Origin of the sequence: Gordonia rubripertincta, from assembly GCF_038024875.1 — a bacterium.
In the GTDB taxonomy this organism is placed as follows: Bacteria; Actinomycetota; Actinomycetes; order Mycobacteriales; family Mycobacteriaceae; genus Gordonia; species Gordonia rubripertincta.
In genome coordinates this window covers 4,311,850-4,368,737 of the sequence record NZ_CP136136.1, presented here as the reverse complement: position 1 = coordinate 4,368,737, position 56,888 = coordinate 4,311,850, and the positions used below count along the sequence as shown (strand labels likewise).

54 protein-coding genes and 5 tRNA genes (2 of these 59 only partly in view) are annotated in these 56,888 nt (G+C 68.6%); 33 read left to right on the top strand and 26 right to left on the bottom strand.

The window, feature by feature from the left end:
- Window positions 1-560: the end of a DEAD/DEAH box helicase gene (locus RVF83_RS19835; protein WP_005197292.1), read on the top strand. 1,195 nt of this gene lie to the left of the window's left edge; the window shows 560 of its 1,755 coding nt (coding positions 1,196-1,755); its start codon lies off the left edge, out of view; its stop codon occupies window positions 558-560.
- A 99-nt stretch (window positions 561-659) separates the two neighbouring features.
- Here RVF83_RS19835 and RVF83_RS19830 read toward each other — a convergent pair whose 3' ends face one another.
- From RVF83_RS19830 to ppgK, 3 genes are all read right to left on the bottom strand, one after another.
- The gene (locus RVF83_RS19830; protein WP_005197291.1) at window positions 660-869 is read right to left on the bottom strand and encodes a DUF7455 domain-containing protein; all 210 of its coding nucleotides are present in this window, start codon (window positions 867-869) and stop codon (window positions 660-662) included.
- Between the two features lie 305 nt (window positions 870-1,174).
- Window positions 1,175-2,599: an RNA polymerase sigma factor gene (locus tag RVF83_RS19825; protein WP_039880267.1), complete on the bottom strand. Its 1,425-nt coding sequence runs from the start codon at window positions 2,597-2,599 to the stop codon at window positions 1,175-1,177.
- 178 nt (window positions 2,600-2,777) lie between these two features.
- A complete protein-coding gene (gene ppgK / locus RVF83_RS19820; protein ID WP_005197289.1) occupies window positions 2,778-3,566 on the bottom strand; it encodes a polyphosphate--glucose phosphotransferase in 789 nt (262 codons plus the stop codon).
- Window positions 3,567-3,696: 130 nt separating this feature from the next.
- On the opposite strand from ppgK, the gene RVF83_RS19815 reads away from it, so the two are divergent.
- A complete protein-coding gene (locus RVF83_RS19815) occupies window positions 3,697-4,578 on the top strand; it encodes an inositol monophosphatase family protein (RefSeq protein WP_005197288.1) in 882 nt (293 codons plus the stop codon).
- Between the two features lie 7 nt (window positions 4,579-4,585).
- On the opposite strand, the gene cei is transcribed toward RVF83_RS19815, so the two are convergent.
- On the bottom strand, window positions 4,586-5,278 hold the full coding sequence (gene cei / locus RVF83_RS19810; RefSeq protein ID WP_005197287.1) for an envelope integrity protein Cei: 693 nt from the start codon (window positions 5,276-5,278) through the stop codon (window positions 4,586-4,588).
- A gap of 450 nt (window positions 5,279-5,728) precedes the next feature.
- On the opposite strand from cei, the gene RVF83_RS19805 reads away from it, so the two are divergent.
- The gene (locus tag RVF83_RS19805; protein WP_005197286.1) at window positions 5,729-6,028 is read left to right on the top strand and encodes a DUF4193 domain-containing protein; all 300 of its coding nucleotides are present in this window, start codon (window positions 5,729-5,731) and stop codon (window positions 6,026-6,028) included.
- A gap of 138 nt (window positions 6,029-6,166) precedes the next feature.
- Here the strand turns inward: RVF83_RS19805 and RVF83_RS19800 are convergent, their stop codons facing one another.
- A complete protein-coding gene (locus RVF83_RS19800) occupies window positions 6,167-6,721 on the bottom strand; it encodes a DUF3093 domain-containing protein (RefSeq protein WP_005197284.1) in 555 nt (184 codons plus the stop codon).
- Between the two features lie 19 nt (window positions 6,722-6,740).
- On the opposite strand from RVF83_RS19800, the gene dut reads away from it, so the two are divergent.
- A complete protein-coding gene (gene dut, locus RVF83_RS19795; RefSeq protein ID WP_341261971.1) occupies window positions 6,741-7,214 on the top strand; it encodes a dUTP diphosphatase in 474 nt (157 codons plus the stop codon).
- A 77-nt stretch (window positions 7,215-7,291) separates the two neighbouring features.
- A complete protein-coding gene (locus tag RVF83_RS19790) occupies window positions 7,292-8,140 on the top strand; it encodes a DUF3710 domain-containing protein (protein WP_005197281.1) in 849 nt (282 codons plus the stop codon).
- 15 nt (window positions 8,141-8,155) lie between these two features.
- Here RVF83_RS19790 and RVF83_RS19785 read toward each other — a convergent pair whose 3' ends face one another.
- On the bottom strand, window positions 8,156-8,881 hold the full coding sequence (locus RVF83_RS19785; protein ID WP_005197274.1) for an alpha/beta hydrolase: 726 nt from the start codon (window positions 8,879-8,881) through the stop codon (window positions 8,156-8,158).
- A gap of 199 nt (window positions 8,882-9,080) precedes the next feature.
- On the opposite strand from RVF83_RS19785, the gene RVF83_RS19780 reads away from it, so the two are divergent.
- Both RVF83_RS19780 and RVF83_RS19775 read left to right on the top strand, forming a co-directional pair.
- Window positions 9,081-9,458, top strand: a complete 378-nt coding sequence (locus tag RVF83_RS19780; protein WP_005197272.1) for an OB-fold nucleic acid binding domain-containing protein — start codon at window positions 9,081-9,083, stop codon at window positions 9,456-9,458.
- Window positions 9,455-10,135 carry a DUF3159 domain-containing protein gene (locus RVF83_RS19775; RefSeq protein ID WP_005197271.1) on the top strand — a complete coding sequence of 227 codons (681 nt, stop codon included), beginning with the start codon at window positions 9,455-9,457 and terminating at the stop codon, window positions 10,133-10,135. The genes RVF83_RS19780 and RVF83_RS19775 overlap by 4 nt, the downstream gene beginning before the upstream one ends.
- 33 nt (window positions 10,136-10,168) lie before the next feature.
- Here the strand turns inward: RVF83_RS19775 and RVF83_RS19770 are convergent, their stop codons facing one another.
- Both RVF83_RS19770 and RVF83_RS19765 read right to left on the bottom strand, forming a co-directional pair.
- Window positions 10,169-10,831, bottom strand: a complete 663-nt coding sequence (locus tag RVF83_RS19770; protein WP_005197269.1) for a potassium channel family protein — start codon at window positions 10,829-10,831, stop codon at window positions 10,169-10,171.
- Between the two features lie 43 nt (window positions 10,832-10,874).
- Window positions 10,875-11,540 (bottom strand): potassium channel family protein, encoded by a 666-nt coding sequence (locus RVF83_RS19765; protein ID WP_005197267.1) that lies wholly within the window; start codon window positions 11,538-11,540, stop codon window positions 10,875-10,877.
- A 78-nt stretch (window positions 11,541-11,618) separates the two neighbouring features.
- Here RVF83_RS19765 and RVF83_RS19760 point away from each other — a divergent pair, with 78 nt between their 5' ends.
- From RVF83_RS19760 to dxs, 3 genes are all read left to right on the top strand, one after another.
- The gene (locus RVF83_RS19760) at window positions 11,619-13,634 is read left to right on the top strand and encodes an APC family permease (protein WP_005197265.1); all 2,016 of its coding nucleotides are present in this window, start codon (window positions 11,619-11,621) and stop codon (window positions 13,632-13,634) included.
- Window positions 13,631-14,923, top strand: coding sequence for a class I SAM-dependent RNA methyltransferase (locus RVF83_RS19755; protein WP_005197263.1), 1,293 nt, complete (start codon window positions 13,631-13,633; stop codon window positions 14,921-14,923). The genes RVF83_RS19760 and RVF83_RS19755 overlap by 4 nt, the downstream gene beginning before the upstream one ends.
- 122 nt (window positions 14,924-15,045) lie before the next feature.
- Window positions 15,046-16,995 carry a 1-deoxy-D-xylulose-5-phosphate synthase gene (gene dxs / locus RVF83_RS19750; protein ID WP_005197262.1) on the top strand — a complete coding sequence of 650 codons (1,950 nt, stop codon included), beginning with the start codon at window positions 15,046-15,048 and terminating at the stop codon, window positions 16,993-16,995.
- A 45-nt stretch (window positions 16,996-17,040) separates the two neighbouring features.
- Here the strand turns inward: dxs and RVF83_RS19745 are convergent, their stop codons facing one another.
- From RVF83_RS19745 to RVF83_RS19735, 3 genes are all read right to left on the bottom strand, one after another.
- On the bottom strand, window positions 17,041-17,469 hold the full coding sequence (locus tag RVF83_RS19745; RefSeq protein WP_005197252.1) for a type II toxin-antitoxin system Rv0910 family toxin: 429 nt from the start codon (window positions 17,467-17,469) through the stop codon (window positions 17,041-17,043).
- Window positions 17,470-17,553: 84 nt separating this feature from the next.
- Window positions 17,554-18,837, bottom strand: coding sequence for an HRDC domain-containing protein (locus RVF83_RS19740; protein ID WP_005197250.1), 1,284 nt, complete (start codon window positions 18,835-18,837; stop codon window positions 17,554-17,556).
- Window positions 18,838-18,842: 5 nt separating this feature from the next.
- A complete protein-coding gene (locus RVF83_RS19735) occupies window positions 18,843-19,478 on the bottom strand; it encodes a DUF3000 domain-containing protein (RefSeq protein WP_005197248.1) in 636 nt (211 codons plus the stop codon).
- Window positions 19,479-19,621: 143 nt separating this feature from the next.
- Here RVF83_RS19735 and hemE point away from each other — a divergent pair, with 143 nt between their 5' ends.
- The 5 genes from hemE (at window position 19,622) to RVF83_RS19710 (ending at window position 24,038) form a co-directional block, all read left to right on the top strand.
- Entirely contained in the window at window positions 19,622-20,683 is a 1,062-nt protein-coding gene (gene hemE / locus RVF83_RS19730; RefSeq protein WP_083877521.1) for a uroporphyrinogen decarboxylase, read from the top strand.
- Window positions 20,683-22,092, top strand: a complete 1,410-nt coding sequence (locus tag RVF83_RS19725; RefSeq protein WP_005197243.1) for an FAD-dependent oxidoreductase — start codon at window positions 20,683-20,685, stop codon at window positions 22,090-22,092. The genes hemE and RVF83_RS19725 overlap by 1 nt, the downstream gene beginning before the upstream one ends.
- Before the next feature lie 38 nt (window positions 22,093-22,130).
- Window positions 22,131-22,826: a hydrogen peroxide-dependent heme synthase gene (hemQ, locus tag RVF83_RS19720; RefSeq protein WP_039880255.1), complete on the top strand. Its 696-nt coding sequence runs from the start codon at window positions 22,131-22,133 to the stop codon at window positions 22,824-22,826.
- 221 nt (window positions 22,827-23,047) lie between these two features.
- Window positions 23,048-23,341 (top strand): hypothetical protein, encoded by a 294-nt coding sequence (locus RVF83_RS19715; protein ID WP_051989276.1) that lies wholly within the window; start codon window positions 23,048-23,050, stop codon window positions 23,339-23,341.
- Between the two features lie 214 nt (window positions 23,342-23,555).
- Complete coding sequence (locus RVF83_RS19710) at window positions 23,556-24,038, top strand: hypothetical protein (RefSeq protein WP_005197237.1); 483 nt, start codon at window positions 23,556-23,558, stop codon at window positions 24,036-24,038.
- Window positions 24,039-24,075: 37 nt separating this feature from the next.
- Here RVF83_RS19710 and msrB read toward each other — a convergent pair whose 3' ends face one another.
- The 4 genes from msrB to RVF83_RS19690 all read right to left on the bottom strand — a co-directional run bounded on the left by msrB (window position 24,076) and on the right by RVF83_RS19690 (window position 28,334).
- A complete protein-coding gene (gene msrB, locus RVF83_RS19705; protein ID WP_005197235.1) occupies window positions 24,076-24,501 on the bottom strand; it encodes a peptide-methionine (R)-S-oxide reductase MsrB in 426 nt (141 codons plus the stop codon).
- 50 nt (window positions 24,502-24,551) lie between these two features.
- A complete protein-coding gene (locus RVF83_RS19700) occupies window positions 24,552-25,820 on the bottom strand; it encodes a glycosyltransferase family 87 protein (protein WP_005197232.1) in 1,269 nt (422 codons plus the stop codon).
- A 72-nt stretch (window positions 25,821-25,892) separates the two neighbouring features.
- On the bottom strand, window positions 25,893-27,461 hold the full coding sequence (locus RVF83_RS19695; RefSeq protein WP_210735063.1) for an alpha/beta hydrolase: 1,569 nt from the start codon (window positions 27,459-27,461) through the stop codon (window positions 25,893-25,895).
- A 54-nt stretch (window positions 27,462-27,515) separates the two neighbouring features.
- A complete protein-coding gene (locus RVF83_RS19690) occupies window positions 27,516-28,334 on the bottom strand; it encodes a dihydrofolate reductase family protein (RefSeq protein WP_005197228.1) in 819 nt (272 codons plus the stop codon).
- Between the two features lie 35 nt (window positions 28,335-28,369).
- Here RVF83_RS19690 and zapE point away from each other — a divergent pair, with 35 nt between their 5' ends.
- A complete protein-coding gene (gene zapE / locus RVF83_RS19685) occupies window positions 28,370-29,383 on the top strand; it encodes a cell division protein ZapE (protein WP_039880252.1) in 1,014 nt (337 codons plus the stop codon).
- A 207-nt stretch (window positions 29,384-29,590) separates the two neighbouring features.
- On the opposite strand, the gene RVF83_RS19680 is transcribed toward zapE, so the two are convergent.
- The 3 genes from RVF83_RS19680 to RVF83_RS19670 are packed head-to-tail and all read right to left on the bottom strand — an operon-like array spanning window position 29,591 to window position 32,992.
- Entirely contained in the window at window positions 29,591-30,154 is a 564-nt protein-coding gene (locus tag RVF83_RS19680; RefSeq protein ID WP_005197224.1) for a GNAT family N-acetyltransferase, read from the bottom strand.
- On the bottom strand, window positions 30,151-30,993 hold the full coding sequence (locus RVF83_RS19675) for a sulfurtransferase (RefSeq protein ID WP_005197218.1): 843 nt from the start codon (window positions 30,991-30,993) through the stop codon (window positions 30,151-30,153). The genes RVF83_RS19680 and RVF83_RS19675 overlap by 4 nt, the downstream gene beginning before the upstream one ends.
- A gap of 37 nt (window positions 30,994-31,030) precedes the next feature.
- Complete coding sequence (locus RVF83_RS19670) at window positions 31,031-32,992, bottom strand: flavin-containing monooxygenase (RefSeq protein ID WP_005197216.1); 1,962 nt, start codon at window positions 32,990-32,992, stop codon at window positions 31,031-31,033.
- 136 nt (window positions 32,993-33,128) lie between these two features.
- Here RVF83_RS19670 and RVF83_RS19665 point away from each other — a divergent pair, with 136 nt between their 5' ends.
- Genes RVF83_RS19665 through RVF83_RS19645 form a run of 5 tightly spaced genes read left to right on the top strand, consistent with a single transcriptional unit; the run spans window position 33,129 to window position 38,715 of the window.
- Entirely contained in the window at window positions 33,129-33,767 is a 639-nt protein-coding gene (locus RVF83_RS19665) for a nitroreductase family protein (RefSeq protein WP_005197215.1), read from the top strand.
- An 11-nt stretch (window positions 33,768-33,778) separates the two neighbouring features.
- Window positions 33,779-35,386, top strand: a complete 1,608-nt coding sequence (locus tag RVF83_RS19660; protein ID WP_210735099.1) for a class I adenylate-forming enzyme family protein — start codon at window positions 33,779-33,781, stop codon at window positions 35,384-35,386.
- Window positions 35,367-36,005, top strand: coding sequence for a TetR/AcrR family transcriptional regulator (locus RVF83_RS19655; RefSeq protein ID WP_005197213.1), 639 nt, complete (start codon window positions 35,367-35,369; stop codon window positions 36,003-36,005). Before RVF83_RS19660 ends, RVF83_RS19655 begins: the two co-directional genes overlap by 20 nt.
- On the top strand, window positions 36,002-37,111 hold the full coding sequence (locus tag RVF83_RS19650) for a CaiB/BaiF CoA transferase family protein (RefSeq protein ID WP_005197212.1): 1,110 nt from the start codon (window positions 36,002-36,004) through the stop codon (window positions 37,109-37,111). The genes RVF83_RS19655 and RVF83_RS19650 overlap by 4 nt, the downstream gene beginning before the upstream one ends.
- Window positions 37,108-38,715 (top strand): 4-coumarate--CoA ligase family protein, encoded by a 1,608-nt coding sequence (locus tag RVF83_RS19645; RefSeq protein WP_005197211.1) that lies wholly within the window; start codon window positions 37,108-37,110, stop codon window positions 38,713-38,715. Before RVF83_RS19650 ends, RVF83_RS19645 begins: the two co-directional genes overlap by 4 nt.
- A gap of 16 nt (window positions 38,716-38,731) precedes the next feature.
- Here the strand turns inward: RVF83_RS19645 and RVF83_RS19640 are convergent, their stop codons facing one another.
- From RVF83_RS19640 to RVF83_RS19610, 7 genes are all read right to left on the bottom strand, one after another.
- Entirely contained in the window at window positions 38,732-40,375 is a 1,644-nt protein-coding gene (locus tag RVF83_RS19640) for an ABC transporter permease (RefSeq protein ID WP_005197210.1), read from the bottom strand.
- A gap of 9 nt (window positions 40,376-40,384) precedes the next feature.
- Window positions 40,385-41,284 carry an ABC transporter ATP-binding protein gene (locus tag RVF83_RS19635; RefSeq protein ID WP_005197209.1) on the bottom strand — a complete coding sequence of 300 codons (900 nt, stop codon included), beginning with the start codon at window positions 41,282-41,284 and terminating at the stop codon, window positions 40,385-40,387.
- A gap of 82 nt (window positions 41,285-41,366) precedes the next feature.
- Window positions 41,367-41,984, bottom strand: a complete 618-nt coding sequence (locus tag RVF83_RS19630; RefSeq protein WP_005197208.1) for a hypothetical protein — start codon at window positions 41,982-41,984, stop codon at window positions 41,367-41,369.
- A 165-nt stretch (window positions 41,985-42,149) separates the two neighbouring features.
- Window positions 42,150-42,222: transfer RNA gene (locus RVF83_RS19625), tRNA-Gly, on the bottom strand.
- A gap of 74 nt (window positions 42,223-42,296) precedes the next feature.
- Window positions 42,297-42,371 (bottom strand) — tRNA-Val (locus RVF83_RS19620).
- Between the two features lie 24 nt (window positions 42,372-42,395).
- Window positions 42,396-42,469, bottom strand: a tRNA-Cys gene (locus RVF83_RS19615).
- Window positions 42,470-42,492: 23 nt separating this feature from the next.
- Window positions 42,493-42,565: transfer RNA gene (locus tag RVF83_RS19610), tRNA-Gly, on the bottom strand.
- Window positions 42,566-42,818: 253 nt separating this feature from the next.
- Between RVF83_RS19610 and RVF83_RS19605 the strand changes: the two genes are divergently transcribed.
- A tRNA-Val gene (locus RVF83_RS19605) sits at window positions 42,819-42,890 on the top strand.
- 138 nt (window positions 42,891-43,028) lie between these two features.
- A complete protein-coding gene (locus tag RVF83_RS19600; protein WP_005197207.1) occupies window positions 43,029-44,402 on the top strand; it encodes a glycosyltransferase 87 family protein in 1,374 nt (457 codons plus the stop codon).
- Between the two features lie 30 nt (window positions 44,403-44,432).
- Here RVF83_RS19600 and otsB read toward each other — a convergent pair whose 3' ends face one another.
- The gene (gene otsB / locus RVF83_RS19595; protein WP_005197206.1) at window positions 44,433-48,014 is read right to left on the bottom strand and encodes a trehalose-phosphatase; all 3,582 of its coding nucleotides are present in this window, start codon (window positions 48,012-48,014) and stop codon (window positions 44,433-44,435) included.
- A 94-nt stretch (window positions 48,015-48,108) separates the two neighbouring features.
- Here otsB and RVF83_RS19590 point away from each other — a divergent pair, with 94 nt between their 5' ends.
- The 10 genes from RVF83_RS19590 to RVF83_RS19545 all read left to right on the top strand — a co-directional run.
- Window positions 48,109-48,531: a TIGR02611 family protein gene (locus RVF83_RS19590; protein ID WP_005197205.1), complete on the top strand. Its 423-nt coding sequence runs from the start codon at window positions 48,109-48,111 to the stop codon at window positions 48,529-48,531.
- A gap of 141 nt (window positions 48,532-48,672) precedes the next feature.
- Entirely contained in the window at window positions 48,673-50,748 is a 2,076-nt protein-coding gene (gene thrS, locus RVF83_RS19585) for a threonine--tRNA ligase (protein WP_005197204.1), read from the top strand.
- Complete coding sequence (locus RVF83_RS19580; RefSeq protein ID WP_005197203.1) at window positions 50,741-51,289, top strand: HIT family protein; 549 nt, start codon at window positions 50,741-50,743, stop codon at window positions 51,287-51,289. Before thrS ends, RVF83_RS19580 begins: the two co-directional genes overlap by 8 nt.
- A gap of 18 nt (window positions 51,290-51,307) precedes the next feature.
- On the top strand, window positions 51,308-52,006 hold the full coding sequence (gene pgsA, locus RVF83_RS19575; RefSeq protein ID WP_005197201.1) for a phosphatidylinositol phosphate synthase: 699 nt from the start codon (window positions 51,308-51,310) through the stop codon (window positions 52,004-52,006).
- Window positions 52,003-52,929 carry a phosphatidylinositol mannoside acyltransferase gene (locus RVF83_RS19570; protein WP_005197200.1) on the top strand — a complete coding sequence of 309 codons (927 nt, stop codon included), beginning with the start codon at window positions 52,003-52,005 and terminating at the stop codon, window positions 52,927-52,929. Before pgsA ends, RVF83_RS19570 begins: the two co-directional genes overlap by 4 nt.
- Window positions 52,926-54,050 (top strand): glycosyltransferase family 4 protein, encoded by a 1,125-nt coding sequence (locus RVF83_RS19565; protein ID WP_039880250.1) that lies wholly within the window; start codon window positions 52,926-52,928, stop codon window positions 54,048-54,050. Before RVF83_RS19570 ends, RVF83_RS19565 begins: the two co-directional genes overlap by 4 nt.
- Window positions 54,050-54,538, top strand: coding sequence for a hypothetical protein (locus RVF83_RS19560; RefSeq protein WP_005197194.1), 489 nt, complete (start codon window positions 54,050-54,052; stop codon window positions 54,536-54,538). Before RVF83_RS19565 ends, RVF83_RS19560 begins: the two co-directional genes overlap by 1 nt.
- Before the next feature lie 176 nt (window positions 54,539-54,714).
- Window positions 54,715-55,563: a pyridoxal 5'-phosphate synthase lyase subunit PdxS gene (gene pdxS / locus RVF83_RS19555; RefSeq protein ID WP_210735103.1), complete on the top strand. Its 849-nt coding sequence runs from the start codon at window positions 54,715-54,717 to the stop codon at window positions 55,561-55,563.
- Window positions 55,564-55,660: 97 nt separating this feature from the next.
- Window positions 55,661-56,527 carry a PP2C family protein-serine/threonine phosphatase gene (locus tag RVF83_RS19550; RefSeq protein ID WP_005197190.1) on the top strand — a complete coding sequence of 289 codons (867 nt, stop codon included), beginning with the start codon at window positions 55,661-55,663 and terminating at the stop codon, window positions 56,525-56,527.
- 13 nt (window positions 56,528-56,540) lie between these two features.
- Window positions 56,541-56,888, top strand: the 5' portion of a protein-coding gene (locus tag RVF83_RS19545) for a hypothetical protein (protein WP_005197189.1). It continues 414 nt past the right edge of the window; 348 of the gene's 762 nt are visible here — the first part of the coding sequence; it begins with the start codon at window positions 56,541-56,543; the stop codon falls past the right edge of the window.

The window sequence follows — 56,888 nt, the reverse complement described above, 5'->3', positions numbered from 1 at the left end:
TCGCCAGCCAGATGGAGGCCCAGCGCGATCACGTCCTCGGCAAGCCGCACCGCGAGAGCGACGGTCTCGACGACCAGCTGCTCATCGACGCGAACAAGCAGAAGGACGAACCGGGGGAGGACGAGCCGGCATTCCAGTCGCTGCACGCCGACGCCGAACTCGACCAGGTGATCTTCGACGGTGCGTCGTTCGGCACCGCCACGTTCGCCGGCAGCGACGAGGAGTCGGACTACCTCGGCCTGCCGGGGCTGCTCGACGCCGATCAGGTGCGTGCCCTGTTGCAGAAGCGCCAGGCCGAGCAGGTCGTCGCGCGGTCCACCCCGGCCGAGCCCAGGTCCGAAACCCCGGATCCCGGGCGTGCACCCGGCACCACCGGGGAGAACCTGCACGCCCTGCGCAAGGAACTCAACACCCTGGTCGCCATGCATCACCACCGCACCGGAAAGCCCCACGGCATGGTGCACAACGAGCTGCGGACCCGCCTGGGGGGTCCGCCGACGGCGATGGCCACCGCCGAGCAGCTCAAGGAACGCATCGCCGCGCTGCGGACGTGGCGCTGACGCGCTGAGCACCCGCGACCCGAACACGAGAGAACCCGGCCGGATGATCCGGCCGGGTTCTCTGTCGTCTGTGGCTCGCCCGTCAGGCCCTGACGAGTGTCAGACCAGTTCGCCCTCGGCTTCGACCACGGTGGCGCTGAGCTCCACCAGTCGGGCTTCGTGCTCGTTGAAGTGATGACGGCAGAAGAGAAGCTCGCCGCCCTTGGGCAGGACGGCACGTACCTTGGCTGCGGCGCCGCAGCGATCACAGCGATCGGCGGCGGTGAGCGGTAGGTAGATCGGGGCTGTGGTGGTGGCGATGTCAGTCATTGTTCCTCCGTCCCGGTCCGGCGCCGGTGTCCGGACGCCTTCCCTTCGAGCCGACACATCCGGGCGATGCGTCAACCTCACTCTGTCAGACGCTTGGCGGCTTCGTATTGTTCCGGCAGGTGCCATCGGTGTGTCGTCACTCACCGTTTACCTCGGGCAACAATCCGACAACGTCTCCGGGAACCAGCCATCCGGGGTCGGCGGACGATCATCGGACGCGTCCGGGAACTACGGGCCGGTCCCGACAACGCCTTCGCCCCCGTCGCCGGGGTGACGGCAACGGGGGCGAAGGGGAGTGCGTGTGATTAGTCCAGGTAATCCCGGAGAACCTGCGACCGCGACGGGTGGCGCAGCTTCGACATCGTCTTGGACTCGATCTGGCGGATGCGCTCACGCGTGACGCCGTAGACCTGACCGATCTCGTCGAGGGTGCGGGGCTGGCCGTCGGTGAGACCGAAGCGCAGACGCACGACGCCCGCCTCGCGCTCGGACAGCGTCTCGAGGACCGACTGCAGCTGATCCTGCAGAAGGGTGAAGCTCACCGCGTCGACGGCGACGACCGCCTCTGAGTCTTCGATGAAGTCGCCGAGCTGGCTGTCGCCCTCATCGCCGATGGTCTGGTCGAGCGAGATGGGCTCCCGGGCGTACTGCTGGATCTCCAGCACCTTTTCCGGGGTGATGTCCATCTCTTTGGCGAGTTCCTCGGGAGTCGGCTCGCGGCCGAGGTCCTGGAGGAGCTCACGCTGGATGCGGCCCAGCTTGTTGATGACCTCGACCATGTGCACCGGGATACGGATGGTGCGGGCCTGGTCGGCCATCGCGCGGGTGATCGCCTGGCGAATCCACCACGTGGCGTAGGTCGAGAACTTGTAACCCTTTGTGTAGTCGAACTTCTCGACCGCGCGGATCAGACCCAGGTTGCCTTCCTGGATGAGGTCCAGGAACGCCATCCCGCGGCCGGTGTAGCGCTTGGCGAGCGAGACGACCAGGCGGAGGTTGGCCTCGAGCAGGTGGTTCTTCGCACGGTTGCCGTCGCGGGAGATCCAGTTCAGGTCGCGCTTCTGCGCGGTGCTGATCTTCTCGCCGGAATCCATCATGCGGCGGAGACGCTCGGTGGCGAACAGGCCTGCCTCGATGCGCTTGGCCAGCTCGACCTCTTCCTCGGCGTTGAGGAGAGCGACCTTGCCGATCTGCTTGAGGTAGGCGCGGACGCTGTCGGCCGAAGCGGTGAGCTCGGCGTCCTTCCGGGCCTGACGAAGTGCCTCGGACTCCTCTTCGTCCCAGACGAAGTCACCGGACTTGGCGGCGGCGTCGGTCTTGCTCGACTCCTTCGCCGCGGTCTTGGCGCCGGCGGGTGCCGCCTCGGCCTCCTCGGCGTCGTCCTCGTCGTCGGTCTCCTCGGCGTCGTCCTCGTCGACCTCGATGTCGTCGATCTCCACGTCCTCGAGTTCGCCGTCGGCAACGTCGATGTCGTCGATCGAGTTCGGGTCCTCGGGCTCGGCGTCGGTGTCACCGACACCCTCGGCGGAGGTGGCCTTCTTGGCTGCCTTCTTGGGGGCTGCCTTCTTGGTGGCCTTCTTCGCTGCTGCCTTCTTCGCGGGCGCCTTCTTGGCGGCGGTCTTCTTCGCAGCCTTCTTGGCGGTCCGCTTGGCCGGGGTTTCGGTCGAGGCGGTGGTCGACTGGGTCTCGTCGGCCTCGGCGTCCCCCTGGCGGGTCTTGATGGCTGCCACGTACAACCTTTCGAACTTCTCTTCTGCGGAGTCTTTGTCGGGTCCCGTGAGACGTGACACGGCAGCACGAGCCGCCGTGGACAAGGGCTTGGTTTCTCGGTTCAGATGACCGGTGACGACCATTGTAACGACATCGGCTCGCCCGATGTGACAAAGCCCTGGTCAATCCAGGCGCGGCCTAGGTTTTGATGCCCTGTGAGACCGCCATCGCCGCGCCGACGATGCCCGCGGTGTTCTGCAGCGTGGCGGGCACGACCGGGGTCTTGTTGGTGAGCAGGGGAATCCACTTGTCGGACTTGCGGCTGATGCCGCCGCCGGCGATGAACAGCTTGGGCCAGAACAGCGCCTCGTAGGCCTTCAGGACGTCGGACACCTTCTCGGTCCATTTCTCGTAGGACCAGTCCTTCTCCTCCTTGACCCGCGAGGACGCCTGGTGCTCGGCCTCCTTCTTGCCGACCTGCATGTGACCCAGTTCGGTGTTGGGCACGAGGTTGCCGTTGATGAGGATCGCCGAGCCGATGCCGGTGCCGAACGTCAGCAACATCACCACGCCGTCGACGCCCTTGCCCGCGCCGTAGGCATCCTCGGCCATTCCGGCCGCGTCGGCGTCGTTGAGCACCGAGACCGCGCGACCGCCGAGGTGACGGCTGAACAGCTCGTAGACGTCGGTGCCGATCCACGCCTTGTCGATGTTCGCGGCGGTGCGCATGATGCCCTCGGTGACCACGCCCGGCAGGGTGATGCCGACCGGACCCGCCCAGTCGAAGTGGCCGACGACCTCGGCGACCGCGGCCGCGACCGCCTCCGGGGTGGCCGGTTGCGGGGTGAGCACCTTGAATCGATCGCCGACGAGTTCACCGGTGTCGAGATCGACGATGCCGCCCTTGATCCCGGAGCCGCCGACGTCGACGCCGAACCCAAGATTCGTCGGGGTCGGCGAGCTGTCGGTGGCGGGCGTGTCGGTCATGGCGGAGTTTCCTTCCGGGCCGGCGGTGATCGACATCAGGCTATCGGCGCCCGCCGCCGCCCGCGCAGCATCCCTCCAGATACGTTGCTTCACCTCACCGGTGAGCGGTCGCGGCCGCCGATGTGCTGACATGGAACACGTGGATCAGACAATTCCGGTGGACGAACTGGCCGCCATCGCGGTGGACGTGGCGCAGGAGGCGGCCGCCCACGTGCGACGCCGCCGACCCGAATTGTTCGGTGCGACAACGCAGCCGACGGGGCACGGGGCATTCGAGAACCCTGTCTCGACGAAATCGACGGAGACCGATCCGGTCACCGTTGCCGACACCGAGACCGAACGCCTGATCCGGCAGCTCCTGCACGAGGCCCGGCCTGCCGACGAGGTCCTGGGGGAGGAGCACGGCGGCAGTCGTGCCGTCCCGTCAGGTGTGCGCTGGGTGGTCGATCCCATCGACGGCACGGTCAACTTCATGTACGGCGTCCCCGCCTATGCGGTGTCGCTGGCGGCGCAGGTCGACGGCCGCTCGGTCGCCGGTGTCGTCGTCGACGTGGCGCGTGAGGTCGTCTACGGTGCCACCCTGGGCGGCGGTGCCTGGGTCGCCGACGGTGACGGCCCTCGTGTGCCGCTCCGCTGCAATCCCGTCGATCGTGCGGATCTCGCGCTCGTGGCAACGGGTTTCGGCTATGCCGCCGACCGTCGGCGCGCGCAGGGTCGGATCGTCGCGGAGCTGCTCCCGAAGGTGCGGGACATCCGGCGGATCGGTGCCGCGGCCCTCGATCTGTGCATGGTGGCCTCGGGTGCGGTCGACGCCCATTACGAACACGGCCTGAGTCCCTGGGACTGGGCCGCAGGCGGACTCATCGCCGCCGAGGCGGGTGCGGTCGTGGTGACCCCGCCGCCGGACTCACGGGCGGACGAGGGACACATCACGGTGGCCGTCGCACCGGGTGTCGCCGACGAGTTCCTCGGGCTGCTGGACGAGGTCGGGGCGCGGGAACCGCTGGTCTAGACGGCGCTCAGCACGGGGCCGAGTGGACCGCCTTCACCAGGGCGGGATCGGCGCCGGTCTCGGGGTTCGTGGGATCGGCCGACCGCAGCGCCTCGAGTGCCGCCTGCGCGTCCTGGGAGAGCTCACCACCCGAGTGGTAGGTGCCGAGTGCGACGTCGACCGCGGTGCCCCGGCGTCCGTCGTCGACGAGCTGCGCGCAGGGGAACGCCAGCCAGGTGGCCGCGGCGGAGGCACGGCCCGCGGGACCGAACCGGATCTGCGCGACGCAGTTGAGATCCCGGTTGACGTAGACGGGATCGTCGGCGAACGGGGTGTCGGCGGCCGGGGTGAAGCCCTGGGCGGCAAGGTCCTCCGACACCGACCGGGCCGCGCCCCGTTCCTCGGACGCGTTCAGCACGCGGACCTGGAAGGTCGACAGCGCGGCGGGCGCGACCTCCAGCATCTCGTCGCGGGGGACCGGGGTGAGTACCGGTGGCTCCGCAGGCTCCGGCGCACCGGCTTCGGTGGCGGTCGCCGGCGTCGGCTGATTGCAGGCGGTGGGGACCGATTCGCTGTCGTCGCTGCCGAGCACGACCGCCCAGACGGTCACGCCGAGGACCAGGAGGACCACCACCGTGATGATCGCCGGGGCATACCGGCGGCGCGGGTACGGGCGGCCCTGTTCGTCGGTCGGGTAGCCGGTCGTAATCTTCGAGACCACCGTGGAACGACTCCTCACTGGACGAACTTCGCGAGCGGTTGTGCTTCACCGGGAACGACGCCCCGCGCGATCTCCGCAACACTCTAGAGGGTCCACCGCGCCGCGGGAGCGAGCCTCGCCGCCGGTGCCGTGTCGTGACCCCGCTGATGGGCCGGACCTGCGTCATACGCCAGATTTCGGACAAGTTCGCGTTGCCACATTGACGATTGACTGGACGTGGTCTATTCTTCGGGCGCCCGCGCTTCCAGACCCGGGGTGCAACCGACATCTAATCGTGACCGAAGTCACGCAATACGCCGGATTCTCGGAAACGAATTGTGCTCGAGGCGGTGTTGTAGTGACCCCACCGGCTAGACAATTCCGGCGGAGTCGTGCGCACCACCCCTGGGTGACGGCCACCAGCCGGAACCGAGAGCGCCCCCTCACCCTCTCAACAAAGTAAGGCACACAATGGCTACTGATTACGACGCGCCACGACGCACCGAGGCCGAGGACCTCAACGAAGACTCGCTCGAAGAGCTGAAGGCCCGTCGGAGCGAGGCGCAGTCCGCGGCGGTCGACGTCGACGAGAGCGACACCGCGGAGTCCTTCGAACTGCCCGGTGCCGATCTCTCCGGCGAAGAACTGTCGGTCCGGGTCATCCCGAAGCAGGCCGACGAATTCACTTGTACCAGCTGCTTTCTCGTCTACCACCGTAGCCGGCTGGCCGAGGAGAACGGCAACTCGCTGATCTGCGTCGACTGCGCATGAGTTCTGCGGAACACCCGCGGATGTGCACGACGAGTCCCTGACGCCGAGTGACCGACGAGCAGGGCCTGACGAAGAAGGGGCCGCGCCACCAGGCGCGGCCCCTTCGTCGTGTCTTCGGTCCCTTGGCCGCAGGTGCCGTCAGGCGGTCGCGGACGGGCGGTCTGCGGCGGCGTCCGGGATGTCGAGAGCCGCCAGGAGCTCGGCCGGGCGTCGGGTCGACACCAACCAGTAGGGGGTCGGGTCGTCGGGATCGTCGAGGACGATGAGGACCATGGTCTTCACCCAGAACCGGTGCACCAGGTAGGCGGCGGGGTCGAGTTGGCGGCCGAGGGCGGCGCTCTTGGCGGTCGCCGGGATCGACGCACCGCGTGCGACGACGGACCGCGGCAACCGGGCGCGATGCGCCTGCAGTTCGTGGTCGGCGGTGACCCGGACGCGGGTGCGGCTCATCGACCACAGGACCAAGACGCAGAGGAGCGCGGTGACGACGTAACCGACCACGCTCCACTTGCTGCCGTGGGCGGACAACTGGATCTCGTAGCCCACCACGCCGGTCACGACGGCAGCGGCCAGCCACCACCACCACGGCACGTGCAGACGCTCGTCGAAGAGGTCCGCGGATCCGGGATCGCGGCGCGTCGCCGGATTCTCCGACGTGTCGCCGGTGTTGTCGGGCGATTGAGGTGCGGTCACGTTGACCAGCGTAGTCTGCGTGCGTGACCCCAGATCTCCCCCTCTGCCGCCGATCGCGGTACGTCGACTCGACCCCGATCTGCCGTTGCCCACTCGAGCTCATCCCGGGGATGCCGGCGTCGACCTGTGCTCGACGATCGACCTGGAACTGCCCGCGGGACGCCGTCAGCTGGTCGGCACCGGGATCGCGATCGCGCTGCCGTTCGGCACGGTGGGCCTTATCCATCCACGCTCCGGGCTCGCCGCCCGCGCCGGACTGTCCATCGTCAACTCGCCCGGCACGATCGACGCGGGATATCGCGGGGAGATCAAGGTCTGCCTCGTCAATCTCGACCCCGAGCAGTCCATCACCATCTCGCGTGGTGACCGGATCGCGCAGCTGATCGTGCAGCGCGTCGAACTACCCGACTTCGTCGAGGTCGACGAACTCGACGACACCAGCCGCGGCGACGGCGGATACGGGTCCAGCGGCGGCCACGCCATCCTGGGCTGAAGCACGACACGCCGGGAGTCGTCTGTCCCCGCGTCGATTAATCTTCAACACGAATGCGGATCAACGAGGAGTGGGCGATGACGGATAACGGTTCGGACGAACTGCGGGTCGGACAGGCATTGGGCCCTTACGACATCGACGCCCTCGCGACCGAGACCAGTGAACTGGAGAACTCCCACCTCGACCTGGGCTCGGTGCTCGTGCCGGTCGTCGAGGGTGGGCAGGTGACCGTCGAGATGTCGGAGACCCACCAGCCCCAGAACGTCTACCTGGTCACCCCGATCGGCCGGATCTCGGTGAGTGCCTTCGCGGCACCCAAGTCGCCGGGGACGTGGCGTGAGGTGGTCCGCGAACTGGCCGAGTCGCTGCGTGACGGCGGTGCCGCCACCAGCATCGAGGACGGCCACTGGGGCCGCGAGGTGGTGGCCGAGGTCGAAGGAGGTACCCACCGTTTCATCGGCGTCGACGGCCCCCGCTGGCTCGTGCGCTGCGTCGGCAGCGGGCCGTCGGAGAGCGCCGAGGACCTCGCGCGCCTGAGCCGGGCCGTGCTGGCCGAGACCGTTGTGCGTCGCGGTTCCGAGCCGCACCCGCCGCGCGAACCCCTCCCGATCGTGCTGCCGCCGGTGCTGGCCGACCAGGTCGCCGCCGCGCAGCAGCAGATCTTCGCCGAACCGGAGGCAGGGGCACAGCCGGCCGCCCCCGAGGTCCCGGCCGCCGACGACCCGGAAGGGGTTTCCGGGGGAGCGCTGGACCAGGTGGCACACGCCACCGTCTACGGCGAGAACTCCTACACCGAGGCCCCGGCCGAAGGCGGATCGGGCGGGCACGACGACCCGTCGGTCACCGCCGACCCGGATCCCGAGGACGACGCGCCGCTGCCGCCGTCGTCCGGCTCGGCGATGCAGCGCTTCTTCCGTCGTCGCTGACCCGGCGGCAGTGGGCTAGTTTCTCGACAGGCTTGTGTACGCGTCGAGGCAACTCGTACCGAGCAACGCGGGGTCGCGGCCCCATCCCTCGAGGCTGACCTCGACCAGCGCCGATCGCGGTGCTGCTTCGTGCCACCTGTGGGCGACGGTGAAGGGATGGATCGGGTCGTCGCGCGCCGCGACGAGGGCCAGCGGCACCGTGAGCCCGGCGATCTGGGCGGGTGTCGGAGCGCAGTAGCGCGCCGCGTCCCGCAGCTGACCGATGACCTCGGGATACAGCCGGCGCCAGGAGCGCGACAACTCCTCGGCCAGCCAGTCCGGACTGCTCGCCGTCATCTCGGCGACCGTCGCCTCCAGGCCGTTCCGTTCCATCGCGTCGGCGGTCGCCCGCGCGCTCGCGGCGGCGAGCGCGGAATCGGCGTCCCCGCTCCAGGCCGGCAGGGCGGCGAACACGCCCGCGCAACGTCCGGCGGTGTCGGCGAGGGCCCACTCGAGGGCGATCGCGGCGCCGATCGACACCCCTCCGACCAGAACGCGATCGTGCTCGGCCGCCGCGCGCCCGAGACCTCGACGGTGTCCGTCGATCAGCGCCGGCGTCGGATCGAGCGCGACCAGCTCCACACCGAGCGTCGCGGCCGCGTGACCGAAGGCACGTGTGACGTGGTCGGCATCGGAGCCGGTCCCGGGAATCACCACCAGTGCGGTGGGTGTTCGTGTTCGCGGACTGTCCACGACGGGCATCAATTGTTCATCCGGATGCGAGGCACCCAGAGATCATCCCTTAGGGTGTCCCGGGACTGCGGGTGAGCCCCAGTCGTCCACGTTGTCACCGGCGGGTGCCGGGTCTACGCTGGCGGACAGCCACCGATCATTCGTTCGGTGGCCGCGGACGCTGTGGCGGAAGCCCTGGCGCCCGGCTGAAATCCATTGGGAGGTTGGGATGCCCACAGCTGGTTATCTCAAGCGACTGACCCGCCGACTCACCGAAGACCTCGGGGACGTCGACGCGGAGCGAATCGCCGAGGAGTCGAAGGCGACGGGCGCACAACGCGCGTCGGACTGCGCCCGCGGCGAGGAGGTCACCATGCACGGCGAGCTGCGCGCGGTGGAGACCTGTTCACGCTCGGCCAAGGCCGGTGTGAAGGCGGAGTTCTTCGACGGCTCCGACATCGTCATGCTGAAGTGGCTGGGCCGAAATCGCATCGCCGGCATCGAACCCGGCCGCAAGGTGACCGTGCGGGGCCGGCTCGCCCTGCAGGACGGTCACAAGGTGATCTACAACCCCTACTACGAGCTGCAGGGCAGCGACGACGAGTGACACCCGCCAGTGACACCGGTAGGTCGGACGACGAGTCCGCCGAGCACGACGTCGAGCAGGAACCAGGCCCCGAGCCGGCCCCCACAGTGCTCGATCAGATCGGCGGCGTCTCCGGCCTGATCTACTCGACGGTCCCGGTCGTCGTGTTCGTCCCCGTCAACTCCTTCTTCGGCCTCACCGCCGCCATCATCGCCGCGCTCACCGCCGCGGCTTTGGTCTTCGTGGTGCGGCTCGTCCGCCGCGAGGGACTCACCCCGGCGATCTCCGGCCTCCTCGGCGTGGCCATCTGCGTCTTCATCGCCAACCGCGTGGGGGACGCCAAGGGTTACTTCCTCTTCGGGATCTGGACCACCCTCGCGTACGCGATCGCGTTCGTGATCTCCATCGTCGTGCGCTGGCCGCTGATCGGGGTCGCCTGGCATCTCGTGAACGGGCAGGGGACCGCCTGGCGCAAGCACCGTCGGACGTTGCGCGCCTACGACATCGCCACCGCCCTGTGGGCTCTGGTCTTCGCGGCCCGCTATCTCGCCCAGTCCGAGCTCTACGACCTCGGTGCCACCGGCTGGCTGGCCTTCACGCGGATCGCGATGGGCTGGCCGCTGACCGCCCTGGCGGTGGTCGCCACGGTCCTGCTCGTCCGCCGCGCGGTCCGCGAGGAAGAAACCGTCGGTGCGTGATCCTTCAGGGCGTGATCCTTCAGGGCGTGATCCTCAGCGCGTGATCTTCATGGCCTCGTAAAGGGCCGGTTCCGCCTCCGCCGGGGCGATGAAGATCAGCTCGTCGCCGCCCTCGATCGGGTCGTCGCTCTGCGGCACGATGACCCGGCCGCCCCGCAGGATCGCGACGAGTGCCACGTCGCGCGGCAGTTCCAGCTTGCGTACCGGCTTGCCCGCCATCGGGGTGTTCGACGGCAGGGTGAGCTCGACGAGATTGGCCTGCCCCTGCCGAAAGGTCATGAGGCGGACCAGATCACCCACCGACACCGCCTCCTCGACGAGCGACGCGAGCAGGCGCGGCGTCGACACCGCGACATCGACGCCCCAGTCCTCGCCGAACAGCCACTCGTTGCGCGGATCGTTGACCCGGGCGACGACGCGGTTGATCGCGAACTCGGTCTTGGCGAGCAGACTCACGACCAGGTTGGCCTTGTCGTCGCCGGTCGCGGCGATCATCACGTCGAAGGTCTGCAACTGCGCATCTTCGAGTCTCGCGAGTTCACAGGCGTCGGCGAGGATCCATTTGGCGCCCGGCACCGAGTCCGGGTCGACGTGGTCGGCCTTGCGCTCGAACAGTGTGACGTCGTGCGAGTTGACGAGGAGTTCGCGGGCGATCGAGCGCCCGACCGCGCCGGCTCCGGCGATGGCGACCTTCACAGGATGACTCCTCGGTGTTCGGGGCTCTGGTGCCTCGGGGTGTTCAGGACTCCGCCTGGATGAACGGAGCCGCGGCGATGCGGCGGGCGTTGGCCAGGTTGTCGAGCAGCACCGCGCCGTAGACCACATCATCCTGCTGGAGAACGGTTTTGGCCTCCGGCAGGACCGGCCGGCCGACCCGGTTGAGGAAGACTACCCGCGCGCCGCTCTGTTCCTGGAACTTGGCGACCGACACCCCGATCCACGACTCGTCGACGTCGATCTCGGCGACCGCGAGAGTGCCCGAGGGATCGCGCCACTCGGTCGTCGCGATCTCGCCGAGCGCGGAAACGAAACGTTCGGTGGTCCACGGCACGGTGGCGACCGTCGGGATGCCCAGGCGTTCGTAGACCTCGGCGCGTTTGGCGTCGTAGATGCGGGCGACGACCCGCTCGACGTCGAAGGTCTCCCTCGCCACGCGCGCGGCGATGATGTTGGAGTTGTCGCCCGACGACACCGCGGCGAAGGCATCGGCATGCTCGATCCCGGCCTTCACGAGGATGTCCCGGTCGAAGCCCACGCCGGTGATCGTGCGGCCGGCGAAATCAACGGACAGCCGCGCGAACGCGGAGGGGTCCCGGTCGATGATCGCGACGTCGTGTCCGCGTTTCTGCATCGCCATCGCGAGCGACGATCCGACACGCCCACAACCCATGATGACTACCTGCACGACATTCCTCTCCTGACGCGACCTGCGTGCCGCGAGTCGAACCTACCCGCCGCGACGCGGACGCTCTAGGGTTGCCTGGTGTCCACCGTCTCCAAGGTGTCCGTCGCGACGAAGCGCCTCCTGCTCGGCAGGCCTTTCCGCAGCGACAAGCTGGGCCACACCTTGCTCCCCAAACGGATCGCCCTCCCGGTCTTCGCCTCCGACGCCATGAGCTCGGTGGCGTACGCCCCGCAGGAGATCTTCCTGGTCCTGTCGGTCGCCGGGATCACCGCCCTCGCCTTCACCCCATGGGTCGCGATCGCCGTCGCCGTGGTCCTGGCGGTGGTGGTCGCGAGTTACCGGCAGAACGTCCACGCATACCCGTCGGGTGGCGGCGACTACGAGGTCGCCACCGTCAACCTGGGACCCAACGCCGGCCTGACCGTCGGCAGCGCGCTGCTCGTCGACTACGTGCTGACAGTCGCGGTCTCGGTGACGTCGGCAGCGGAGAACATCGGTTCGGCCGTGCCGTTCGTCAACGAGCACAAGGTCTGGTTCTGCGTCGGTGCGATCATGATCCTCGCCGCGGTGAACCTGCGCGGCATCAAGGAATCCGGGGCCTTCCTGGCCATCCCCACCTACGCCTTCATCATCGGCGTGCTGGCCATGCTCATCTGGGGCTTCACCGAGATCTTCGTCCTGGGCCAGGAGATCCGTTCGGAGACCGCCGACTTCGGTATCGCGGCGGAACAGGACAACCTCACCGGGCTCGCGCTGGTCTTCCTGGTGGCCCGGTCGTTCTCGTCCGGGTGTGCCGCTCTGACGGGCGTCGAGGCCATCAGCAACGGCGTCCCGGCGTTCCGGAAACCGAAGTCGCGCAATGCCGCGACCACGCTGCTGATGCTGGGTGGCTTCTCCATCACCCTGCTGCTCGGCATCGTCCTGCTCGCCCAGGAGATCGGTGCGAAGTACGTGATGGATCCGGCGCAGGATCTCATCGGCGCCCCCGACGGTTATCAGCAGAAGGCGATGATCGCGCAGCTCGCCCACGCCGTCTTCGACTCGTTCCCGGCCGGCTTCTTCTTCGTCGCGACCGTCACGGCGCTGATCCTGTTGCTGGCCGCGAACACCGCGTTCAACGGATTCCCGGTGCTCGGTTCGGTGCTGGCCCAGGACCGGTACCTGCCGCGTCAGCTGCACACCCGCGGCGACCGGTTGGCGTTCAGCAACGGCATCCTGTTCCTGGCGGTCGCGGCGATCATCTTCGTGGTCGCGTTCGGCGCGCAGGTGACCGCGCTGATCCAGCTCTACATCGTGGGCGTGTTCGTCTCGTTCACGTTGAGTCAGACCGGCATGGTGCGCCACTGGACGCGTCTGCTGCGCACCGAGACCGACCCGAGTGCCCGCCGCCGGATGCTGCAGTCGCGGGTGGTGAACTCGGTCGGCCTGGTGATGACAGCGACGGTTCTGGTGGTCGTCCTGATCACGAAATTCACTGCGGGTGCGTGGATCGCGGTGCTGGCGATGGTCTCGATCTTCGTGCTCATGAAGCTGATCCACCATCACTATGCGTCGGTGCAGCGCGAGCTGGATCGCGCCGAGACCGACGACGAGGGTGTGCTGCCCAGCCGGACGCACTCGATCGTCCTGGTGTCGAGTCTGCACATGGCATCCAAGCGTGCCCTGCGGTACGCCCGGGCGACGAGACCCGACGTGCTCGAGGCGATCACGGTGAACGTCGACGACCGCGACACCCGCAAGCTGGTGGCCGAGTGGGAGGCCAGCGACATCACCATCCCGTTGAAGGTCATCGCCTCCCCGTATCGCGAGATCACCCGGCCGGTGATCGAGTACGTGCGGCGGGTGCGCCGCGAGAACCCCCGCGACGTGGTCACCGTGTTCATCCCGGAGTACGTCGTCGGACACTGGTGGGAACAGATCCTGCACAACCAGTCCGCGCTGCGGCTCAAGGGACGTCTGCTGTTCGAGCCCGGGGTGATGGTGACCTCGGTGCCCTGGCAGCTCACGTCGTCGGATCGCCGTAAGGAGACCAAGAGGTACTGGGCGCCGGGCGAGACCCGCCGCGCCCTGGGCGAATCGGAGCGCACACTGTGACACCCTCGGCAACGACGCGGCGCGTCGAGGTGACCGTCGATCGTCCCGCGAACGGTGGGGAGGCGGTCGGACGTGCCGACGGGCGGGTCCTGTTCGTGCGCGGCGCGATTCCCGGCGAGCGCGTGGTCGCCGAGATCACCGACGACCGCCACGACTCGTACTGGCGTGCCGAGGCCGTCGAGATACTCGAGGAGTCCCCGCACCGGGTTCCGGTGGTGTGCCCGGCGGCGGCCGGGGGAGCGGGATGCTGCGACCTAGGGCACATCGAGCCCGGGTATGCGCGCGAACTGAAGAAGGCCGTGCTGCTCGACGTCCTGAGTCGGGTCGGCCACCTCGACGAGGCGACGATCGCCGGCACCGACCTCGCGACGCGTGGGGTCGACCGCTTGCCGGGGTCCGACACCGGCTGGCGCATCCGGACCCGCCTGGCCGTCGACGGACGGGGGCGTGCGGGGCAGCATGCGTTCCGCGGTGCCGCGGTGATCCACGACGTCTGCATGCAACCGGCGCCGGGGATGATCGACGACCTCGCCGGTCGCAGGTTCACCCCGCACGCCGAACTGGCCGTGGTCATCGACGCCGACGGCACCCGCCACATCACCGAACTCGCGCCCGTCGCCGAGGTTCGGCACGGCGACTCCCGCCGCCGCGCACAGCAGAACCGTCGACGCCGATCCCGACCCCGCGCACAGACGGTCGTCGAGGGTGCCGAGTCCGCGGTCCATCGCGTCGGGAACCGGTCGTGGGCCATCCCGGTGACCGGGTTCTGGCAGGCGCACCGGGCCGCGCCGCAGACCTACGCCGACACGGTCGTGGGCTTCGTCGGTGACCACCTCGGAGCCGGCCCGCGGGTCGCGTGGGACCTCTACGGCGGCGCCGGGGTGTTCGCCGGCGCGTTGCTCGACCAGTACGGCACCGGCCTCGAGGAGGTCCACATCGTCGACTCCGACGCGGGTGCACTGAACGCGGCGACGCGGACCTTCGCCGGCGATGCGGATCGTGTGGTCACGCACCGGGGTGAGGTGGCCGCCCGGGTCCACGACCTCGGCGAGACCCCCGACGTCGTCGTCCTCGATCCGCCGCGCACCGGTGCCGGCGAGCGCGTCGTCGAGGCGATCGCCGCCGCAAGACCGGCTGTGGTGGTGCACGTCGGCTGTGATGCCGCCCGGTTCGCGCGTGATCTCGGTCTCTTCGCCCGCGCCGGATATCGCGTGGCCCGGCTGCGCGGCTTCGACGCTTTCCCGCTCACGCACCATGTCGAGGCCATCGCGTGCCTGGTTCCGGCCTGAGCCACCGCAGTCATGTGACGTCGTCGACCATCCGCGGGGCGGGGTCGTGCCGAATGCTTCCGTAGACTGACGGGTTATGGGCCGGGGGTTTCTCCGGCCGGCGTCGCGTGATGGAGGAAACGATGGGTGTGCTCGACCGGGTCGACTCGCCGGCCGATCTGCGGTCACTGTCGGAAGCGGAGATGGAGACTCTCGCCTCCGAGATCCGGACGTTCCTGATCGAGAAGGTTGCGGCCACCGGCGGTCACCTCGGTCCCAATCTCGGCGTGGTCGAACTGACCCTCGGGATCCACCGCGTCTTCGACTCGCCGCACGATCCGATCCTCTTCGACACCGGCCACCAGTGCTACGTCCACAAGATCGTGACCGGCCGCAAAGACGGTTTCGACCACCTGCGGCAGCGCGGCGGTCTCACCGGCTACCAGGAGCGCGCCGAGTCCGAGCATGACTGGGTCGAGTCCTCGCATGCCTCGGCCGCCCTGTCCTATGCCGACGGACTGGCCAAGTCCTTCGAGCTGACCGGGCAGAACGACCGGACCGTGGTCGCCGTTGTCGGTGACGGCGCCCTCACCGGTGGCATGTGCTGGGAGGCGATCAACAACATCGCCGCCTGCAACCGGCCCGTGGTCATGGTCGTCAACGACAACGGCCGGTCCTATGCGCCGACCATCGGTGGCCTCGCGAGCCACCTGTCCGGTCTGCGTCTGCAGCCGGGCTACGAGAAGTTCCTCGACGAGGGCCGCCGCGTCGTCAAGCAGGTGCCCGTGGTCGGCGAACCCGCCTACGCGGTGCTCCACGGTGTGAAGAGCGGACTCAAGGATCTGCTGGCACCCCAGGCGATGTTCACCGACCTCGGTCTGAAGTACGTCGGTCCCGTCGACGGCCACGACATCAACGCCGTCGAGTCGGCGCTCCGGCACGCCCGCGACTTCGGCGGACCGGTCATCGTGCACACCGTCACGCGCAAGGGCATGGGTTACGCCCACGCCGAGAACCACGTCGCGGACCAGATGCACGCCACCGGCATCATCGACCCCGTGACCGGGCGGCCCACCAGCGTGGCACCGCAGGACTGGACCAAGGTCTTCTCGGCCGCGCTGCTCGATGCCGGCGCCAACCGCCCCGACGTCGTCGCGATCACCGCGGCCATGCCCGGTCCCACGGGGCTCACGCCCTTCGGCGAGCGCTATCCGGATCGCATGTTCGACGTCGGCATCGCCGAACAGCATGCGATGACCTCGGCAGCGGGCCTCGCACTCGGCGGCCTGCACCCGGTCGTCGCCATCTACTCGACCTTCCTCAACCGCGCCTTCGACCAGCTCCTGATGGACGTCGCGCTGCTGAAGCAGCCGGTGACCCTCGTCCTGGACCGGTCGGGCATCACCGGCCCCGACGGCCCGAGTCACCACGGCATGTGGGACCTGTCGCTCATGGCGATGGTTCCCGGCCTGCGGGTCGCCGCGCCGCGTGACGCCGTCCGATTGCGCGAGGAGTTCGACGAGGCGCTCGGTGTCGACGACGGCCCGACGGCTCTGCGTTTCTCCAAAGGTGCTGTCCCCGAGGACATCCGCGCGGTCGAGCGACTCGACGACGGGGTCGACGTCCTGCACCGCGGCGATCGCGATCTCGGACCGGCGTCGGGCGACGTGCTCATCGTCGCGGTCGGCGCCTTCTGCAGCCTTGCCGTCGACACCGCCGAACGCCTCGCGCAGCAGGGCATCGACGCCACGGTCGTCGACCCGCGCTGGGTCCTGCCGGTGCCGACCTCGGTGGTCGAGGTCGCCCGTCGCCACCGCCTGGTCGTCACCCTCGAGGACGGCTGCGTCAGCGGCGGCGTGGGATCGGCTGTGGCCGGAGCGCTCTCGGCTGCCGAGGTGACCGTTCCGGTGCAGATCAAGGGCATTCCGCAGGCGTTCATCGAACATGCCTCGCGCGGAGAGATTCTCGGCGAGCTCGGCCTGACTGCGCAGGATCTCGCCCGCTCGATCACCGCGACGGTGTCGGGGATGCAGGCCGGTCCCGCGCTGGAACGCCAGATCGAGGATCCCGCGCAGAGTCGCGCAGAGGACTGACGCAGGGGGACGAGTGGCGGGCAGGCGCCGCCCCGCCGGCTGACGTCAGCGCAGGGTCGCGAGATTCGAGATCGACTTGTGCACATCGGATTCCAGCACCTTCGCGACGAGGCGCCCGACGGGACCGTTGAGCAGGCCGCCGGATATCTCGGCGGACAGATCGAAGTGTGAGCCGTCGACGATCTCGTCGACCTTCATCGCGAGGTCGATGTTGATCCCTCCGCGGCCGGTGCCGGACAGCGCGATCATCCGCGGTTCGTCGTAGTCCGTGACGGTCCAGTGGATGACGTTGCGGAACCCCTTCACCTTGATCAGCGACGAGACCTTCGTCCCCTCGCTGATCGTGTCGGGGACCGGGGACTTCCACCCGCCGAAGATCGTCATCCACTCGTCGAACCGCGAGAGGTTGCTGGCGAGTGCCCAGGCCGCGCCCGGGTCGAGGTCCGAGTCGATGCCGACGGAGACTGTGGCCACTGAGTGCTCCCATTCCATTCCGTGAGGTCGTGCCTGTTGCGAGGTCGTGCCTGTCGGAAGGTCTTTACCCAACTCGGAGCGGGGCTACTCCGACGGTCCGGTCTCGGTGGCCCCGACCTCGCCCAGCGCCTCGGTCAACGCGTCCACGCTGAGCCGCCGCTGCCACGGACGGGCCCCGGCGGCGGCGAGGTGCGCGTCGACGGCCTCGGCGGTCACCGGTTCGGTCAGTCCGTCCCAGCACAGCTGGCGGACGACGTCCGGGGCGAGGAGGTTCTCCACCGGGAGGGTGTGGCTCTCGGCGACCTCTTTGAGCGCCGGGCGCACCTTCTGCATCCGCGCCGCAGCCTCCGGGTTGCGCTGTTCCCAGCGGCTCACCGGGGGGAGTCCGGGGCCGTTGGTCTTGCGGGCCGGCAGTTCGCTGTCCGGGAGTTCGCGGGCCCGCTGCAGGGCGCTCAACCAGATCCCGGCTTGCCGGCGCTGGCGAGGGCCGCCGAAGATCGGCAGGCGGGTCAGTTCGTTGTTCGATTTCGGGTCGACGGTCGCGGCGTTGACAATCGCGGTGTCGGGCAGCACGCGGCCCGGGGCGACATCCCGACGCTCCGCCAATTCCTCACGCGCCGTCCACAATTCGCGGACCGCGGCCAGGGCACGAGCCGACTTGACGGTGTGGATGTTGGACGTCTTGCGCCAGCGGTCGGTGCGCGGCGGGGCCGGCGGGCGGGACAGGACGTAGGCGAACTCCTCGCGGGCCCAGCCGTCCTTGCCGGACTCGGCCAGTGCCGCGTCCATCGCGTCCCGGAGTTCGACGAGCACCTCGACGTCGAGGGCGGCGTAGTTCAGCCAGTCGTCGGGAAGTGGCCGTCGGGACCAGTCCGCCGCGCCGTGACCCTTGAGCAGGCCGAGGCCGAGGAACTGGGCGACCATCGCGGCGAGGTTCACCTTCGCCAGGCCGAGCAGGCGTCCGGCGAGTTCGGTGTCGTACAGCTCGACGCATTCGAAGCCGAGTTCGCGTAGGCAGGGAAGATCCTGGTCGGCGGCGTGCAGCACCCATTCGGGCCCGCGCAGCGCGTCGATCACGGGAGCGAGTGCCTCGGGATCGCCGATCGGGTCGAGCAGGAAGCTGCCGGAGCCGCGTCGTTTGATCTGGATCAGGTAGGCGCGCTGGGAGTAGCGGTAGCCCGAGGCACGTTCGGTGTCGACGGCGATGGGGCCCTCGCCCGCTGCGAGCGCCTCCGCGGTGTCGGAGAACTCCGCGGCGGTCGACAGCACCGGCGGGACACCCCCGGCGGGGGCCAACAGCGGCTCGACCTCGGGGGCCTCGTCCTCCGGCGGCAGATTCTCGGCTTTGTTTCCCGGTGGTGTGTCCACGGTGCTCACGCCGGGCCGAGTTGGGTCACGCCCGCCGGCGGGAGGCCGGCAGCCGACGCCAACACCTCACAGAACGCCTCGAGGTGGCCGTTGAGACCCTCGGCGGTCAATGCGGTCCACGACGCCCGGACCTCGAGCTGGTGGGCGCGCGGCGGTCCGGCGATGTCGCCATAACGCACCGACGTCGTCGACGTCACGGTGCCACCCAGCGCGGTCACCTCGATGCGGTGTGCGATGCCGTTGGGGGAGGCGGGGGTGCTGATCTCGCCGACCGGCACGCCGAGGGCGTCGGACAGCCAGCTCCAGGCGACCTCGGGCAGCAGCGGATCCATCGCCAGAGCGGCCTCGACCTCGGCCTGCAGGTAGGCGACGAGGCGGATCGTCCCGTTCCAGGCGTCCTGGCCGGCCGGGTCGTACAGCAGGATGAGTCGTCCGAACGCGGTGCCCTGGGAATCGGTGGGGACGACGTCGGGGTCGTCCGGCGGGCGCACCTCGGCCCCGACCGCATAGCTGTACGGCGCGAGCCGCTGCGGCGGGCGGATGGGTCCGACCTCGATCTCACGGCGGACGCGGGCAGCATGCAGCGACTCCACCGCCGCGCGGAAATCAGCAGGCTCGTCCGGAGCTCCCGAGGAAGTCACCGTTCGACCGTAGGTGTGTCGTGCCTGGCAGCGGCGGAGGCGCGCCGAGTCACCGGCCCCAGAAATGGGGACCCGCACCCGCGAGTGTCGAACCGGGCAGGCCGGGGCGGGTCAGATCGTCGAACATGGCAGAGTAAGCGGTGATGTCGAACGTAACTGGTACCCGGGTCCATCGGTCGCACCTGCCGCTCGTCGCCGCGGCCACGGGTGGGACCCCGTCACGCCGTCCGGTGTGGTTCATGCGGCAGGCGGGCCGTTCGCTGCCCGAGTACCGCGCGATCCGTGCCAACCACGGCATGCTCGAATCCTGCTTCGACCCCGAGCTGGTGTGCGAGATCACCATGCAGCCGGTGCGCCGACACGACGTCGACGCCGCGATCCTGTTCTCCGACATCGTCGTCCCCCTCAAGGCTGCGGGCATCGACCTCGACATCGTCGCGGGCACCGGTCCGGTGATCGCCGAACCCGTGCGGTCGGCCGACGCCGTCTCCCGCATACCGCGCCTCGAACCCGCCTCGGTCGGCGCCATCTCCCACGCCATCGAACTGCTGCTCGCCGAACTCGGCGACACCGCGCTGATCGGTTTCGCCGGTGCACCGTTCACCCTCGCGTCCTACCTCATCGAGGGCGGGCCGAGCCGCAACTACGAGCGCACCAAGGCGATGATGCACGGCGACCCGCAGACATGGGCCGAGCTGATGGCCCGCCTGGCCGACATCACCATCGCCTTCCTGAAGGTCCAGCTCGACGCCGGCGTCGACGCGATCCAGCTGTTCGACTCCTGGGCCGGCATGCTCTCGGCCGCCGACTACCAGCGTTTCGTGGCGCCGCACAGCGCCCGCGTCCTCGCCGAGGTCGCCGGCTACGGCGTCCCGCGCATCCACTTCGGTGTGGGTACCGGCGAACTGCTGGCGCCCATGGCCCACGTCGGGGCCGACGTCATCGGCGTCGACTGGCGGGTGCCGCTCGACGAGGCCGTCCGCCGCGTCGGACCGGGCAGGGCCGTCCAGGGCAACCTCGACCCGACCCTGCTCTTCGCGGGACCGGAGGTCGTGGACAGAGAGATCCGCCGCGTGGTCGCCGACGGCGACCGGGCGATCGCGGCCGGCGCCATCGGCCACATCTTCAACCTCGGTCACGGGGTCCTCCCGGGTACCGACCCGGACGTCCTCACCCGCGCCGTCGAACTGATCCACAGCCTCTGATGGCTGCGCGGCTCCGGATCGCGGTCGTCGGCGGAGGTGTCTCCGGCCTGACGGCCGCGTACCGGCTGCGCGGTGCACTCGGCGCCGACGCACAGATCGACGTTCTCGAGGCCGGCGAGCGGCTCGGGGGCATCCTGCACACCACGACGGTCGGCGGCCAGTCCGTCGACGTCGGGGCCGAGGCGTTCATCGTCCGACGACCCGAAGCACTGGGCCTGGTCAACGAACTCGGCCTGGGGGACCGGGTCGTGTCGCCGACCGGCCGGCGCCCGTCCGTGTGGTCCGGTGGCCGCCTGCACCCACTGCCGGCCCCGGCGCTCATGGGGATCCCCGCGACCCCCGAGGCGGTCGCCGATCTCGCCGACCCCGCAGACCTCGAACTCCTCCGCACCGAGACGCAGCGCTCCTGGCATTGGGACCCGTCCGCGGACCCGACGGTCGGGGACCTCGTCGCCGATCGTCTCGGCCCGTCCGTGGTCGCCCGAAGCGTCGACCCCATGCTGGGCGGCGTCTACTCGAGCCTCGCCGCCGACATCGGTCTGCGTGAGGCGCTACCCGCGCTCGCGGCGCGACTCGATGCCGGTGCCCCCAACCTGACCGCGGCCGTCTCCGGCCTGGTCGCCGACGCCACGGGTACCGGGCCCGTCTTCGGCACCCTGGTCGGCGGTTACCGGGTGCTGCTCGACGCGCTCCGGTCCGCCGCGGCAGTCGAACCCGAACTCTGTGCGTATGTCCGGGACCTCGAGCCCACGACGACCGGCTGGACGCTGCATGTCGGCGGCGGAGCGCGAGGGGACGTGCGTGACTACGACGGCGTCATCCTGGCCATCCCCGCCTGGAATGCGGGCCACCTGCTGCGGCGGGCTCTGCCCGACGTCGCCGCACCGCTCCGGGCTGTACGCGGAGCGTCATCGGTGGTGGTCTCGATCGCGCTGGCCCCCGGCACACCGGTGCCCGAACACTCCGGCGTTCTCGTCGGGACGGGGGAGAGCCTGCGCGCCAAGGCATTCACGATCAGCTCGCAGAAGTGGGGCCATCTATCGCACGATGACGCGCCGGTGTCGGTGCGTGCGTCGTTCGGCCGGTTCGGGGCACCGGTGCCCGATGCGGACCTCGAACCCGGCGTCGACGACCGGCTGCGGGCCGAGGCCCTCGAGGACCTCGACGAGGTGTGTCGGGCCGCCGGAGTGGCACCCGCGTCGCCGAATGTCGTGGACACGTATGTACAGCGCTGGACCAACGGCCTGCCCGTCTACGGGCCGGGGCATCTCGCCACGATGGCGCAGGTCACCGCGTCCCGGCCGCGTCGGCTCGCGCTCGCCGGGTCGTCGTATGCGGGGGTCGGTGTCCCGGCCTGTATCGGCCAGGCCGGACGCGCCGTGTCGGCTCTGCTGACCGACCTGACCTGACTGTTCGTCCCACCGGCCGCGGTGGCACCATGTCAGTCATGGCCCGCTTGGATTACGCAGAACTCAACTCCACGATCCGCTACCTGATGTTCTCGGTGTTCGCCGTCCGCCCCGGCGAGCTCGGCACCGACCGAGACCAGGCCAAGTCGGATGCCGCCGACTTCTTCAAGTCCCTCGAGGACACCGGCGTCGTGGTCCGTGGCGTGTACGACGTGTCGGGTCTCCGCGCCGACGCCGATTTCATGATCTGGTGGCATGCCGCTGACGTCGAGTCGATCCAGGCCGCGTACGCGAAGTTCCGTCGCGAGACCGTCCTCGGTCGCGCCTGCAACCCGGTGTGGAGCAATGTGGCGCTGCACCGGCCCGCGGAGTTCAACAAGAGCCACATCCCGGCCTTTCTCGCCGGTGAGGAAGCGGGTAACTACATCTGCGTGTACCCGTTCGTGCGGTCCTACGAGTGGTACCTGCTGCCCGACGAGGAGCGGCGCAAGATGCTTGCCGACCACGGCAAGGCCGCTCGCGAGTACAAGGACGTCCGTGCCAACACGGTGTCGTCGTTCGCTCTCGGTGACTACGAGTGGCTGCTGGCCTTCGAGGCACCGGAACTGCATCGCATCGTCGACCTGATGCGTGACCTGCGCGCCACCGAGGCACGCATGCACGTCCGCGAGGAGACGCCGTTCTTCACCGGACCGCGCGTCGAGGTCTCGGCGCTCATCGACGCTCTGCCCTGACCCGAGAGTCACCGGCACCGGGCCCCGCGTATCGCGGGTGCCCGGTGTTTTTCGTGGACCATCCAGAGGTACGCCGAACGTGGTCGACTGACCCGTGTCGTCGCTCCAACGGATGAAACCGGGCGGAAACCCTGCGGGTGGTACGCGATGAGGCGGAATGTGATCTGCGTCTCAAACGAGGCGAAGCTCCGATTCGACTCAACGTGGAGGAACACCCGACCATGCTCCATATCGTCTCAGCGGCCCGCATCATCGCGGCGCTGATCTTCTCGGCCGCCCTCGCCGGCGGTGTCGCAGCCGCGAACGCCCAGCCATGCCAGCTGCATCTGGCCAACGGTCAGCTCGCGCCGTGTGCCCCGGGAGTGGTCTCGCACTCGCCGAGCGATCCGGGCGGCGGCAACGACCCGGCCTCTGATCCGGCGTCGTTCGAGCATGTGCTGGTGAAACCGGCTTCACCGATTGTCGAGGAGCCGGAGCCGGAGCCGACCGAGGTCGAGGCACCGCCCGAGAAGTGACGAGCACAAGTCACGTAGAGAGGCACCCGCGAGCACTGCGGGTGCCTCTTCTGGTCGAATTCGCTGTGGCACAAGCGACTTGGTCGATTGATCCGAATCGGTCGAATGCTTGAGAATCGGACAAAACGCCTACCGGCTCTGTTATGACATGGAATGTGAGCTCTGTCTCACATATGGGAACAGCAACGTTCGACTCGACGTGAAGGAACCCCCCATGAACCATCTCGTCCCCGCGGCCCGCATCATCGCAGCGCTCGTCTTCTCGGCCGCCCTTGCCGGTGGCGTCGCGACCGCGAACGCTCAGCCGTGCAAGATGCTCCTCCCCAACGGGCAGCTCGCCCCCTGCGCTCCCGACGTCATCTCCACGATGCCCGGCGAGTACGGCGGCGGAGGCAACGACGCGGCCTCCGAACCGGGGTCGTTCGAGCACAAGCTGGTGAACCTCGCTCCGGCGGCCTCGGCGCCGGCGGAAGAGGAGCCGGCGGAAGAGGAGCCGGTCGACGAGGATCAGATCGACATTCCACAGCCCGAGGTGAAGGATCCGGACCAGCTGAAGGAAGAGCAGGCGCAGAAGGAAAAGGAAGAGCGGGAGCAGAAGGAGAAGGAAGAGCGGGAGAAGAAGGAGCAGCAGGAGAAGGAACAGCAGGAGAAGGAGCAGCAGGAGAAGGAACAGCAGGAGAAGGTACAGAACGGCTAGTTCTGGCCCTTCCCTCCGAACCTCCTGTGCTACTGCGTCACTCGGCCGGCTCGAGCTTCAGGCTGATCGAGTTGATGCAGTAGCGCAGGTCGGTGGGGGTGTCGTAACCCTCGCCGGCGAACACATGTCCCAGGTGGCTCTTGCAGTTCGCGCAGAGGACCTCCACTCGCTTCATGCCGAGCGAATTGTCCTCGACCTCGATGATCTTGTCTCCGGCGAGCGGGGAGAAGAACGACGGCCAGCCGCAATGTGATTCGAACTTCTGCTCGCTGCGGAACAGCTCGGTGTCGCAGGCCCGGCAGCGGTAGACGCCGACCGTCTTGGTGTCGGTGTACTCGCCGGTGAAGGGTGCTTCGGTTCCGGCCTGGCGCAGTACCCGGTACTCGGCCGGGGTGAGGCGCTGCTTCCATTCCTCGTCGGTGAGGTTCGCGAGGTTCTCGGTCTCGGGCTTGCTGTCGGTCATGCGTTCCACGGTAGCGCGGTCCGGGATCTCGCCGGCGTCGCGCGGCGACGCTACTTCGAGAGCGACAGCTCGTCGTCGGGTTTCGCCGCCGGCGCCGGCGGAGCGTCGTTCTCCGAACGCATCACCACGTCCTCGCCGGCGACCCCGTCGGCCCGCATGTCGAGCCAGCGGAACAGCAGCGAGCAGAACACGGCGATCATCAGCAGCGACCAGCCCCACGTCACCTTGTTGTACTCGACCATCCAGCCGAAGGCCGTCCAGCGCTGCGAGTAGAAGCTGTCAAAGGTCATGCAGCCGTACACGCCGAGCCAGGCCGGCCAGTTGCGCACCGCCGATCCGGGCAGGAGCACGGTCATCAGCAGTGGGAACAGCAGCATGGAGTAGTAGCCCTGGCCCAGTGAGCCCACGAGGAAGGTGGTGCCCAGGAGTACGCCCGACGACGTCGCGAGCCAGAGCAGCTCGTTGGTCTTGCGGTAGTAGCGATACAGGAACCACAGCGAGAACGCGGCCATCAGCACGAAGGCGACGCGCAGCAGCAGCACCAGCCATGGCGCGACGCCGAAGTAGGCGCCGTTGCCGGCGATCGAGCTGTTGTAGTAGTCGCGGGCCTCGCCGAGGTAGGGGACCGTCCGGCTGATGAATGCGTCGGCGTCCACCGACATCGGCCAGGCGATCGCGGTCAGTACCAGCGGGATCACGATGGCGAAGGCGAACACGCGCCACTGCCGGTTGAGCAGCGGCAGCAGCATCAGCGGTGCCAGAACGGGTTTCACGGCCAGCGTCAGGCCCATCGGGACGCCCGCCCACCAGTCGTGCCGCGACCGCATCAGCATCAGGAAGGCGATCATGCCCAGCAGCACGAACGAATTGAAGTTCGTGAAGATCAATGTGTGCGAGACGGTTTCGGTGAAGAAGAAGACGAACAGCACCGTCGGCATGACCCATGAGTTGAGGGCGTACCCGAACATCCGGGTCAACAGGTAGGCGCAGATCAGCAGGACCACGACGCTGACCGCGATGAACGCCCACCGCGCGCGTTCGTAGTCGATGACCGCGACCGGCGCCATCAGCAGGGTGCCCGACGGCGGGTACAGGTAGTGCGGGTCCACCGTGGCGTAGTTCTCGCCGTAGACCGGCAGGTTGTTCAGGAAGTTGTAGGCGGCGGCGTACACCGGCTTGAAGTCGTCGGTGCGGTCGCCGTTGACCCCCAGGAACAGCGAGCGGTGCACGACCATGAACAGGCTGATCGGCCACAGGATCATCGGGATGATCCGCTGCGCACTCATCTGGGGATAGAGATACCTGTCGAGATTCGCCACCCGCGCACCGTACTACGGGTGGCCTCCGACTCTCCGCAGAACCCTCCGGGCCAGCACCGATCCGCCTTCGCCCTAGGTGGGGCAGCCGCGCTGGGTGGGTCCTCCGAGAGGTGTCTTCTTCACGTATTCGACCGCGACCTGGGCGGCGCAGGCGCTGCGACCGAGGACCGAAAAGCCCAGTCCGTCCCAGCTGACGGTCACGGGCTCGGCCCCGGCATTCATGAACAGCGGGACGAGGGTGTTCGCGCCTTCGCCACCGTTCACCGGGTCCCGGGTGCCGTTGAGGATCAGGGGGTCGGCGGGCAGCGACGACGGCGGGCGGACCGCGCTGCCCGACGCCCAGCCGTTGCAGCGCACCAGTGACAGGGCACTGTCGGAACCGGTCAGCGGGTTCTGCTTGGTCCAGGCCTCGACGAGTCCGGGGATCTCGTTCTGACCCACCGGGCCGGTGACGTCGTTGCACCGCGACACCAGGGCTCCATCGGTTGTGCGCAGAGCCGCGGCCCGATCGGCGAGGCGGACGAGCGCACCGGTGTCGCCGCGATCGGCGGCGGCGATGGCGCGGGACAGGTCGAGCAGCGACTCGGGGCGATCCGAGGCGAGCGCGAGTGTCGTGGTGATGGCGTTGAGTGTGGTGGTGTCGGACAGTCCGTCCAGACGTCCGGCGCGCGCCTCGGTGAGCAGGCCGGTCATCACCCGCACTCCGTTGGTGCCGAGCGTGCACCCGTCCAGCGTCGAGCATCGCTGCGCGAATCCCTGCAGCGCGCTCTGGACTCCCTGTGCGCGCAGTTGCGCCCGATCGCGGGCGTTCGCGCCGAACGGCGTCGGGGTGTCGAGGATGATGCGTCCCGCGCGGCCGCCGTAGAGGGAGGAGTACGCCAGGACGACGTCGGAGCCCTCACCGACACCGATGAGACCCAGATGTTCGACGCCCCAACGCTGCCGGAGTGTCTCGAGGTCGGCGGCGGCGAACTGCGCCCCGAAGTTGAGCTGGTAGGGCGTCAGCGTCTCGGTACAGCCGTCCGAGGCCGACGACGCAGCCGAGGCGAGCCGGGAGATGCGTGCCTCCGTGCTGGCCCCGCGCGCCGTGAGCCCGTTGTCGGCGATCGTGCTCCGCTCGAGCCGGGTCATGCAGTCGAGGTCCCCGCTCTGGGGAATGCCGCGATGGTCGACGGCCACCACCGGGTGGGCGTCGAGGAATGCCCGGCCCGGACCGGACGTCATCACCATGAGCGTCCGCGACGACGGGAGATCCGATCCCGAGGTGAGGACGAGCGGCGCGGCGTCGGCGGGCGTCGCCGCGGTGCGGGCCCGGGTCGCTGCGATCCGCACGACCTCTCCATCGGGCTTGTTCCGGTCGACGGGGGAGTCGAACTCCGCGCATTCGACGGTCACCCCGGCCGGGCGGGCGATGTCGTAGCGTCCGGCGGTCCCTGCCGCGCAGTCCGACCACTCGAGGTCGGTCCTCGGTACGGCGAGCGCCGGCGCCGGGGGCGGCGCGGAGGACGAGGGTGCCGGACCCTGACCGCCGCCGCCACCGGGGATGAGTTCGGGGCCGCGGTCGGGGCCCACGGCGCACGACGACACTCCGATCGCGACGATCACACCCAGGACTGCCGTGACGGCGTGCGCTCTTCGCATGTCCGCGAGCGTAGTCAACGACGCCGGGCGACGGCCGTGCAGTGATCCGTTCGGTCAGTGGATGGACGATCGGCCGCGGCGCAGCCAGCGCGTGAAGACGTAACCGTCGTCGTCGGTGATGATCGCGGCCGGTGACATCGCCTTGAGTGCGGCGGCCTCTTGCTCGGCGTCGGCGGCCCGAACCGCGATGCGGCCGGCATTCCCGCCGGCCAGATGCGGGCTGGTCGTCAGGCACAGTTCGTCGAGCAGGTCGTCGGCGATGAGCGAGCCGAGCAGGCTCGGGCCACCCTCGCAGAGCACCCGCGGCCAACCCCGCTCACCGCAGGTCTCGATCAGCGCCGAGGTCTCGACGTCGTCCTCACCGCAGTCGATCAGGGTGGCGCCGGCGTCGACGAGCGCGGCGCGCCGCTCTGCGGGGGCCGACGCGCGCGTGAGCACGACGGTGTCGGGGTGGCTCAGCGGCGGGTAGTCCGGCGGGATCGAGAGCGACCGCGACACCAGCGCGAGCGCGGGAGCGGCTGCCTGTCCGTTCTCCTGTCGGAGACCGGCGAACGCCTCGTCGGGTTGCGGCTGGCGGTATCCCTCGGTCGTCGCGGTCCCGGCACCGACGAGGATGACGTCGGCGAGGCCCCGCAGGACCCGGAAGACGGTCTTGTCCCCGTCACCGCCGAGTCCGCCCGATTTCCCGTCGTGGGTGGCCGCGCCGTCGATCGAGGCCACCATGTTGGCCCGAACGAAAGGGGCCGCGGCACCGGGCCCCTCGGACGGGCGTGGTGGATAGCGGTAGTGCTCGGCCAGGCCGAGCAGTGTGTCGTTCCCCTTCTCGTCGGACTCCGCGGATGTGACCTGGGTCGCTTTCTGCAGGTGGAACATGCATCCATCTTTCCGGAGATCGCTACCCTCCACACATGGTGGCCCGACTTTGCGATCGCAACCCTGCGACCTCGCCGGATGCACTCATCGATGAGATGGTGCCTCCGTCGACCTTCGACGACGTGAGCTTCGACTCCTACATCCCCGATCCGAAGGAGCCGTCGCAGGCCCAGGCGGTCGCCAAGGCCCGTGACTTCGTCGCCCGGGCCTCGAAGGCCCGCTCCGGCAAGAAGGGCCTGTTCTCGCGCAAGGCGCCCTCGCAGGGGATCGGCCTGTACCTCGACGGCGGGTTCGGCGTCGGCAAGACCCACCTCCTGGCCTCGATCTACCACTCCATGCCCGAGCCGAAGTCGTTCGCCACCTTTGTCGAGGTCACCCACGTCGTCGGCGCGCTGGGCTTCGTCAACGCCGTCGAGCGTCTCTCGAAGCACACCGTCCTCTGCATCGACGAGTTCGAACTCGACGATCCCGGCGATACGATGCTCGTGTCGCGCCTACTCACTGAGCTCACGGCGAAGGGTGTGTCGGTCGTCGCCACCTCGAACACCCTGCCCGGACAGCTCGGCGAGGGCCGGTTCGCGGCCCAGGACTTCCTGCGCGAGATCCGCAAGCTCTCGGCGGTGTTCGAGACCATCCGCGTCGACGGCCCCGACTACCGCCACCGCGACCTCCCGCCGGCCCCGGACCCGCGCACCGAGTCCGAACTGGTCGACATCGCCGACTCCACCGAGGGCGCGACTCTCGACGACTTCGACGCGCTGTGCGATCACCTGAGCACGCTGCACCCGTCGAAGTACAAGGACCTCGTCGACGGCGTCTCGCTGGTGTGCATCACCGGCGTCCACCCCGCCAAGGATCAGTCGGTGGCCCTGCGCCTCGTGGTGCTCGCCGACCGTCTCTACGACGCGCACGTCCCGGTGACGGTCTCCGGCGCCAAGCTCGACGAAATCTTCACCGACGAGATGCTCGCCGGCGGCTACCGCAAGAAGTACCTGCGCGCGACGTCGCGCCTGCTGGCGTTGTCGCGGTTCGCCGAATCCGCTGCCTGATCCGAGAGAATCGACGCGACTCTCGTTCCCTGATCCGAGAACGCGGCACGACCAACCACTGCTGCCTGAGGTGCGAGGAGCGCAAGCGACGAGCCACGAAGGCCCGGTGAGACGACGTCGCCAGACCCTTCGTGGCTCGCTCCGCTCGCACCTCAGGGAGCGGGCGGGCGACTACTTCGCGGGGAGTTCTCATCCCAGAACGCTGCGTCACAGCTTCTGCGTGAACACGTAGTCGTGTTCGACGCTCCCGCCGAGGTCGAAGGTCCGTACCCCGGCGCGCGTGAAACCGGTTTTGGCGTAGAACTTCTGGGCGCGTTCGTTCAGTTGGTTCACGCCGAGCCAGACGACGACGCTACCGCGGTCGCGGGCACGGTCGAGCGCAGCGTCCATCAGGGCGCGTGACGGGCTGAGACCGGGACGCGAGTGATGGCCGGGGAGGACGTACATCTTCGACACCTCGCTCGCCGGCCGCTCGGGAACGAGGTCGGCGACAACGGGGTTCGACGGATCGCCGTGCAGCACCAGCGCGTAGCCGATGACCGGACCGTCGGCGCCGTCCCGGACGACGAGCACGTCGGCGTCCGGGTCGGCGATGTAACCGCGAAAGTTCTTCTCGGCGAGATTGGTCGCGATGAATTCGGCGATGTCGTCGGCCGCGGCGTGTGGCGGGCAGGCCAGGGGAAAGGTCGCGCCGGCGACCTCCGCCACCGACGCCGCCCGCTCGGGATCGGTGACGAGCTCGACGTTCACCGCGGGATGAGTCGACGTCACGACCGCGAATCGGCCGACGACAGCGGACGATCCGCGTCCGCGGTCCAGGCGTTCATCGACCCGTCGTAGACCGCGACGTCATCGCGACCGAGTGCCTTCAGTGCGAAGGCCGCTGCCGTGGCCGCGATCCCGCCGCCGCAGTAGGTGACCGGCCGTACCGACGGGTCGAGGGCACCCGCGTCGGCGAACAGTCCGCGCAGTTCCTCGAGCGGCTTCAACGCACCGGACTCGTCGACGAGTTCGCCGAACGGGACGTTGACGCTGCTCGGGATGTGGCCGCCGGCGAACGACTCCCGGTCGAGCGCGTTGACCAGCAGTACCGACGAATCCGCGGTGGCCACGACCACCTCGTCGGTCGAGAAGATCCGCTCCGGACGACGGTGCGCGGTGAAAGTGGCAGCCGGATGGGTGGATTCGCCACTCTCGGTGGGTAGCCCCGCCGCCACCCACGCGCCGTACCCGCCGTCGAGGACGACGACGTCGTCGAACCCCTCGAGGCCGAACTGCCACCACAGGCGGGTCGCCCAGATGCCGTTGACCGTGTCGTAGACGACGACGGTCGAGTCGTCGCCGATCCCGGCCGCGCCGACCGCTGCGGCGAACTTCTCCGACGACGCCGCCGCGAACGGCGCCTCGCCGTTCGGATCGGACAACTCGGTGATCTGGTCGAGGAACACCGCGCCGGGCACGTGGCCCTGCAGGTAGGTGTCACGACCGGAGGCGACGTGCGCGCCGTCGGCGTCGAAACTCAGGTGAACCGTCGCGTCGACGACGCGCAGGCGTCCCTCGCCGAGGCGCTTCTGCAGTTCGTTCGGGGTGATCAGCGGTGCGGAGGTCATGCCTGCCACGGTAGTCCGGCAGTCGCCGCGCCTGTGCTCAGGGATCGAGGGGTTCGGCCGTGAGGGGTTCGGTGTGGAAGTCGGCGAGATCGACGTGACGGGTCTTGGCCCAGTAGTCGACGATCCGCCACGGCAGCACCGCCACGACCCGACCGTCGGGGTTGCGGTACCAGTTGGTCATCGCGGGATGCGTCCACACCATTCGTGCGTGCGCACGGTCGACGGCGTCGTTGTACTCGTCGGTGACGTCGCGACGCACCTCGAGGGCCCCGAGCCGGCGCTCGATCATGGCGCGGATGGCGTCGCAGACATAGCGCACCTGGTACTCGAGGATGCTGATGAAGCTCCCGCCGTGTCCGAGTGCGGTGTTCGGGCCGGTGAGGATGAACAGGTTGGGGAAGTCCGGCGCGGTGATGCCGAGGTAGGCGTACGCGTCGTGATCGCCCCAGGCCTCGACCGTCGTCTTGCCGCTGCGGCCGACGACGTCCATCGGGTACAGGTAGCGGTCGCTGTGGAAGCCGGTCGCGAAGACGATGATGTCGAAGTCGTGTGCCCGACCGGTGGAGTCGACGAGACCGGTCTCGGTGACGGAGTCCACGCCGTGGCCCACCAGCTCGACATTCGGCTGCCGCAACATGCGAAACCATCCGTTGTCCAACAGCATTCGCTTGCCGAAGGGCGGGTAGTCCGGCGTCGACGCCTCGATGAGATCGTCGCGGTCGCCGAGCTCGGTGCGCATGTACCGCAGGTAGAACTCGCGGTGTCCGTGATTCACGGCGTTGATCGACGCGGTGGGTTCGGGCCACTCGGGGTCGACGTGCAGCGTCGAATGGACCTTGTCGTTGAAGATCCACGACAACCGCGCGCGGTACCACTCCCGGTACCCGGGCAGGTTGTTCATCAGCCAGTGCACGCTGTCGCCGACCGGGGCGAAGTAGTCGTCGTTGGGGGCGATCCACTGCGGCGATCGCTGGAAGATCGTCAGGGACCCGACCTGGTCGACGATGGCGGGCCCGATCTGCATCGCCGATGCGCCGGAGCCGACGATGGCGACGCGTTGGCCGGCCAGGGCGCCGGGCTCGTCGAGGTCGGTGGGCCAGTTGGCGGAGTGGAACATCCGGCCGGTGAAGGTGTCCATGCCGGCGAGCTGGGGGAGCTTGGGCCGGTTGAGGATGCCGACCGCACTGATCACGATGCGCGAGGTGAGGGTGCTCTCGCTGCCGTCCCGGTCGCGGACCCGCACCACCCACTGCTGGGCGTCGGAATCGTAGGTGGCGGAGAGGACCTCGGTGCCGAACCGGACGCGGTCGCGCACGGCGTGGCGGTCGGCGAAGGCCTGCAGGTAGCCCTGGACCTCGTCGCGCTTGCCGAAATGGGTGGACCAGTCGTGGTCGAAGGACGAGATCGAGTACAGATAGCTCGGGGTGTCGACGCCGGCTCCCGGGTACTGGTTCTCGTACCAGGAGCCCCCGACCTCGTCGTTCTTCTCCAGGACGGTGTGCTCGATGCCGGCCTCGGCGAGCTGCGTGGAGATCAGCATTCCGGCCACGCCCGCGCCGATGACCAGCGCGTTCATCGTCGAACCGAGGTTCTCGGGCAGTTCCGGAAGGTGCGAGCCCCGTAGGTCGCCACGCACGATCTCGCTCATCATCGGTGCGAATTCCGGCGCCACGGGTTCGCCGGCGGTGAAGGACATGAGTGTGGCGACGAGGTCCTCGTCGGCCGGCATGCGTGCCGGTGATCCCTGCTCGTACCAGTCCTCGAGAGCGTCGACGACGGCGCCGCGGATCTCGGCCTGAACGTCCTCGGGCAGGCCGCCGGTCGAGTTGTCGTCCATGCCGCGGCTACGGGTCGGACGATAGCGATCGGCCAGCCAGCGGCGATCCCCGGTCATCTCCACCAGCACGGCGAGCAGCGTCGGGATGTTGCCCGCGTCGACCGCGGCCCGGATCTCCGAGGAAGCCGGACGCGTCTCCGGACGAAGGGAAACTGAAGTCATAGTTGCAACTAACCACTGTTAGTCCCGGTTCGTCAACCGGAGCAAAGTGTCGATTTTCAATGGTTGACGACTGCGAAGTCATGTGGAACTGTGTCCCCAGTCATACTAACAACGGTTAGTGATCACGGAGGTTGACATGGAACTCAGCGAGGCAATGCGCACCACGGGCACCTGCCGCTACTTCAGCGACAAGCCCGTCGAGGACGAGGTGTTCTACCGGGCGTTCGACGACGCGCGCTTCGGTCCGCAGGGCGGTAACCGGCAGCCGGTCCGCTGGGTCGTCGTCCGTGACGAGGTCACCAAGAAGGCGCTCGCCGATCTCTACCTGCCCTTCTGGGAGCCGTACTACAACTCGATCCTCGAGGGTTCCAAGAAGGTCGGCGCCGTCCCGAAGACCATCGAGAGCGCCAATTACTTCGCCCACCACCTCGCCGAGGTGCCCGCGCTCGTCGTGGTCTGCGCCGAGGCGGAGGGGCTGCATCCCACCGACCACGAACTCGGCCGGCTCAGCGTCGTCGGCGGCGCGTCGATCTACCCGAGCGTGCAGAACCTGACCCTCGCCCTGCGCCAGCAGGGTGTCGCCACCGCACTCACGACTCTGCTGTGCGCAGCGGAGAACGAGGTCAAGGACCTGCTCGGCATCCCGGACGGGTTCATCACCGCGGCACACATCGCCGTCGGCTACCCGCGGAACGGCTTCCCGCGCAGGCTCACCCGCAGCCCCGTCGAGGAGATCGCCTTCCTCGACCGCTTCGACAATCGGATGTTCGCGTGAGCGCCCCCGCCATGACCGCAGAAGGACATCTCGCCGGCCGCAGACTCACGGAGAACCAGACGTCACCGTTGGGTCGGGCGACCATCGGTGACCAGTTGCGTAGGCTCTCGCGGTCGCAGGGCAACAAGCCCGCGATCATCGCCTACGACCCCGCCGGCGGCCGCACGTCGACCAGCTACGCCGACCTCAACCGCATGGCGAACCGGGTCGCGCACGTCCTCGTCGATCTCGGCGTCCGGCGCGGCGACCGGGTCGCGGTGATGAGCCGGAATCGTGTCGAGACCGTCGCCTCCTACTATGGCGCGCTCAAGGTCGGCGCGGCCTACTCCGGTGTCAGCCCGCTGTTCCGCGAGAAGGAGATCGCCCAGCAGTTGGGTCATCTCGAGCCCGCGGTGCTCGTCGTCGAACGCGACCTGGCGCCCCTGGCCGGCCCGATCGCCGACAGTCTCGGCATCTCGGTCCTGGTCGTGGGGGAGCCCGAATCGGACTCGTGGAATTCCTTCGACGAGCTGGTCGGGCAGGCGGACGACGCCGAACCAGGGTGTGACGTCGACGAACACGATCTGGCGATGATCGTCTACACCAGCGGCACCGAGTCGACCCCCAAGGGCGTCGAGATCGCGCACCGCAACTACCTGATCTCCACCGCACCCGCGTACACGTGGGGTCTGCGCTGCCTGAACGACGACGTCTGGCTGTACGTCATGCCGTTCCACACGATCGCGGGGATCGGATCGCTGACATCGCTGACCCTGCTCGGCGCCACGCTCGTCCTGCCGGCCGCGGTCGACCCGGCGACGTCGCTGCGGATGATCCGCGACGAGAAGATCTCGGTGCTCGCCCAGACCCCGACCTTCTTCATCGCCCTGGCCAATCACCCCGACTTCGGGCCCGACACCGTCGGCACCGTGCGTCGCTGCCTCACCTACGGCGGCCAGGTGTCCCCGCACGCCGTCGACGCCTGGGCCACCGCCACACCGGAGTCGGTGTGGGGTACCTACTGGGGCCAGTCCGAACTCACCCAGCTCGGCTCGGTCGGATGGTTCAAGCGCCTCGAGGACGTGCCCAACCAGGACCCGACCTGGATCGGGAAGCCGGTCGGCCATCTCGAGGTCCGCGTCGTCGACGCCGACGGCAACGAGGCCGAAGAGGGCGAACTCCTCTGCCGCACACCGTCGGTCATGCTCGGCTACTTCAAGGATCCGGAGAAGACCGCGCAGGTCCTCGAGGGTGGCTGGGTGCACACCGGCGACATCGTGCGGATCGATGACGAGGGCAACATGTTCTTCCGCGACCGGCGTAAGGACATGATCAAGACCGGCGGTTACAACGTCGCCTCCCAGGAGGTCGAACGTGTGCTGCAGTCGCATCCCGACGTCGAACGGGCCGCGGTCGTCGGCCTGCCCGATCCGTACTGGTCCGAGGCCGTCACCGGTTTCGTTGTTCTTCGCGCGGGTACCTCGGCGTCCGCGGAGGACATTCGCGAGTACTGCCGCACCGACCTGGCGTCGTACAAGGTTCCCAAGGCGGTGCACATCGTCGACGAACTGCCGACCGACGCCCAGGGCAAGCTGCTCAAGCGTGAGTTGAGGAGAGTCCATGGAACCCCTCAGGGCTGACGACGCCGCCGGCACGGTCGCGAAAGCGGCGGTGGCGGAGGAGCGTCCGCGCACCCGTCGCGACGAGATCGTGGAGGCCGCGGCGCGGTACTTCGCCGAACACGGTTACGCGAACGCGGGGATGCGCGACATCGCCGAGGCCGTCGGCATGCGAGGTGCGAGTCTCTACAACCACTTCCACTCCAAAGAGGAGATCCTCTACGCCATCGCGCTCCGGATGACCGAGGACCCGCAGCAGGATCTGCTGGTGCTCGACGGCGAGGGCGGCCCCGTCCAACGGCTCACCGCCCTGGTCGAGGCGCATATCCGCAGGCTCGCGCGGTACCGGGTGGAACACCTCGTCGCGCTGCGGGAACTGTCGGCGCTGACGCCGGAGCACCGTCGGGCGGTCACCGACTACCGCAAGTACTACCAGCGGCGCATCCGCGACGTCATCGAGGCGGGCGCCCGGATGGGTGTCTTCGAGGTCCGTGACGCTCACCAGTCGGCGATCGCCGTGCTCGACCTGATGAACGGCATCAGCTGGTGGCTCCGCGACGAGCACGACGTCGACCAGTTGGTCAGCGACTACGTCGATTTCACGATCCGCGGCGTCCTGCACCACCAGGCGGATTCGTGAGCGGTCCGCTCGCCGGCGTGCGCGTGGTCGAGATGCCGGGCCTGGGTCCGACACCGCATGCCGCGATGATGCTCGCCGACCTCGGCGCCGACGTCATCCGCATCCGACGCAAAGGTCCCGAGGCCGCGGGTCCCGACGGCATCGTCGAGGCGGACGCCGGTCTGTACCGGTCCCGTCGGAGTGTCGAGGCCGACCTCAAAGACCCCGCCGACCTGGCACGCGTCCGCGAGATGATCCTGCGGGCCGACATCCTGGTCGAGGGCTTCCGTCCGGGCGTGATGGAACGCCTCGGACTCGGACCCGAGATCTGCGAGGACGCAACGCAACTCGTGTACGCCCGCATGACGGGGTGGGGCCAGGACGGCGATCGCGCGATGCTCGCCGGCCACGACATCAACTACCTGGCGGTGACCGGTGTGCTCGAGGCCATGGGCCCGGCCGGAGCGCCGCCCGTTCCGCCGCTCTCCCTGGCCGGCGACTTCGGCGGGGGGTCGATGCTGCTCGTGGTCGGCGTGCTGGCCGCGCTGCACGACCGGTCGCGGACCGGACGCGGGCAGGTCGTCGACGCCGCGATGGTCGACGGCGCCGGTCTGCTCGCCCAGCTGCAGTGGTCGTGGAAAGCGGCCGGACGCTGGGTGTCCCGATCGGAGGGCAACCTGCTCGACGGTTCCGCACCCTTCTATGCCACCTACGAGTGTGCGGACGGCCGCTTCGTCGCCGTCGGCGCACTCGAGGAGAAGTTCTGGCGCAATCTGATCGGCACCCTCGGTCTCGGTGACCTGCCCGACCGATGGGACCGAGCCCACTGGCCGGTCATCTCCGCCGCGCTTGCCGCCCGATTCGCGACGCGGACCCGCGACGAGTGGTCCGATGACTTCGCCGGCGTCGACGCGTGTCTCACCCCGGTGCTCGACTTCGACGAGGCGGCCGCCGATCCCGTTGCACGGCAACGCGGCAGCTACGTCACCGTCGACGACGCCGTCCAACCCGCACCCGCCCCGCGGTTCTCCCGAACAGTCCTGCCCACGCCGTCCGGGTCCTCGACCGCGGACCTGACGCAGATTCTCGATCAATGGTCGACCGATTCACCTGTGGAGGTGTCGTGAGTTTCGCCAGTCCTTTCCCCGACGTCGAGATCCCCGATGTGAGTGTCTTCGACTATCTGTTCGGGTCGGTCGCCGACGAGGACCGCGGACGGATCGCCCTGGTGGACCCGAAGTCGGGTTCGACGACCAGTTACGGCCAGTTGGTCGGTCAGATCGAGGCGGCGGCCGGCGCTTTGGCGTCGCGGGGGATCGGGGTCGGGGATGTGGTGGGCATCCTCTCGCCGAACATTCCGGCGTTCGCGACCGTGTTCCATGGCATCTTGCGTGCGGGCGCGACGGCGACGACGATCAATGCGCTGTTCACCGCGACCGAGATCGCCAAGCAACTCCGGGATTCCGGCGCCAAGATGCTGGTGACGATCTCGCCGATGTTCGAGCAGGCCAAGGCGGCCGCCGACGAGGTGGGGTTGGCCGCGGAGAGCCTGATCGTCCTCGACGGTGAGGGGCAGGACGCCTCGGGTCATCCGAACGCGGTGGATCTGCTGGGTCCGCACCTGCCCGCGCCGGACGTCTCCTTCGACCCGGCCACCCATGTGGCGGTGTTGCCCTACAGCTCGGGAACGACCGGGAATCCCAAGGGTGTTGCGCTGTCTCACCGGAATCTGGTCGCCAACGTCGCCCAGCTGAGGCCGTTGCAGGGTATGACCGCCGACGATGTGGTGATCGCGGTGCTGCCGTTCTTCCACATCTACGGAATGACGGTGCTGCTCAACGCGGCTCTCGCGGCTCGCGGTTCGCTGGTCATCATGCCGCGGTTCGATCTGGTGGAGTTCTTGGAGAACATCCAGAACCACAAGGTGACGATGGCCTACATCGCGCCGCCGGTCGCGGTGGCGCTGGCGAAGCATCCGATCGTGGACAATTACGACCTGTCGTCGTTGCACACGATGATGTCGGGGGCGGCCCCGCTCGACGACGAGTTGGGTCAGGCCGTGGCCAAGCGTTTGGACCTGCACATGTTGCAGGGTTACGGCATGAGCGAGCTGTCGCCGGTCTCGCACATCATCCCCTTCGACACCCAGGCCACGTTGGGGCGTGAGGATCCGCCGCTGTCGTCGACGGGCTGGCCGGTGCCGAACACCGTGAACAAGGTCGTCGACCCGGCCACCGGTGAGGACATCCCCCTTCCGCAGGAGGGGCTCTCGGAGCCGGGTGAGTTGTGGGTGAAGGGGCCGAACGTGATGCTCGGTTACCTCAACAACGAGCAGGCCACCGCCGACACCATCGATGCCGACGGTTTTCTGCACACCGGTGACATGGCGCAGGTCGATCCGACGGGGTGTGTCTACATCGTCGATCGGCTCAAGGAGCTCATCAAGTACAAGGGCTACCAGGTGCCGCCGGCGGAGTTGGAGGCCCTGCTGCTGACCCATGACAAGATCGCGGACTCGGCGGTCATTGGTGTGATCGATGCGGAGTCGGGGGAGGAGATCCCGAAGGCGTTCGTCGTCCGGCAGCCCGAGGCCGAGCTGACCGCCGACGAGGTGATGGAGTTCGTGGCGTCGAAGGTGGCCCCGCACAAGAAGGTTCGTGCGGTGGAGTTCATCGAGGCGATCCCGAAGTCGGCGTCGGGCAAGATCCTCCGCAAGGACCTGCGCAAGTAGGAGAGCGGATCAACGTCTACCCCAGGTCGCGGCGGGCCAACCCGACGAAGCCGACGGTCAGTGTGACTGCCGCCAGCGCCGTGACGACGACGGGACCGCCCGGCGTCACGGCGTCGAGCGGGACCTGCGGTAGATGCTGGAACGGTGACGCCGCGCGTGTCCACTCCGGCAGGTCGAACGACTCGGCGAGGATCTCGGCGACGACGCAGTACGCGAAGTAGGTCCAGGACACGATCGCGGCTGCTCGCGGTATGAGTCCGACGCCTGCGGCCGCCGCGGCGAGGATCAGCCAGACCGCCGGGAGGTAGGCGGCCGAGGCGACGAGCAGGCGCGGGATCTGGCCGAGGTCGTCGACGGTCAGCCCGTAGGCGAGGCCTTCACCGATGGCGCCCGCAGCCAGGACGATCGCACTGCCGCCGAGTGCCATCGTGAGATGGCCGCCGAACCAGGACAGCCGGTTCGCGTTCGCCGCGACGATCGATTCAGCCAGTTCGGCGGTTTCCTCCCGCCGGGCGCGCAGTGTGCTGTTGACGCCGTATCCGGCCGACATCAGGGCGGCGATCGTGAGCGTGAGTGCGAGGTAGGCGTCCACGGCGTCCTCGGCGCCGCCGGGCAGGAACTCCGCGATCTGAGGGTTGTCCTCGATGAAGTCGGTGATCGCGTCGCCGAACGAGCCGTAGGCGGCCGACAGGACGAACACGCCTGCCGCCCAGGCGGCGATCGATCCGCGGTGCAGACGCCACGCCAGGCCCGTCGTCGTACGCAGCAGCCACGACGCCTCTGCGCGCCCGGCCCGGTTGCCGAAGATCCCGGCGCCGAAATCGCGGTGCTCGGACACCGCCACGGCGGCTGCGATGGTCAGCGTCGATGCCACGAGTGGAAGCAGGAGCGGCCACCACTTGTCGTCGACGTACGGGAACGTGCGCTGACCCCAGCCGATGGGGGAGAGCCACGACATCGCTCCGTTGCCGACATCACCGATCGCCCGCAGAACATACGCCAGCCCGATCATCGCCGTGATCGAACCGTAGACGCTGCGGGGATTCTCGAAGATCTGCGCGGCCAGTGCCGTCAGGGTCGCGAAGGTGAGGCCCACTCCGGCCAGTGCCGCGCCGAAGACAACGGAACCGCCGAGCGGGAGGCCGGTGGCGAGGGCGGTGATCGCGACGGCAACGCCGGCGGCGAGATTCGCGACGGCCGCAAGAGTCAATGCGGTCGCGACCGGCGCATCGCGGCCGACTCGCGTCGAGCGGAGGAGTTCGGCGCGACCGTTCTCCTCGTCTGTGCGGGTGTGCCGACCCACGAGGAACATCGACATGAGGCCGAGAACAATTGCGGCATAACCGAATATCTCGAAGACCACTTCGCCGCCGATCGTGGCGAGCAGCTCCTCGGGTCCGCCGAGCGCGATCACCGCGGGACTACCGCCGATGGTCTCGCGCAAAGCGGCCAGCTTGGCCGGGGTGTCGTAGAAGTTCTGGCTGGCGACAGCCTGGAATCCCACCAGGGCGGCGGTTCCGCCGATCCATGCCACGAGCGCGGCTCGTTCGCGCCGAACGTAGAACTTCAGCAGTGTGCGGAGGCCGGTGGCGTCCGCAGCCCGTCCGACGCCACGAACCGGGTTTCGCTCCGAGACCTGCACCATCTCGACCTCCGCCATCGGATGTCCTCAGGCCCCAGTCGCCCGGGTCCCGGTGCCGTAATGCCGGAGGAAGATGTCCTCCAGAGTCGGTGGCGCGCTGGTCAGATCGCGGACGCCCAGGGCGGCGAGTTCGCGGACGACGGTGTCGAGGGCGGTGGCGTCGACGGTGCAGCGGATGCGGTGTCCGTCGCGGATCAGGTCGTGTACGCCCGGGAGGTCGTCGAGGGCCGCGGGATCGTGGGCGGTCTCGGCACTGATCTCCAGACGACCGAGGTGACGCAGGTCGGACAACGACCCGCTGTCCACCGTCCGGCCGGCGCTGATGAGGGTCACCCGGTCGCAGAGCGCCTCGACCTGGGCCAGGATGTGGCTCGACAAGAGAACGGTCCGCCCGCTGCGGCGCTCCTCCTCGATGCACCGCTGGAACTCGGCCTCCTTGAGCGGGTCCAAGCCGGACGTCGGCTCATCGAGAAGGAGGAGTTCGGCGTCGGAGGCCAGCGCCGCGATCAGCGCGACCTTCTGCCGATTGCCCTTGGAGTAGGTGCGCGACTTCTTGCGCGGGTCGAGTTCGAAACGTTCGATCAGCACATCCCGGCGTCGGCGATCGCGGTCTCCGCGGAGGTTGCACAGGAGGTCGATCACCTCGCCGCCGGTGACGCCCGGCCACAGATTCACCTCGCCGGGTACATACGCGATGCGGCCGTGCAGATTCACGTTGTCGCGCCACGGATCTCGACCCAGAACGCGGACGACTCCCGAATCCGCCCGCAGCAGTCCGAGCAGAACCCGGATGGTGGTGGTCTTACCGGAGCCGTTGGGTCCGAGGAAGCCGTGGACCTCTCCCTCGGCGACGGTCAGGTCGAACCCGTCGAGGGCCCTGACATGGCCGAACGACTTGACCAGCTGCTGGATCTCGATCGCGGCCACGTTCTCAGCGTAAGGCCGGCGAGTGCCCGGATCGCGGGGCCGAAAGTCACCTGATCTCGGCCCCGCGAACACGGCGAGTAACTCAGCTGGAACCGAACAGGCCGTCGAGCGAGCCGCCTCCGCCTCCGCCGCCTCCGCCGGCGCAACCGGTCACGGTGACGTGATGCCACTCGCGGTCTCCGAGCCACTCGGGGCCGCCGTCTCCGAGGTTTCCGGGCGGGCCGAGGACCATCCGGTAGGCGACGTCGTGCGTCGCCGCGTCCGGATTCGGGAGTGCGGGGTTGTAGCTGTCGGTGATGTTCTTCAGATTCTTGGTGTAGCTGACGGTGGACACAGGACGGCCCTTCTCCATCCAGAAGTTGTCCACGGTGTTCTCACCCATCGTGTCAATGTCGTCAGGCCACTTCGGGTACGACTCCACTGTCGTATGCATCCCACCGGTGCGTCCGACCTGGAAGTCGGCATAGTCGACGTCGCGCAGCGGTTCGTCGTCGATGCGCCAGTCGAGCGTGTAGGACGTGATGTTGGTTTCGTTCGTCAGCGTGAACTTCACCTCGCAATTTCCGAGGTTCTCCGCCCAGAACTGGACAGGGCCTGTCCGCTGACCGTTGTCGGCTGCCAGCGCGACACCTGGTGCGATGGAGAGCGCCGACCCCCCGGCGGCAACCGTCGCCAGTCCGGTGACAATGGTCCGTTTCATCAATTGCCTCACCCATTTCGTCTTGTCCCGACCTATCTGGGACGCTATGGACGGGTCAAATGTCCAATTCTGAGATCTGGGTCACATGGCACGAATCTGCCGCCGCTGGGCGCGTGGAAGACACAGAAGAGCCCCGGTCGGTGGACCGGGGCTCTTCTGTGTACGAGCGGATGACGGGATTCGAACCCGCGACCCTCACCTTGGCAAGGTGATGCGCTACCAGCTGCGCTACATCCGCATGTCCGCGAGCGATGGTGCTGCTCGCGTGGCCAAGAGAAAGCCCCGGTCGGGGACCGGGGCTGACTTCTCTCGTGGTGCGCGATACAAGGATTGAACTTGTGACCTCTTCCGTGTCAGGGAAGCGCTCTCCCACTGAGCTAATCGCGCGGGACTTTGTTGAGTTGTGATGCGTGGAGGTGGCGACGGGAATCGAACCCGTGTACACGGCTTTGCAGGCCGTTGCCTCACCACTCGGCCACACCACCAGATGCGAGGTCGACTCGCGCCGAGCGGATGACGGGATTCGAACCCGCGACCCTCACCTTGGCAAGGTGATGCGCTACCAGCTGCGCTACATCCGCATGCCCACGAGCGATCTTGTGGATCGTGCTGCTCGCGGTGCGAAGAGAAACTTACGCGATCGATTCCGAACTTTACAAATCGCCAGGTCAGGAGCTTGCCGATCGGTGAATTCCCAGCGTGTGATTACCGGAGACCGTCAGATTCGAGGTCTGTGACGTGGGGCACGTCCGTGATTTGGGAACTCTGGGCAAGCCGTGTAATCTTCTGGCTCGTGCGCAGGCGCCCCTGTCACAGACATCAGGCGCCCGACACGGTCCCGTGGCTCAGTGGAAGAGCGTCCCGTTCACACCGGGAAGGTCGCTGGTTCGATCCCAGCCGGGACCACCGAGCAAAGCCCCGCTGAGAAATCTCGGCGGGGCTTTGCCGCGTGCTGGGTGGTGTTTCGACGCGAATAGGCAACGACTCGCCCATCGTCGGCGTTTCCCGTGACCTGGATCACAGCTCGGGCGTAGTCTCGCCCGCGTGTCCGTACCGACCGTCCACTCGCGTTCCATCCCGGCGTGGGCGATCGTGCTCACGGGGATCGCGGCTCTCGGCGTGATCGCCTGGCACATCACCGCTTTCCCGATGAGCAACCCGTTCTACGGGCTGTTCGAGAACGCGACCGACGTTCGGGTCTACCGAGCCGGCGCCGACGCCGTGCTCGACTCGCGTTCCCTCTACGACGCCCCGGTGCTCTGGCGCCTGCACTTCACCTACCCGCCGTTCGCGGCGCTCGCGTTCGCGCCGCTCGCCGTGCTGGGGGCGGACGTCGCCAAAATCACCTGGTGGGCAATCGGTTTCGCGGCGCTCGCCGCCGTGGTGACGCTGGGTGCGCGCAGCCTGGGTTACCGGACCGATGCCCGCCTCGTCGGGTTCGCGGTTCTGTTCTCCGTCGCGGTGACCGCACTCGAACCCGTACGGACCACCATCTGGCTCGGCCAGGTCAATCTCCTGATCATGGCGCTGATCCTGACCGACCTGGTGTTCCTGCGCGCCGATTCGCGGTGGCGGGGGATCGCGATAGGGATCGCCGCCGGACTCAAGCTGACGCCCCTGTTTGCGGTGATCTACCTGCTCGTCACCCGGCAGTGGCGCGCGGCGGCCACCGCCATCACCACCTTCGGTGCCACGGTTGCGATCGGGTTCCTCGTCATCGGGGCGGATTCCCGCGCGTACTGGACGCGTCACCTCATGGACTCCGACCGGGTCGGCCGCGCCGACTCGCCCGCCAACCAGTCGGTCCGCGGCTTCGGGTCGCAGCTGCTGGCACACCTGGACGTCCGGCGATTCACCCATCCCGGGCCGGGCGGGCCGGTGTTCGACGTGCCGCCGTGGCTGTGGGTGCCCGCGGCACTGGTGGTCGCGGTGCTGGGCCTGTGGGCCGCCGTCGTCGCCCGGCGGATGTCGCGACCACTCCTGGCCGCGACGATCGTGGGGATGACGATGTGTGCGGTGTCGCCCTTCGCCTGGGGCCACCACTGGGTGTGGTGCGTGCCGCTGCTGCTGGTCACCCTCGACCTCGCACTGCGGCATGGCGGGTCGCGCCGCACCTGGTGGTACTGGCTCGCCCCGGCCGGTGTCGTCGCGCTGACCTTCACCTGGTGGCGGCACTGGTGGGACAGCGGGCCGTATCTCACGTCGGATCATGCGATCTCGTTGGGGCTCTTCATGATGCCGAGGGCGGTGGGCCCCGGCCCCGTCGACCACGCGCTCGTCCTTCTCTACGCGGGGTGCTACCCGTTGCTGCTCGCCGTCACCGTCGTGGCGACCCTGCTGGCCGGGCGTCGGACACGGGACCGCCGACCTTCCGTGGGTGAGTCGCTCGCCCCGGAGGACGTCGTCGCGGTCGCCTGAGAGGCCGGCGGTCCGTCATGCCGGGGGGAGTCATCTGAAGTGGACCGTCGTCCCGGGTTTCAGCTGAACCAGGGTCTCGCGACACTGCACATCGACCGGGGCGACGTCGCGCCGTTCCGATGTGACCTCGACGCCGCTGCCGCTGACCCGCAACTGCAGGCGGTGCCTGCGGTAGTAGACGCGGAAGGACAAGACGCCCAGTGATCGCGGCCACCGCGGGTTGAGGATCAGGCGGTCGTCGCGGAGCTCGAGGCCCGTGAAACAGCGCTGCAACAGGTCGATGCTCCCGCACATGGCCGCCAGATGGATCCCCTCCGACGTCGTACCGCCCTGGATGTCGGCGATGTCGGACTCGAGGACCCGGTCGAAGAACGACACCGCGTGTTCGCGGTCGCCGCGGGCGAGGACCCACGCGTGGACGACCGAACTCAACGTCGACCCGTGCGAGGTCCGGGACATGTAGTAGTCGATGGTGTGCGGGATCATCTCGGGCGGCAGTCCATAACCCAGGCGTTCCAACAGTTCTCGCAACTCGTCGGCAGACAGCAGGAAGAAGAGCATGAGAACGTCTGCCTGCTTGGACACCTTGTACCGGTTGACGTCGTCGTTCTCGGCCTCCAGGATGCGGTCGAGTCGCTGGATGTTCCCGTACTCCGCGCGGTAGGCCGCCCAATCCAGTTCGGCCAGTTCGTCATACCCCTCGAACTGGCTGATCGTGCCGTCGTGGAAGGGGACGAACATGCGGCTGGTCAGCGTCCGCCACAGCTCGAGTTCCGGTTCGCGCAAACCGATGTCGTCGAGCAGATTGACCCGGTCGCGCTGCGGGATGGTCGCCAGGGCATCCAGTGCGCGCCGGATGACCCACACCGCCATCACATTCGTGAACGCGTTGTTGTCGATCCCGTCGTAGGGTGCGTCCGGGTAGCCGGAGTGGAACTCGTCGGGCCCGATCACCCCGCGGATCACGTAGCGATCGTGGCGCGGGTCGTAGGTCGCGAGGTCGGCCCAGAACCGGGCGATCTCGACGAGCAGTTCCGCGCCGGACTCGACCAGGAAGTCCAGGTCGTGTGTCACCTGGAAGTACTGCCACACGTTGTAGGCGACGGCCAGTCCGATGTGGTGCTGGCGGGCGCTGGGGTCCGGGTTCCACCGCCCCGACCGTGGATTGAGGTGTAGCTCCGGGCTTTCCTCCCGGCCGTCGCTTCCGGACTGCCAGGGGTACATCGCACCCCGATGACCGGCCTCGCGGGCGGCGACCCGCGCCTCGTCGAGTCTCCGGAACCGGTAGCGGAGCAGCGCTTTGGCGAGCTTGGGCAGCCGGGGCGTGAGGACGGGCAGGACGAAGACCTCGTCCCAGAAGATGTGGCCGCGATACGCCTCGCCGTGCAGTCCTCGCGCCGGGATGCCGACGTCCATGTCGATGGTGTTGTGCGAGACCACCTGCAGCATGTGCAGCGTGTGGAACCGGATGACCCGTTGCGCGTCGGGGTGCCCGTCGAGGTCGGTGCGGCACAGGTCCCACAGCCGCACGCACGCCCTGGCGTGACCGGTGAGCAGGTCCTGGAACCGCCCGAGCCGGGCGAGCGTGCCCGACGCGGCGACACCGGGCTCGGAGATCCCGTTGTCGCGCGAGGTGTACAGCGTCACGACCTTCTCCACGGACACCTCTTCACCGGCGGCGATGTCGACACTGATCCGGTGCCCGATCCGCCCCTGATCGGAGATCAGGTCGTAGTGGGCGGGTAACTGTTCGTTCCCCCGCCACACCGTGGTGCGGGCGCCGACCGCGATGGTGATGCGGGACTGGTTGGTCTGCACCCGCAACAGAACCGAGTCCGTCGAAGCCGCGGTGCCCTCGCGGGCGGTGAGATGCCGGCTCGCCAGTTCCCGGTAGCGATCGACCCCGGCGTTCGTGACTCTGCCGTCGATCATCGAGGAGACCTCGATCCGCCCTGCCCAGTCCTCGGCGCGGACCCGGGTGTCGAGGGCGGCGACATGACGCTGGTCCATCGACACGAATCGGCGTTGACGGACGGAGGTGGTGCGGCCGTGTGCATCGCGGAAGCGCACATCGCGGGACAGCATCGCGCGCCGCAGGTCGAGGGTCTGACGGAACGACAACACCTCGACCTCGTCGACGGTGAACCACTCACCGCTGTCGACCCGGAAGGTCAGCGGCAACCAGTTCGGCAGGTTGACCAGGCTCTCGTTCTCCACGTCGCCGGCGGGTAGCTGATCGGTGAGCCGGTTGTACACGCCGGCGGCGTAGGTGCCCGGATAGTGCACTGGCCCCGCGTCGCATTCCGGGGCCGCCCCGCGGGTCGCGAAGTAACCGTTCCCCACGGTGCACAGGGCCTCGCGCAGCTTCTCGGCGGGCGGATCGTAGGAGTCGTAGGTCAGTGACCAGTCGGCCGGGGGTTCGCTCGCCTGCTCGACGTGGTCGGCGATCTGGGCCAGCAGCGCCGGGATCGCCGAGGGGGACTCCACGGCGAACTGGGCGGCCGTGCGGCGGTCGCGGTTCTCCTCGGCGCGCACCACGATCCCGATCCCGTCGGTGGCGATCCGGTCGAAGGCGTCCTCGTCGGTGAGATCGTCGCCGAAGTAGACCGGAATCCACCCTTGGTCGACGGCGCCCACCTGATGGCGGACCCACTCCAGCGCCTGCCCCTTGTCCCAGTCGACGTCGGGTTTCAATTCGAGCACCATGCGACCGGGAAGGGCGCGCAAGCCGCGGCGTGCACCGATCTCGCGAGCCGCCGCCACGATGCCCTCGACGTCGGCCGGGGAGGCGTTGCGGAAGTGGACGGCAACACTGAAGTGCTTGGGCTCCACCAGGACCCCGTCGACATCGGCGAACCGTTGCCGCAGTTCCTCGGACGCCGCGACGACCGAAGACGTGGACGTGCGCGCCGCCTCGTTGACGAAATGCTCGCCCTCCGGGCCGAGGAGTTCGAGGCCGTGGCATCCGGCGTACCAGAGGTCGGGCAGCCCGACGCGCTCGCGGATGTCGTCGAGGTCGCGACCGCTGATGACCGCGACCGGGCACAACTGCGCCAGCCGGGTCAGCGCCTCGGCGGCCCCGTCGACCAGGACCGCGGCGGACGGGTCGTCGACGATGTCGGACAGGGTTCCGTCGAAATCGAGGAAGACCACGGGTCGGCGAGACGCGGCGATGGCGTGCAGGTGATCGAGGTAGGTCAAGGCGTCCGGCATCGTCGAGATCCGGGCGCCGCCGAGGCGGACCCGGATGTCGGCGGGGTCGCCGACCACGGCGTCGGCGCCGAGGCGTCGCAGTTCATCGGCCCGCGCCGGCGTCCCGATCGCCACGACGAGCGCGAACCCGTTCCGCCGGGCGGCAGCCACCCCCTCCGGGGTGTGTTCCACGACAGCGCACCGCAGGGGCGACACCCCGAGTCGCCCGGCGGTGTCGAGCAGGGTGTGCTCGGACGACCGGGCACCGCAGGCGATACCGAACCCGTGGAGACGCTGGACGAGACCGTCGGCAGAGCCGCGCCCACGCGGGTGCGCCTCGGCGTCGACGGTCGAGTCGTCGGGGCCGAAGATCACGCCGTCGTGCAGTCGTGCGTCGATCGTCACCGGACGCGTGCCCATCGGCCAAGCATGCGCTCGGCGAACGTGCCGCGACACGGGATTCGGTAGCCTGGACCCGATTTTTCCGATGTGCGAATCCGATGGTTGGGGGAACATGGCGGAGTCGTTGTGGAAGCGGCTGCGAATCCGGGCGCGTCATCGCCGGTACGTGGTGCGATCCGACCCACGCTGGCATCGCATCTATCGCATCGGGGTCGCCGTCGTCGGCACGATCGTGCTGCTGTGCGGCATCGTCGCCATCCCGTACCCGGGTCCCGGCTGGCTCATCGTCTTCCTCGGACTCGGAATCCTGGCGTCGGAATTCGAGTGGGCGCACCGACTACTGAAGTTCGCGCGGGCGAAGTACGACGCCTGGATGAGGTGGATCGGCCGGCAGCACTGGTCGGTGCAATCGGTGTTCTGGGTCGGCACCTTCGTCATCGTCGTGGGAACCCTCTGGCTCCTGGGGGCACTGCACACGGCGGCCGGTTGGGTGAACCTCGACTATCAATGGCTCGCCAGCCCCATCTTCTCCTGATCGCCCTTCCCGGGCCGCGCCGCGCGCCGGGAGAGGAGGGGTACGGCCGGTCGGGATGACACGCGGATACCATCGGAGTCGCAAACGTCCGCCCGCGGACGCGTACTTCGCGTGTCCGAACCCTATTCGAGGAGCGTCCCCGTGCCCGACGACGTCCAGGTGACCAGCCCAGCCACGATCCGTGTGCCGGCCGGAACCACCGCGGGCACCGCACTGCGTGACCACGATCTGCCCAACAAGGGTCCCGAGGCGATCGTCGTGGTCCGCGACGCCGCCGGCGACCTGCGTGACCTGTCCTGGGTGCCTGCCGAGGACGCCGAGGTCGAGCCCGTGGCGGCCAACACCGAGGCCGGACGCAGCGTCATCCGGCATTCCTGCGCGCACGTGCTCGCGCAGGCGGTCCAGGACCTGTTCCCCGACGCCAAGCTGGGTATCGGCCCGCCCATCAAGGACGGCTTCTACTACGACTTCGACGTCGCCGAACCCTTCACGCCCGAGGACCTCAAGGCCCTCGAGAAGAAGATGAAGCAGATCATCAAGTCCGGGCAGCGCTTCTCGCGCCGCGTCTACGAGTCGAAGGACGAGGCACGCGCCGAGCTGGCGAACGAGCCGTTCAAGCTCGAGCTGATCGACGACAAGGGTGCCGCCGACGACGCCGAGGTGATGGAGGTCGGCGGCGGCGAGCTGTCCGTCTACGACAACCTCAACCCGCGGACCGGCGAACGCATCTGGTGCGATCTGTGCCGTGGTCCCCACGTGCCGACCACCAAGTACATCGCCGCGTTCAAGCTGACCCGTTCGTCGGCCGCCTACTGGCGCGGCGACCAGGACAACGCCGACCTCCAGCGCGTGTACGGCACCGCATGGGAGTCGGCCGAGGCCCTCGACACCCATCTCGAGCTGCTCGCCGAGGCGGAGAAGCGCGACCACCGCAAGCTCGGCGCCGAACTCGACCTGTTCAGCTTCCCCGACGAACTCGGCTCGGGCCTGCCGGTCTTCCATCCCAAGGGCGGCATCATCCGCAAGGAGATGGAGGACTACTCACGGGCACGCCACGTGGCCGCGGGGTACGAGTTCGTCAACACGCCGCACATCACCAAGGGACACCTCTACGAGGTCTCCGGTCACCTCGACTGGTACCGCGACGGAATGTTCCCGCCCATGCACGTCGACGCCGAGGTCGACGAGAACGGCGAGGTGCGCAAGCCCGGCCAGGACTACTACCTGAAGCCGATGAACTGCCCGATGCACAACCTGATCTTCCGCGGCCGCGGACGGTCGTATCGTGAACTGCCGCTGCGGATGTTCGAGTTCGGATCGGTCTACCGCTACGAGAAGTCCGGCGTGATCCACGGACTCACCCGCGTGCGGGGCATGACGCAGGACGACGCGCACATCTACTGCACCCGCGAGCAGATGCGCGACGAGCTGACGTCGATCCTCAACTTCGTCCTCGGCCTGCTCAAGGACTACGGCCTCGACGACTTCTACCTCGAACTGTCCACCAAGGACCCGAAGAAGTTCGTCGGCTCCGACGAGGTGTGGGAAGAGGCGACCAACACGCTCGCCGAGGTCGCCGAGGCGTCGGGTCTCGACCTCGTGCCCGATCCGGGCGGCGCCGCGTTCTACGGCCCCAAGATCTCGGTGCAGGCCAAGGATGCGCTAGGCCGCACCTGGCAGATGTCGACGATCCAGCTCGACTTCAACCTGCCGGAGCGCTTCGAACTCGAGTACACCGGCCCGGACGGCACCAAGCAGCGTCCGGTGATGATCCACCGCGCGCTGTTCGGCTCCATCGAGCGGTTCTTCGGCGTGCTCACCGAGCACTACGCGGGCGCCTTCCCGGCCTGGCTGTCGCCGGTCCAGGTGATGGGCATCCCGGTGGCCGACGCGTTCGCCGATCACCTGCAGGGTGTCGTCGACGCGCTGCGTGCCGCCGGTGTCCGCGCCGAGGTCGACCACTCCGACGACCGCATGCAGAAGAAGATCCGCAACCACACCACCGGGAAGGTGCCGTTCATGCTGCTCGCCGGCGAACGCGACGTCGAGGCGCATGCGGTGAGTTTCCGGTTCCGCGACGGGTCGCAGATCAACGGTGTCCCGGTGGGTGCCGCGATCGCGGCGATCACCGACTGGGTGGGCGCCCGGCGCAACGAGTCGCCGACCAAGGAACTCCTGGAGGCGAAGCTCGGCACCGTGGGGGCCGTCGATGGCTGAGGCACCCGGCGAGATCCGCGACGAGGGCGTCGGCGTCGGTGGTCGTCTGGAGCGGCTGTGGAGTCCGCACCGGATGACCTACATCGCCGACCCGCAGCCGGCGGCCAAGACCGGTCACCCCTTCCTCGACATCCCGACGATGTCCGACGAGGACGGGCTGATCGTCGCGCGCGGCGAGTCGGTGTACGCGGTGCTCAACCTGTACCCGTACAACCCGGGGCACACGATGGTGGTCCCGTACCGCCAGGTCGCCGACCTCGAGGATCTGACGCCCGCCGAGTCGTCCGAGCTGATGACCTTCACGCAGCGGATGATCCGCACGATCAAGGCGGTCTCGAACCCGAACGCGTTCAACGTGGGACTCAACCTGGGTTATGCCGCGGGCGGCTCGCTCTCCGAACACCTGCACCAGCACATCGTGCCCCGCTGGATGGGCGACGCGAACTTCATCACGATCGTCGGCGAGACCAAGGTGATGCCGCAGCTGCTGCGCGACACCCGGGGGCTGCTCGCCGAGGCGTGGCAACGTCTCGATGACTGAGGGGGGAGGAGCTCGCGGATGCTGAGCATTCTGGGTCGGGCGTCGGTCTCCAAGGTGACGTTGCCGATGGGGCGGGCGCTGCTGCGTACCGGCCTCACGCCGGACATCATGACCGTGATCGGGACCGTGGCGAGCGTGGCGGCCGCGCTCACGCTGTTCCCGATGGGCTACCTGTTCGCGGGCACCCTGGTCATCTGGCTCTTCGTCATGTTCGACATGCTCGACGGCGCGATGGCCCGTGCCCGCGGCGGCGGGACCCGTTTCGGGGCGGTCCTCGACGCCACGTGTGACCGCATCGCCGACGGCGCGATCTTCGCCGGACTCGTGTGGTGGTGCACCGTCACCGAACCCCATCGCCTGCTGCTGATCGCGACCCTGATCTGCCTGGTCACCTCGCAGGTGATCTCGTACGCCAAGGCCCGCGCCGAGGCCAGCGGCCTCTACGGCGACGGTGGTCTCATCGAGCGCCCCGACCGCCTCATCATCGTGCTCGTCGGCACCGGCCTCACCGGTCTCGGCCTGCCGTGGGCGGTCCACGTGGCGATGTGGCTGCTCGCCGTCGGCAGCGTCATCACCGTCGGCCAGCGCATGTGGTCGATCTCCAACTCACCGGGTGCGCGGGACCTGATCCCGCTCGAGGCACAACCCGAATCCACCGATTCCGACCCCGCCGACACCGACACCGACGGCCCGACCCCGCCCGCCGAGGCACGATGACCGACATCGCCGCACTCGCCGCCGACCTGGGGTACCGGGCCGGCTGGGCAGCGGTGAGGTACGCGCCGGAACGCGCCGCCCGCACCGTGTTCGACCGTGCCGCCGGACTCGCCGGACGCCGCAATGGCGGTCCGGAACAGTTGCGCCGCAACCTGGCCCGCGTGGTCGGGGTCGCCGACCCCGCCGACGTGCCCGACGAGTTGGTCGCGGATGCGGTGCGTTCCTACGCGCGGTACTGGTGCGAGGCCTTCCGGCTGCCCGCCCAGGACCGTGCCACCGTGGCGTCGACCGGGAACCTGCCCGAGGCCGACCACGCCCGGCTCGACGCCGCGGTGTCGCGCGGCAAGGGTGTGGTGCTGGCCCTGCCGCACACCGGTAACTGGGACATGGCCGGCGTCTGGCTGGTCCAGCACTACGGGAAGTTCGCAACGGTTGCCGAACGGCTCAAGCCGGAGTCGCTGTTCAACCGGTTCGTCGAGTACCGCGAGTCGCTGGGCTTCGAGATCTTCCCGCTCAGTGGCGGCGAGCAGCCCCCGTTCGGTGTGCTCGCCGACCGTCTCCGGGCCGGCGGCATCGTCTGCCTGCTGGGGGAACGCGACCTCGCCCGCCACGGCGTCCCGGTCACCTTCTTCGGTGAACGCACCCGGATGCCGGCCGGGTCGGCGCGGCTGGCGATCGAGACCGGCGCGGCCCTGTTCCCGGCGCACCACTGGTTCGAGGAGGCGCCCTACTCGTCGATGAGTGTCGGCGAGGAGATCGATGTATCCGGCGGTGTGGAGGCGGCCACCCAGGCGCTCGCCGACGCGTTCGCCGCGAACATCGCCGCACATCCCGCCGACTGGCACATGCTGCAACCGCTCTGGGAGGCCGACTGGACCGATCGGCAGAAGGCACGGATGACCGAAAACGGGGGAGCCGCATGAGAATCGGGATGATCTGCCCTTATTCGTTCGACGTCCCCGGCGGTGTGCAGGCGCACGTCACCGAACTCGCACACGTCTTCATCGACCGCGGGCACGAGGTCAGCGTCCTGGCCCCGGCGTCGCGCCGCACCGAACTACCCGAGTACGTGGTGCGTGCGGGGCCGTCGCTGGCCATCCCGTACAACGGGTCGGTCTCGCGGGTGAACTTCAGCCCGAAAGGCTATCTGCGGCTACGCCGTTGGATCGCCGAGAACGGTTTCGACGTCCTGCACGTGCACGAACCGAACTCGCCGTCGATCTCCATGCTCTCGCTGATGGTCGCCTCCGGCCCGATCGTCACGACCTTCCACACCGCGACGTCGAAGTCGCTGTGGCTCAGCGCTTTCCAGGGAATTCTCCGCCCGTACCACGAACGCATCGCCGGCAAGATCGCCGTCTCCGAACTGGCGCGGCGCTGGCAGATGGAGTCGCTGGGCTCCGATGCCGTGGAGATCCCCAACGGCATCAACGTCGCCGGCTTCGCCAACGCCGAGCCGCTCGACGGCTACCCGCATCCCGGCGGCACGATCCTGTTCCTCGGTCGTTTCGACGAGCCGCGCAAGGGAATCGACATCCTGATGCGCGCGCTGCCGTCGGTCGTGGAGAAGTTCCCGGATGTGCGGGTCCTCGTCGTCGGCGGCGGCAACCAGGCCGCGCTGCGCCGGCGCGCGGGAAGCCTCGCCGATCACCTCGTCTTCCTGGGTCAGGTCGACGACGCGACCAAAGCGCGCGCCCTGGCCTCCGCCGACGTCTACTGCGCCCCCAACCTCGGCGGCGAGAGCTTCGGCATCGTCCTTGTCGAGGCGATGGCCGCCGGAGCCGCGGTGATCGCCAGCTCGCTGAACGCCTTCCGGCGCGTCCTCGACGACGGCCGGGCGGGCAAGCTCGTCGACACCGGATCGCCGGATCAGCTCGCGGCGGGCATCATCTCGCTGCTCTCCGACGACGAGGCGCGCGAGCAGCTCGTCGCCCGGGGACGTATCCGCGCCGACAAGTACGACTGGTCCCGCGTGGCAGACCAGATCCTCCGCGTCTACGACACCGTGACCGTCGGTGCCGGTCCGGTGGTGGTGTCGGACTGATGGCGACCTGGATCGTCCTCGGGGTCGTCGCGGTCCTGCTGGCCGTCGGCTGGGCCTACCACACCGCCAACCGTCTCGACCGCCTCAACGTGCGCGTCGATCTCGCCCGGCAGTCCCTCTACGCCGGTCTCGACCGACGTGCCGTCGTCGTGCGTGCGATCGCCGCGGAACTGCCGGGATCCGAGCTGGCGGCGCTCGCCGACCGCGCGGAACGAGCAGCGCCCGAGGACCGTGAGGACGCGGAGAACGCGCTGTCGTCGGCGCTGGCCCGCACCGACGCCTCCGGCCGGTCTCCGGCCCTGGTCATCGAGCTCGCCGACGCCGAGACACGGGTGATGATGGCCCGTCGCTTCTACAACGACGCGGTGCGCGACACCCGCGCCCTCGCCGAGCGGCGACTGGTCCGGTGGTTGCGTCTGGGCGGCCACGCGTCGCCGCCGACGTACTTCGAGATCATCGAACGGGTCACGCCGGGCCAGGGCGAGTGATCCTGGTACCAGGGCGTTTCACGGGCTGACCTAGACTGGTTCCACGCTGCCGCAGGGTCCGCCGACGGGGGATCGGCTGCGGCACGTCGAGACAGCGACATGAGGAGAAATCAGTGAGTCAGAACGGCGCGACCGTTCCCGAGGTCGGACAGGGCACCGCCCGGGTCAAGCGGGGAATGGCCGAAATGCTCAAGGGCGGCGTGATCATGGACGTGGTCACCCCCGAGCAGGCGAAGATCGCCGAGGACGCCGGCGCGGTGGCCGTGATGGCTCTCGAGCGTGTGCCCGCCGACATCCGCGCCCAGGGCGGCGTCTCGCGGATGAGCGATCCGGACATGATCGACGGCATCATCTCCGCCGTCTCGATCCCGGTCATGGCCAAGGCGCGTATCGGCCACTTCGTCGAGGCGCAGATCCTGCAGAGCCTGGGCGTGGACTACGTCGACGAGTCCGAGGTCCTGACCCCGGCCGACTACTCCAACCACATCGACAAGTGGGCGTTCACCGTGCCGTTCGTGTGCGGTGCGACCAATCTGGGTGAGGCGCTGCGCCGGATCACCGAGGGTGCGGCGATGATCCGCTCCAAGGGCGAGGCCGGCACCGGTGACGTGTCCAACGCCACCACCCACATGCGCAAGATCCGCGACGAGATCCGACGTCTGACCTCGCTGCCCAAGGACGAGTTGTACGTGGCGGCAAAGGAACTGCAGGCCCCCTACGACCTGGTGGTCGAGGTCGCCGAGGCGGGCAAGCTGCCGGTCACGCTGTTCACCGCCGGCGGCATCGCCACCCCGGCGGATGCGGCGATGATGATGCAGCTCGGCGCCGAGGGCGTCTTCGTGGGCTCGGGGATCTTCAAGTCCGGCAACCCGGCACAGCGTGCGGCCGCGATCGTGCAGGCCACCACCTTCCACGACGACCCCGACGTCCTGGCCAAGGTCTCGCGCGGACTGGGCGAGGCGATGGTCGGCATCAACGTCGACGACATCCCGCAGCCGCACCGCCTGGCCGAGCGCGGCTGGTGATCCCGCCCGCCGGAGCGCCCCTCGTTCAACACGCCGAGACCGAACAGTCGACATGCGTGGCGAGCCAGGGGTGTTCCGGCGGTAGGATCTGCTGATCATGGATGCGGCGACCATCGTTCGGGATGCCTCGGTCTCGGGCACACACATCGTGGGTGAATTGCGGCTGGAGTGGTCGGCGGCGTGCAACGTCGGCCGGGTCCGCGAGACCAACGAGGATGCCGCACTGGCACTGCCGGGCATGTACCTCATCGCCGACGGCATGGGCGGGCACGACAGCGGTGAACTCGCCAGCGAGGCCGCGCTGCTCACCCTCTCCGAGGCGACGAGCGCCGGTGAACTGAACGCCACCAAGGTGCAGCTCGACGACCTGCTGGTCGCGGCGCAGCGCCGCATCGGCGAGATCGACACCGAGACTGACCGCCGGGCGGGCACCACCGCCACCGGCGCCGTCCTGGTCACCCACGAACAGAGCCCGCACTGGCTCGTCCTCAACATCGGTGACTCGCGCACCTACCGGTACCAGAACGGTTCGCTGCAGCAGCTGACCACCGATCATTCGCAGGTCCAGGAGTTCATCGACGCGGGCTTCCTGACGCCCGAACAGGCGCGAACCGACCCGCGGCGCAACGTCATCACCCGTGCACTCGGTGCCGGGATGGTCGATCCCGTCCCGGACTTCTTCAACACCCCGGCCTTCCCGGGCGACGTACTGCTCCTCTGTACCGACGGGCTCACCGGTGAGCTGCCCGACGAGGAGATCGGCGACATCCTCGCCAACGCGTCGAGCTCTGACGAGGCCGCCGGGCGTCTCGTCTACGCGGCGCTCGCACTCGGCGCCCACGACAACGTCACCGTCATCGTGGTGACCGTGCACGAGTCGGTTCCGACCCTGACGATGCCTGCTCTCGACGGCGCCGCCGAGGGGGAGTCCACCGACGAGGCGACGGCCGCCGACCCCAACTGATCGAGGTGATCTGATGAACACAGGTCACGATCCCTCGGTCCACGACCCCGCCGGCACCGGACTCGACGACGCCGCGACCTATGTCGAGTATTGCGGCGAACGCACCGCTCTCGACGCCGACCGGCGCTTCTTCATCGGTCGTGAGGCCGACCTGTCGATCGACGACAACCCGTATCTCCACCGCCGATTCCTGGTGGTGCACAACGAGAACGGGCTGTGGTGGTTGACCAACCTGGGTACCCACCTGTCGGCGAGCGTGTCCGCGGGTGACGTCGGCTTCTCGGCCACGCTCGGTCCGGGCGCACGCATGCCGCTGGTGTTCGGCGAGACCACCATCGTGTTCACCGCCGGTCCCACCACC

Bases quoted from the DNA above. Each gene is read 5' to 3' on its own strand.
- RVF83_RS19830 (WP_005197291.1), bottom strand. From the start codon at position 869: ATGACTGACATCGCCACCACCACAGCCCCGATCTACCTACCGCTCACC.
- ppgK (WP_005197289.1), bottom strand. From the start codon at position 3,566: ATGACCGACACGCCCGCCACCGACAGCTCGCCGACCCCGACGAATCTT.
- RVF83_RS19815 (WP_005197288.1), top strand. From the start codon at position 3,697: ATGGAACACGTGGATCAGACAATTCCGGTGGACGAACTGGCCGCCATC.
- RVF83_RS19805 (WP_005197286.1), top strand. From the start codon at position 5,729: ATGGCTACTGATTACGACGCGCCACGACGCACCGAGGCCGAGGACCTC.
- RVF83_RS19790 (WP_005197281.1), top strand. From the start codon at position 7,292: ATGACGGATAACGGTTCGGACGAACTGCGGGTCGGACAGGCATTGGGC.
- RVF83_RS19785 (WP_005197274.1), bottom strand. From the start codon at position 8,881: ATGCCCGTCGTGGACAGTCCGCGAACACGAACACCCACCGCACTGGTG.
- RVF83_RS19780 (WP_005197272.1), top strand. From the start codon at position 9,081: ATGCCCACAGCTGGTTATCTCAAGCGACTGACCCGCCGACTCACCGAA.
- dxs (WP_005197262.1), top strand. From the start codon at position 15,046: ATGGGTGTGCTCGACCGGGTCGACTCGCCGGCCGATCTGCGGTCACTG.
- hemE (WP_083877521.1), top strand. From the start codon at position 19,622: ATGTCGAACGTAACTGGTACCCGGGTCCATCGGTCGCACCTGCCGCTC.
- RVF83_RS19725 (WP_005197243.1), top strand. From the start codon at position 20,683: ATGGCTGCGCGGCTCCGGATCGCGGTCGTCGGCGGAGGTGTCTCCGGC.
- hemQ (WP_039880255.1), top strand. From the start codon at position 22,131: ATGGCCCGCTTGGATTACGCAGAACTCAACTCCACGATCCGCTACCTG.
- RVF83_RS19715 (WP_051989276.1), top strand. From the start codon at position 23,048: ATGCTCCATATCGTCTCAGCGGCCCGCATCATCGCGGCGCTGATCTTC.
- RVF83_RS19710 (WP_005197237.1), top strand. From the start codon at position 23,556: ATGAACCATCTCGTCCCCGCGGCCCGCATCATCGCAGCGCTCGTCTTC.
- msrB (WP_005197235.1), bottom strand. From the start codon at position 24,501: ATGACCGACAGCAAGCCCGAGACCGAGAACCTCGCGAACCTCACCGAC.
- RVF83_RS19695 (WP_210735063.1), bottom strand. From the start codon at position 27,461: ATGCGAAGAGCGCACGCCGTCACGGCAGTCCTGGGTGTGATCGTCGCG.
- RVF83_RS19690 (WP_005197228.1), bottom strand. From the start codon at position 28,334: ATGTTCCACCTGCAGAAAGCGACCCAGGTCACATCCGCGGAGTCCGAC.
- zapE (WP_039880252.1), top strand. From the start codon at position 28,370: ATGGTGGCCCGACTTTGCGATCGCAACCCTGCGACCTCGCCGGATGCA.
- RVF83_RS19675 (WP_005197218.1), bottom strand. From the start codon at position 30,993: ATGACCTCCGCACCGCTGATCACCCCGAACGAACTGCAGAAGCGCCTC.
- RVF83_RS19670 (WP_005197216.1), bottom strand. From the start codon at position 32,992: ATGACTTCAGTTTCCCTTCGTCCGGAGACGCGTCCGGCTTCCTCGGAG.
- RVF83_RS19665 (WP_005197215.1), top strand. From the start codon at position 33,129: ATGGAACTCAGCGAGGCAATGCGCACCACGGGCACCTGCCGCTACTTC.
- RVF83_RS19660 (WP_210735099.1), top strand. From the start codon at position 33,779: ATGACCGCAGAAGGACATCTCGCCGGCCGCAGACTCACGGAGAACCAG.
- RVF83_RS19655 (WP_005197213.1), top strand. From the start codon at position 35,367: ATGGAACCCCTCAGGGCTGACGACGCCGCCGGCACGGTCGCGAAAGCG.
- RVF83_RS19640 (WP_005197210.1), bottom strand. From the start codon at position 40,375: ATGGCGGAGGTCGAGATGGTGCAGGTCTCGGAGCGAAACCCGGTTCGT.
- RVF83_RS19630 (WP_005197208.1), bottom strand. From the start codon at position 41,984: ATGAAACGGACCATTGTCACCGGACTGGCGACGGTTGCCGCCGGGGGG.
- otsB (WP_005197206.1), bottom strand. From the start codon at position 48,014: ATGGGCACGCGTCCGGTGACGATCGACGCACGACTGCACGACGGCGTG.
- RVF83_RS19590 (WP_005197205.1), top strand. From the start codon at position 48,109: ATGGCGGAGTCGTTGTGGAAGCGGCTGCGAATCCGGGCGCGTCATCGC.
- RVF83_RS19580 (WP_005197203.1), top strand. From the start codon at position 50,741: ATGGCTGAGGCACCCGGCGAGATCCGCGACGAGGGCGTCGGCGTCGGT.
- pgsA (WP_005197201.1), top strand. From the start codon at position 51,308: ATGCTGAGCATTCTGGGTCGGGCGTCGGTCTCCAAGGTGACGTTGCCG.
- RVF83_RS19570 (WP_005197200.1), top strand. From the start codon at position 52,003: ATGACCGACATCGCCGCACTCGCCGCCGACCTGGGGTACCGGGCCGGC.
- RVF83_RS19565 (WP_039880250.1), top strand. From the start codon at position 52,926: ATGAGAATCGGGATGATCTGCCCTTATTCGTTCGACGTCCCCGGCGGT.
- RVF83_RS19560 (WP_005197194.1), top strand. From the start codon at position 54,050: ATGGCGACCTGGATCGTCCTCGGGGTCGTCGCGGTCCTGCTGGCCGTC.
- pdxS (WP_210735103.1), top strand. From the start codon at position 54,715: ATGGCCGAAATGCTCAAGGGCGGCGTGATCATGGACGTGGTCACCCCC.
- RVF83_RS19550 (WP_005197190.1), top strand. From the start codon at position 55,661: ATGGATGCGGCGACCATCGTTCGGGATGCCTCGGTCTCGGGCACACAC.